The organism is Limosilactobacillus galli, assembly GCF_947381495.1.
Lineage (GTDB): Bacteria > Bacillota > Bacilli > Lactobacillales > Lactobacillaceae > Limosilactobacillus > Limosilactobacillus galli.
The window spans coordinates 1-49,111 of sequence record NZ_CANCWK010000009.1; the positions used below are offsets into that span (position 1 = coordinate 1).

Annotated in this window: 52 protein-coding genes, 2 tRNA genes, 3 pseudogenes and 1 riboswitch; of the genes and pseudogenes, 21 read left to right on the plus strand and 36 right to left on the minus strand. The window is 51.1% G+C overall.

Annotated features, from left to right (window positions below; genetic code table 11):
* The first annotated feature begins 1 nt into the window (after nucleotide 1).
* The 4 genes from QOS10_RS03235 (at nucleotide 2) to QOS10_RS03250 (ending at nucleotide 2,879) form a co-directional block, all read left to right on the plus strand.
* Nucleotides 2-76 (plus strand) — tRNA-Asp (locus tag QOS10_RS03235).
* Between the two features lie 122 nt (nucleotides 77-198).
* Nucleotides 199-549, plus strand: a complete 351-nt coding sequence (locus tag QOS10_RS03240; RefSeq protein ID WP_283593679.1) for a hypothetical protein — start codon at nucleotides 199-201, stop codon at nucleotides 547-549.
* A gap of 264 nt (nucleotides 550-813) precedes the next feature.
* Nucleotides 814-1,308, plus strand: a complete 495-nt coding sequence (locus tag QOS10_RS03245) for a hypothetical protein (RefSeq protein WP_283593681.1) — start codon at nucleotides 814-816, stop codon at nucleotides 1,306-1,308.
* A gap of 218 nt (nucleotides 1,309-1,526) precedes the next feature.
* Nucleotides 1,527-2,879, plus strand: a complete 1,353-nt coding sequence (locus tag QOS10_RS03250; protein ID WP_283593682.1) for an aspartate aminotransferase family protein — start codon at nucleotides 1,527-1,529, stop codon at nucleotides 2,877-2,879.
* A 69-nt stretch (nucleotides 2,880-2,948) separates the two neighbouring features.
* Here QOS10_RS03250 and QOS10_RS03255 read toward each other — a convergent pair whose 3' ends face one another.
* The 3 genes from QOS10_RS03255 to QOS10_RS03265 all read right to left on the minus strand — a co-directional run bounded on the left by QOS10_RS03255 (nucleotide 2,949) and on the right by QOS10_RS03265 (nucleotide 6,381).
* A complete protein-coding gene (locus QOS10_RS03255) occupies nucleotides 2,949-3,512 on the minus strand; it encodes a phosphoribosyltransferase family protein (RefSeq protein ID WP_283593683.1) in 564 nt (187 codons plus the stop codon).
* A 14-nt stretch (nucleotides 3,513-3,526) separates the two neighbouring features.
* Nucleotides 3,527-4,606 (minus strand): NCS2 family permease, encoded by a 1,080-nt coding sequence (locus QOS10_RS03260; RefSeq protein ID WP_283593684.1) that lies wholly within the window; start codon nucleotides 4,604-4,606, stop codon nucleotides 3,527-3,529.
* 407 nt (nucleotides 4,607-5,013) lie between these two features.
* Entirely contained in the window at nucleotides 5,014-6,381 is a 1,368-nt protein-coding gene (locus tag QOS10_RS03265; RefSeq protein WP_283593686.1) for an amidase, read from the minus strand.
* On the opposite strand from QOS10_RS03265, the pseudogene QOS10_RS03270 reads away from it, so the two are divergent.
* A pseudogene (locus QOS10_RS03270) lies at nucleotides 6,379-6,606 on the plus strand (transposase); the annotation flags it as partial. The gene QOS10_RS03265 and the pseudogene QOS10_RS03270 sit on opposite strands and share 3 nt — an antisense overlap.
* Nucleotides 6,607-6,780: 174 nt before the next feature.
* Here QOS10_RS03270 and QOS10_RS03275 read toward each other — a convergent pair.
* Entirely contained in the window at nucleotides 6,781-8,130 is a 1,350-nt protein-coding gene (locus tag QOS10_RS03275; RefSeq protein ID WP_283593687.1) for an FAD-dependent oxidoreductase, read from the minus strand.
* A gap of 122 nt (nucleotides 8,131-8,252) precedes the next feature.
* On the opposite strand from QOS10_RS03275, the gene QOS10_RS03280 reads away from it, so the two are divergent.
* On the plus strand, nucleotides 8,253-8,666 hold the full coding sequence (locus QOS10_RS03280) for a type II toxin-antitoxin system PemK/MazF family toxin (RefSeq protein ID WP_283593691.1): 414 nt from the start codon (nucleotides 8,253-8,255) through the stop codon (nucleotides 8,664-8,666).
* Nucleotides 8,667-8,713: 47 nt separating this feature from the next.
* Here QOS10_RS03280 and msrA read toward each other — a convergent pair whose 3' ends face one another.
* Complete coding sequence (gene msrA, locus QOS10_RS03285) at nucleotides 8,714-9,241, minus strand: peptide-methionine (S)-S-oxide reductase MsrA (RefSeq protein WP_283593692.1); 528 nt, start codon at nucleotides 9,239-9,241, stop codon at nucleotides 8,714-8,716.
* An 18-nt stretch (nucleotides 9,242-9,259) separates the two neighbouring features.
* Nucleotides 9,260-10,120, minus strand: coding sequence for a MetQ/NlpA family ABC transporter substrate-binding protein (locus tag QOS10_RS03290; RefSeq protein ID WP_283593693.1), 861 nt, complete (start codon nucleotides 10,118-10,120; stop codon nucleotides 9,260-9,262).
* Nucleotides 10,121-10,921: 801 nt separating this feature from the next.
* On the opposite strand from QOS10_RS03290, the gene QOS10_RS03295 reads away from it, so the two are divergent.
* Nucleotides 10,922-11,770: an aldo/keto reductase gene (locus QOS10_RS03295; protein ID WP_283593694.1), complete on the plus strand. Its 849-nt coding sequence runs from the start codon at nucleotides 10,922-10,924 to the stop codon at nucleotides 11,768-11,770.
* 83 nt (nucleotides 11,771-11,853) lie between these two features.
* Here QOS10_RS03295 and QOS10_RS03300 read toward each other — a convergent pair whose 3' ends face one another.
* Nucleotides 11,854-12,120 carry a hypothetical protein gene (locus tag QOS10_RS03300; protein ID WP_283593696.1) on the minus strand — a complete coding sequence of 89 codons (267 nt, stop codon included), beginning with the start codon at nucleotides 12,118-12,120 and terminating at the stop codon, nucleotides 11,854-11,856.
* Nucleotides 12,121-12,123: 3 nt separating this feature from the next.
* Nucleotides 12,124-13,077 carry a 3-hydroxyacyl-CoA dehydrogenase family protein gene (locus QOS10_RS03305; protein WP_283593697.1) on the minus strand — a complete coding sequence of 318 codons (954 nt, stop codon included), beginning with the start codon at nucleotides 13,075-13,077 and terminating at the stop codon, nucleotides 12,124-12,126.
* Between the two features lie 94 nt (nucleotides 13,078-13,171).
* Between QOS10_RS03305 and QOS10_RS03310 the strand changes: the two genes are divergently transcribed.
* Both QOS10_RS03310 and QOS10_RS03315 read left to right on the plus strand, forming a co-directional pair.
* Nucleotides 13,172-13,738, plus strand: coding sequence for an RNA 2'-phosphotransferase (locus tag QOS10_RS03310; protein ID WP_283593698.1), 567 nt, complete (start codon nucleotides 13,172-13,174; stop codon nucleotides 13,736-13,738).
* Between the two features lie 69 nt (nucleotides 13,739-13,807).
* Nucleotides 13,808-13,881: transfer RNA gene (locus QOS10_RS03315), tRNA-Pro, on the plus strand.
* 69 nt (nucleotides 13,882-13,950) lie between these two features.
* On the opposite strand, the gene QOS10_RS03320 is transcribed toward QOS10_RS03315, so the two are convergent.
* The 6 genes from QOS10_RS03320 to QOS10_RS03345 all read right to left on the minus strand — a co-directional run bounded on the left by QOS10_RS03320 (nucleotide 13,951) and on the right by QOS10_RS03345 (nucleotide 19,558).
* Nucleotides 13,951-14,448, minus strand: a complete 498-nt coding sequence (locus QOS10_RS03320) for an ECF transporter S component (RefSeq protein ID WP_283593699.1) — start codon at nucleotides 14,446-14,448, stop codon at nucleotides 13,951-13,953.
* Nucleotides 14,449-14,451: 3 nt separating this feature from the next.
* Nucleotides 14,452-15,027: a TIGR01440 family protein gene (locus QOS10_RS03325; protein WP_283593701.1), complete on the minus strand. Its 576-nt coding sequence runs from the start codon at nucleotides 15,025-15,027 to the stop codon at nucleotides 14,452-14,454.
* A 111-nt stretch (nucleotides 15,028-15,138) separates the two neighbouring features.
* A complete protein-coding gene (locus QOS10_RS03330; RefSeq protein ID WP_283593703.1) occupies nucleotides 15,139-15,378 on the minus strand; it encodes a hypothetical protein in 240 nt (79 codons plus the stop codon).
* 148 nt (nucleotides 15,379-15,526) lie between these two features.
* Nucleotides 15,527-15,886 carry a GNAT family N-acetyltransferase gene (locus tag QOS10_RS03335; protein WP_283593704.1) on the minus strand — a complete coding sequence of 120 codons (360 nt, stop codon included), beginning with the start codon at nucleotides 15,884-15,886 and terminating at the stop codon, nucleotides 15,527-15,529.
* A 205-nt stretch (nucleotides 15,887-16,091) separates the two neighbouring features.
* Entirely contained in the window at nucleotides 16,092-17,645 is a 1,554-nt protein-coding gene (locus QOS10_RS03340) for a mucin-binding protein (RefSeq protein ID WP_283593705.1), read from the minus strand.
* Nucleotides 17,642-19,558 (minus strand): mucin-binding protein, encoded by a 1,917-nt coding sequence (locus tag QOS10_RS03345; protein WP_283593706.1) that lies wholly within the window; start codon nucleotides 19,556-19,558, stop codon nucleotides 17,642-17,644. The genes QOS10_RS03340 and QOS10_RS03345 overlap by 4 nt, the downstream gene beginning before the upstream one ends.
* A 483-nt stretch (nucleotides 19,559-20,041) precedes the next feature.
* On the opposite strand from QOS10_RS03345, the gene xerS reads away from it, so the two are divergent.
* Nucleotides 20,042-21,112 (plus strand): tyrosine recombinase XerS, encoded by a 1,071-nt coding sequence (gene xerS / locus QOS10_RS03350; protein ID WP_283593708.1) that lies wholly within the window; start codon nucleotides 20,042-20,044, stop codon nucleotides 21,110-21,112.
* 52 nt (nucleotides 21,113-21,164) lie between these two features.
* On the opposite strand, the gene QOS10_RS03355 is transcribed toward xerS, so the two are convergent.
* The 5 genes from QOS10_RS03355 to QOS10_RS03375 all read right to left on the minus strand — a co-directional run bounded on the left by QOS10_RS03355 (nucleotide 21,165) and on the right by QOS10_RS03375 (nucleotide 25,125).
* On the minus strand, nucleotides 21,165-22,331 hold the full coding sequence (locus QOS10_RS03355; RefSeq protein WP_283593710.1) for a mandelate racemase/muconate lactonizing enzyme family protein: 1,167 nt from the start codon (nucleotides 22,329-22,331) through the stop codon (nucleotides 21,165-21,167).
* On the minus strand, nucleotides 22,321-23,361 hold the full coding sequence (locus QOS10_RS03360; RefSeq protein WP_283593711.1) for a lipoate--protein ligase: 1,041 nt from the start codon (nucleotides 23,359-23,361) through the stop codon (nucleotides 22,321-22,323). Before QOS10_RS03360 ends, QOS10_RS03355 begins: the two co-directional genes overlap by 11 nt.
* Nucleotides 23,362-23,392: 31 nt before the next feature.
* Nucleotides 23,393-24,190, minus strand: a complete 798-nt coding sequence (locus QOS10_RS03365; protein ID WP_283593713.1) for an alpha/beta hydrolase family protein — start codon at nucleotides 24,188-24,190, stop codon at nucleotides 23,393-23,395.
* A 254-nt stretch (nucleotides 24,191-24,444) separates the two neighbouring features.
* Nucleotides 24,445-24,801, minus strand: coding sequence for a type II toxin-antitoxin system PemK/MazF family toxin (locus QOS10_RS03370; protein WP_283593715.1), 357 nt, complete (start codon nucleotides 24,799-24,801; stop codon nucleotides 24,445-24,447).
* Nucleotides 24,802-24,870: 69 nt separating this feature from the next.
* Nucleotides 24,871-25,125: an AbrB/MazE/SpoVT family DNA-binding domain-containing protein gene (locus QOS10_RS03375; protein ID WP_283593718.1), complete on the minus strand. Its 255-nt coding sequence runs from the start codon at nucleotides 25,123-25,125 to the stop codon at nucleotides 24,871-24,873.
* Between the two features lie 209 nt (nucleotides 25,126-25,334).
* Here QOS10_RS03375 and QOS10_RS03380 point away from each other — a divergent pair, with 209 nt between their 5' ends.
* The 5 genes and pseudogenes from QOS10_RS03380 to QOS10_RS03400 all read left to right on the plus strand — a co-directional run bounded on the left by QOS10_RS03380 (nucleotide 25,335) and on the right by QOS10_RS03400 (nucleotide 29,373).
* The gene (locus QOS10_RS03380) at nucleotides 25,335-26,192 is read left to right on the plus strand and encodes a patatin-like phospholipase family protein (RefSeq protein WP_283593721.1); all 858 of its coding nucleotides are present in this window, start codon (nucleotides 25,335-25,337) and stop codon (nucleotides 26,190-26,192) included.
* Nucleotides 26,193-26,360: 168 nt separating this feature from the next.
* A riboswitch (TPP riboswitch) is annotated at nucleotides 26,361-26,466 on the plus strand.
* Between the two features lie 58 nt (nucleotides 26,467-26,524).
* Nucleotides 26,525-27,340 (plus strand): hydroxyethylthiazole kinase, encoded by an 816-nt coding sequence (gene thiM / locus QOS10_RS03385; protein ID WP_283593723.1) that lies wholly within the window; start codon nucleotides 26,525-26,527, stop codon nucleotides 27,338-27,340.
* Nucleotides 27,330-28,142 carry a bifunctional hydroxymethylpyrimidine kinase/phosphomethylpyrimidine kinase gene (gene thiD, locus QOS10_RS03390; RefSeq protein ID WP_283593726.1) on the plus strand — a complete coding sequence of 271 codons (813 nt, stop codon included), beginning with the start codon at nucleotides 27,330-27,332 and terminating at the stop codon, nucleotides 28,140-28,142. The genes thiM and thiD overlap by 11 nt, the downstream gene beginning before the upstream one ends.
* Nucleotides 28,143-28,162: 20 nt before the next feature.
* Nucleotides 28,163-28,795 (plus strand): annotated as a pseudogene (gene thiE, locus QOS10_RS03395) (thiamine phosphate synthase).
* Nucleotides 28,796-29,028: 233 nt separating this feature from the next.
* Nucleotides 29,029-29,373 carry a hypothetical protein gene (locus QOS10_RS03400; protein ID WP_283593727.1) on the plus strand — a complete coding sequence of 115 codons (345 nt, stop codon included), beginning with the start codon at nucleotides 29,029-29,031 and terminating at the stop codon, nucleotides 29,371-29,373.
* A 57-nt stretch (nucleotides 29,374-29,430) separates the two neighbouring features.
* Here QOS10_RS03400 and QOS10_RS03405 read toward each other — a convergent pair whose 3' ends face one another.
* A complete protein-coding gene (locus tag QOS10_RS03405; RefSeq protein ID WP_283593757.1) occupies nucleotides 29,431-30,687 on the minus strand; it encodes a chloride channel protein in 1,257 nt (418 codons plus the stop codon).
* A 142-nt stretch (nucleotides 30,688-30,829) separates the two neighbouring features.
* Between QOS10_RS03405 and QOS10_RS03410 the strand changes: the two genes are divergently transcribed.
* The 3 genes from QOS10_RS03410 to QOS10_RS03420 all read left to right on the plus strand — a co-directional run bounded on the left by QOS10_RS03410 (nucleotide 30,830) and on the right by QOS10_RS03420 (nucleotide 32,756).
* Entirely contained in the window at nucleotides 30,830-31,450 is a 621-nt protein-coding gene (locus QOS10_RS03410) for a phosphatase PAP2 family protein (RefSeq protein ID WP_283593728.1), read from the plus strand.
* Between the two features lie 68 nt (nucleotides 31,451-31,518).
* On the plus strand, nucleotides 31,519-32,145 hold the full coding sequence (locus QOS10_RS03415) for a hypothetical protein (protein ID WP_283593730.1): 627 nt from the start codon (nucleotides 31,519-31,521) through the stop codon (nucleotides 32,143-32,145).
* Nucleotides 32,146-32,447: 302 nt separating this feature from the next.
* Nucleotides 32,448-32,756, plus strand: a complete 309-nt coding sequence (locus QOS10_RS03420) for a hypothetical protein (RefSeq protein ID WP_283593731.1) — start codon at nucleotides 32,448-32,450, stop codon at nucleotides 32,754-32,756.
* Here QOS10_RS03420 and QOS10_RS03425 read toward each other — a convergent pair.
* The 8 genes from QOS10_RS03425 to sufC form a co-directional block, all read right to left on the minus strand.
* Entirely contained in the window at nucleotides 32,738-33,379 is a 642-nt protein-coding gene (locus QOS10_RS03425; protein ID WP_283593732.1) for a hypothetical protein, read from the minus strand. The two genes, QOS10_RS03420 and QOS10_RS03425, sit on opposite strands and share 19 nt — an antisense overlap.
* Nucleotides 33,352-33,699, minus strand: a complete 348-nt coding sequence (locus QOS10_RS03430) for a helix-turn-helix domain-containing protein (protein ID WP_283593733.1) — start codon at nucleotides 33,697-33,699, stop codon at nucleotides 33,352-33,354. Before QOS10_RS03430 ends, QOS10_RS03425 begins: the two co-directional genes overlap by 28 nt.
* A gap of 14 nt (nucleotides 33,700-33,713) precedes the next feature.
* On the minus strand, nucleotides 33,714-34,034 hold the full coding sequence (locus QOS10_RS03435) for a metal-sulfur cluster assembly factor (protein WP_283593734.1): 321 nt from the start codon (nucleotides 34,032-34,034) through the stop codon (nucleotides 33,714-33,716).
* 64 nt (nucleotides 34,035-34,098) lie between these two features.
* Nucleotides 34,099-35,508 carry a Fe-S cluster assembly protein SufB gene (gene sufB / locus QOS10_RS03440; protein WP_283593735.1) on the minus strand — a complete coding sequence of 470 codons (1,410 nt, stop codon included), beginning with the start codon at nucleotides 35,506-35,508 and terminating at the stop codon, nucleotides 34,099-34,101.
* Complete coding sequence (gene sufU / locus QOS10_RS03445) at nucleotides 35,501-35,962, minus strand: Fe-S cluster assembly sulfur transfer protein SufU (RefSeq protein ID WP_283593736.1); 462 nt, start codon at nucleotides 35,960-35,962, stop codon at nucleotides 35,501-35,503. Before sufU ends, sufB begins: the two co-directional genes overlap by 8 nt.
* Nucleotides 35,949-37,187, minus strand: coding sequence for a cysteine desulfurase (locus QOS10_RS03450; RefSeq protein WP_283593737.1), 1,239 nt, complete (start codon nucleotides 37,185-37,187; stop codon nucleotides 35,949-35,951). Before QOS10_RS03450 ends, sufU begins: the two co-directional genes overlap by 14 nt.
* A complete protein-coding gene (gene sufD / locus QOS10_RS03455; protein ID WP_283593738.1) occupies nucleotides 37,168-38,454 on the minus strand; it encodes a Fe-S cluster assembly protein SufD in 1,287 nt (428 codons plus the stop codon). Before sufD ends, QOS10_RS03450 begins: the two co-directional genes overlap by 20 nt.
* 11 nt (nucleotides 38,455-38,465) lie before the next feature.
* Nucleotides 38,466-39,263: a Fe-S cluster assembly ATPase SufC gene (sufC, locus tag QOS10_RS03460; RefSeq protein WP_283593739.1), complete on the minus strand. Its 798-nt coding sequence runs from the start codon at nucleotides 39,261-39,263 to the stop codon at nucleotides 38,466-38,468.
* 315 nt (nucleotides 39,264-39,578) lie between these two features.
* Between sufC and QOS10_RS03465 the strand changes: the two genes are divergently transcribed.
* From QOS10_RS03465 to QOS10_RS03475, 3 genes are read left to right on the plus strand one after another with little or no spacing between them, the layout of a single operon-like run.
* The gene (locus QOS10_RS03465; protein ID WP_283593741.1) at nucleotides 39,579-39,842 is read left to right on the plus strand and encodes a hypothetical protein; all 264 of its coding nucleotides are present in this window, start codon (nucleotides 39,579-39,581) and stop codon (nucleotides 39,840-39,842) included.
* Nucleotides 39,799-40,005, plus strand: a complete 207-nt coding sequence (locus QOS10_RS03470; RefSeq protein WP_283593743.1) for a MarR family winged helix-turn-helix transcriptional regulator — start codon at nucleotides 39,799-39,801, stop codon at nucleotides 40,003-40,005. The genes QOS10_RS03465 and QOS10_RS03470 overlap by 44 nt, the downstream gene beginning before the upstream one ends.
* A complete protein-coding gene (locus QOS10_RS03475; RefSeq protein ID WP_283593744.1) occupies nucleotides 40,006-41,397 on the plus strand; it encodes a DHA2 family efflux MFS transporter permease subunit in 1,392 nt (463 codons plus the stop codon).
* A 236-nt stretch (nucleotides 41,398-41,633) separates the two neighbouring features.
* Here QOS10_RS03475 and QOS10_RS03480 read toward each other — a convergent pair whose 3' ends face one another.
* The 8 genes and pseudogenes from QOS10_RS03480 to QOS10_RS03515 all read right to left on the minus strand — a co-directional run bounded on the left by QOS10_RS03480 (nucleotide 41,634) and on the right by QOS10_RS03515 (nucleotide 48,919).
* Nucleotides 41,634-42,503: a MetQ/NlpA family ABC transporter substrate-binding protein gene (locus QOS10_RS03480; protein WP_283593746.1), complete on the minus strand. Its 870-nt coding sequence runs from the start codon at nucleotides 42,501-42,503 to the stop codon at nucleotides 41,634-41,636.
* Nucleotides 42,504-42,556: 53 nt separating this feature from the next.
* Nucleotides 42,557-43,033 (minus strand): S-ribosylhomocysteine lyase, encoded by a 477-nt coding sequence (locus QOS10_RS03485; protein ID WP_283593747.1) that lies wholly within the window; start codon nucleotides 43,031-43,033, stop codon nucleotides 42,557-42,559.
* A 29-nt stretch (nucleotides 43,034-43,062) separates the two neighbouring features.
* Complete coding sequence (locus QOS10_RS03490) at nucleotides 43,063-44,181, minus strand: vitamin B12 independent methionine synthase (RefSeq protein ID WP_283593749.1); 1,119 nt, start codon at nucleotides 44,179-44,181, stop codon at nucleotides 43,063-43,065.
* A gap of 578 nt (nucleotides 44,182-44,759) precedes the next feature.
* Nucleotides 44,760-45,188, minus strand: a pseudogene (locus tag QOS10_RS03495) (TraM recognition domain-containing protein); the annotation flags it as partial.
* The gene (locus tag QOS10_RS03500; protein ID WP_326520594.1) at nucleotides 45,167-46,198 is read right to left on the minus strand and encodes a type IV secretory system conjugative DNA transfer family protein; all 1,032 of its coding nucleotides are present in this window, start codon (nucleotides 46,196-46,198) and stop codon (nucleotides 45,167-45,169) included. The pseudogene QOS10_RS03495 and the gene QOS10_RS03500, both read right to left, overlap by 22 nt.
* Nucleotides 46,199-46,382: 184 nt before the next feature.
* A complete protein-coding gene (locus QOS10_RS03505) occupies nucleotides 46,383-46,634 on the minus strand; it encodes a hypothetical protein (RefSeq protein WP_283593752.1) in 252 nt (83 codons plus the stop codon).
* A 514-nt stretch (nucleotides 46,635-47,148) separates the two neighbouring features.
* Nucleotides 47,149-47,424 carry a hypothetical protein gene (locus tag QOS10_RS03510; RefSeq protein WP_283593753.1) on the minus strand — a complete coding sequence of 92 codons (276 nt, stop codon included), beginning with the start codon at nucleotides 47,422-47,424 and terminating at the stop codon, nucleotides 47,149-47,151.
* A gap of 94 nt (nucleotides 47,425-47,518) precedes the next feature.
* Nucleotides 47,519-48,919: a C69 family dipeptidase gene (locus QOS10_RS03515; RefSeq protein WP_283593755.1), complete on the minus strand. Its 1,401-nt coding sequence runs from the start codon at nucleotides 48,917-48,919 to the stop codon at nucleotides 47,519-47,521.
* Nucleotides 48,920-49,111: the final 192 nt, after the last annotated feature.

The window sequence follows — 49,111 nt, forward strand, 5'->3', positions numbered from 1 at the left end:
TGGTCCGTTGGTCTAGTTGGTTTAGGACGCATCCCTGTCACGGATGAGATCACGAGTTCGAGTCTCGTACGGACCGTAATACAAGTCTTGCTTCGGCGAGGCTTTTTTTATTTTTAAATTTCAGTTGACGGCAACTGGTTGCACTCCTGTACAATACAAGTGGATGTGAACAACGGACACAAAAAGGATGAGTTACCAATGCCATACCAACTAGTATACCTTCCCAAAAGCGGTAATAAGAACTATTGGACAATCGATCACAGCTTCACCCATAAGATGAAGAATCATTGTTTTTGGGACGACTCCGCCCAGCTCATTGCTGATTTGCCAACTCTCAAGGCTCAATACCCAACCATCTTTAACAACCGGCGCGATGATCGCTTTTACTTATACGATGAGGACGATAAGCCGGTCGCTAACGTGATGGAGATGATGATTGCTCCAACCGCAGACACTTTCCAAACGACCGGACAACCTTCAGCAATTCCCATCATCGCGCATGGTTCAAAGGAATACTATGCCATTCGAGCCGATATAGATAAGCAGTAGTATTACTATGATAGTTCAAAGGGGAAGAACGGCTCTTTTGTTACTCCGGGGGCCGGAGAGATCCGCTTCTGGAAGCGGCAAGAACTTGATAAGGCCATCGCAACTGCCCAGAACCTCTGCCGAAACAAGAACTTTTTGAAAAAGCTGCCCGGGCTGACACCTAAGAATCTTATAGTAGTTAACATCCGGACAAATGAATCTGTCTGGTCTGCCCTGTCAATGGAAGCTGAGGATGCCAATCAAACTTCACCAACTGATGAGTTATTGGCAAAAGTTAAAGCCCAGCTAGGTGAACATTTTGATTGGTCTGATCGGGGAGAGATTCTCAATGACCAGGGAGAGCAACTGAAAATGCCAACGGTAGATCTCGAGCATTATAGTGCTCCACAAGTCTTTGCGGCGCTCTGCTACGTCATTGAAGCGCTCAACCAGCGGGCCACTGTAAACAGCCTGCTGGATGTCTATGACCAGTTTATCCTGCAGGATTACCTCCATACGGTTGAACTCACCGATGCTCATCAATTGGATAGTGCGGCATTCATTGAGTCCCTCCAAAAGATGCGGCAGGAACGGCGGAAGGTCAAAGATTTGAGTGTCCTTCTCAATGCTATTGGCGACAACATCGATCAGACGACTATCCTAAAGCAATTACTCGGTCACCAATCGCTGCATAATCAATATCATTATCGCAATCATCAGCTCGGGGACCAGTTGCTTAAAATGATCGACTCACCCGACGTTGAAGATGAGGAAGATTAAAATATCATTGTAATAGGGCGCTAGCGTACGATGCTGGCGCCTTTTATTTAACCGGAAATTTACCGCTAATGCCAAATCGGTTAAATAATTATAGATTGCTATGAGATCTTCTGCCTTCTCGACGGCTTTTTTTGTCGGTGTTGCACTCCTTAATTAAATATGCTATGGTATTTTCAAATGATTTTCTAATCTTTTTCGCATAATCAGGAGGGATGAGCATGGCATGGGAGAATGACCTTGGTGATCAGATGGTTCATCAAAACCACCACAACATTGCGGAAACACAGTTAATCCAGTACTTTAACCTGGTTGTAAAGTCCGCTCGCGGCGCAATTGTCACTGATGTTGAGGACAAGAAGTATATCGACCTGCTGGGAAGCGATTCGGCGATGAACGTCGGGCACAACAATCCGAAGGTGGTTGCTGCGCTGAAGAATCAGATCGACCGCTTCATTGGCTATGATGCCGGGTACTTCACCAACCCGACCAGCATTAAGCTCGGGGCTCGGCTTGCCGCTCTGGCACCCGGGGATGGTCATAATAAGGTTGCCTATGGGACCTCAGGCTCAGATGCTACCGAAGGGATGATTAAGTTTGCCCGTGCTTATACAGGGCGTTCCTACATTGTTTCCTATGAGGGAGCATATCACGGGACCACTTATGGAGCCATCACTGCCGGCGCCTGCGATGTCGACATGGTCCGCAAGATCGGGCCGCTCCTGCCCAATGTCGTCCATGTGCCGTTTCCTAACCTCTACCGGCGCCACCCGGGGGAGAGTGAGCATGACGTTGCCATTCGCTTCTTCAACGCCTTCAAGCGGCCATTTGAGACCTACCTGCCTGTAGAAGAAACTGCCTGCGTGATGATGGAGCCGATTCAGGGAGATGCCGGGATCATCATTCCACCAAAGGAATATGTCCAACTAGTCTACAACTTCTGCCATGAACACGGCATCTTGTTTGCAGTCGATGAGGTTAACCAGGGGCTGGGACGGACCGGGAAATTCTGGTCCTATCAGCACTTTGGCATTACTCCAGACCTGCTGGCAACGGGAAAGTCATTAGCCTGTCAGCTGCCAATGAGTGCGGTCCTGGGGAGTGCCGAGATCCTCGATTCGCTGAAGACCTCATCCTATGTCTTTACCAGCGGCGGGAACCCGGTTGTCGCTGCGGCGGCCTTGGCGACCCTTGATGTGATTGAAGAGGAGAACCTGGTTCATAAGTCCGCAGTCGATGGTGTCTACGCTAAAAAGCAGTTTGAGAAGCTGGCTGATAAGTATGATTGCATCGGTGATATTCGGATGCTCGGTCTCAACGGGGGGATCGAACTGGTTAAGGACCGCCAGAGCAAGGAACCCGATCCCGATGCGGCTGCCAAGGTCATCTACCGTGCCTTTCAGAAGGGAATCATCATGGTTAAGCTGAACGGTAATGTTCTGCGTTTCCAGCCGCCATTGGTGATCACTCGTCAGCAGCTTGATAAGGCCTTTGAGATCCTTGATGATGTCTTTAATGATCTTGAACATGACCGTATTAAACTGCCGACTGAATTGGAACACGAGGGCTGGTAAAACGACTGTGAGATACTAAAAAAGCGTGGTTGCATGACCACGCTTTTTGTTTTGTCCTATGGGATGGGCCTAATTAGGCTTAATGGTTCCGTCCAGGTTAAAGAGGGGGAGGGGCTCGAGGAATTGAATGTCGGTCCGCTTAGCTGCCGCACCCTCGGCTAGGATTGCTAGTTTGCCGACAATCTGGCAGCCAGTCTTATTCAACAGCTCACTGGCTGCGTGGATTGAGCCGCCGGTGCTGATCACGTCATCGACCAGGACAACTCGTTTGCCACGAAGTTTGGTGGCATCGTTGCCATCGAGAACCAGTTCCTGTTCATGGTTCGTGGTAATGGCGTTAACGTGCGTTTCCAGGGGATGCTGCATGTATCCCTTCACCGACTTGCGAATGACCAATGAGTGGGGATGATTGCTCAGCAGGGCCAAATCGTGGGCAAGGGAGATTCCCTTACTTTCAACGGTTACAATATAATCGAAATCTGCTGGTAGTTTAGGCAGCAAAAGTTTTGCGGCGGTATAGCTCATTGCATCGTCGCCCAGGAGGACAAACGAGGCGATGGCGGTATCGTCGCTGATCGGAACGATGGGCAAGTCACGCTGCTGGTCACCAATGGTAAGTTGATATGTCTTCATAATAAATGAGCCTCCTATAACGATGCAAACAACGGCAGCAACACTTTTAACAAGCCCCCGGAAAGCAGGCCGACAAACGGGTCAACCAGTGCCGTCACCAGCATTGTGGTGGCTGCAACCAGTTGTTCCTTACCAGCAAGGGCGCTGGCGGCATTTTCCGGGAACGTCACGAACATGCCTAATACGAATAAGAAACCGGCGATTGAAGAGCTGGGAACGTATTTACCAATCTTTTGCAGCCAGCCTAAAGCAAGGATTGCCGCCATGATCAGCATCATCAGGCAGCCGGCGATTACCGGTTCCGGGGCACTAGCAGTTGCTGAAATAATTGTTTCGACCGGGGCACCGCCAAGTAGGCTGGTTCCCATGTCAGCCAGGGCCTGCGAACTCGTCAGCAGGTTCAGGTTAACGGGATTGGGCTTGATACCGGTCATCTGGCCCGTAATCAGTCCGTATGAGAGGTTGGCGCCGATATTCAGACAGGCCAGGCTCAGCGCTCCACGAAGGATTCGAAGGTTAAACATTGGCTTGGTGAAGATGAACTTCCGCACGGTCACGTTGGCCGGTAAGCTAGCCTGGTAATGCTCACCAAAAACAGCATAGAGGCTTGAAAGGATTACGGAGAGACAGATTGTCCATACCAGGTCTTTGGAAATCAGATATGTAATCACGGCCACAAGAATTGATAGCCAACCGGTAAGGCTATGGCGGTGAACCTTTGACATGTCGAGGGCAATCTTGGCAAGCATGATTCCCACACCAGCCATCATGGCAGTAATGATGTGATTGCCAAAAAGGTGCACAATGCGAGTCAGAACACCGGTAAAACCGATGATCGCCATAATAATGGAACCGCCAAAGATAATTGAAGTAAATTCACGCGTATTACGTCCCAAATTACCAGTTAGTGCTAGTGATTCGGCCTGAAAAGAAACGGGCGCAACAGAATGAAAAATAAAGTTAATCGCGGCGACAAGCAAAAATGAGAAAGTGGTAGGAAAGACGGCAAAGCCAAGGCCCATCGCCATGATCCCTTGAGGAATTCCGTTTAGGACCACGCCAATTGCGGCCATCAAGTCAGCAAACCAGTGCATAAATTCTCCTCCTAAATCCGAACAATACTGAGCAACCAGCAATAAAATAACTAAATTATACGAATATTATTATACATATAACTTGCGAAGTCAATGTGTTTTCTTAACAATATCTAGGGATAATCTTAAAATAGTTAGGAAATAACGAATACAGTAAGCTTCAGACTTAGAATAATTATGATGTATAGTGGGAAATTTGCTCATACTCAAGGGCGAAAAGAATTTTTCAAATCAAAAATGGCGAAAAAAGTGCTGTTGTGATTGGCATGGAGCGGCTATGAATAAATGCCACTAATGATTAAACTAGTGGCATTCTTTTTACTTAAGCAGGGAAGCAGTTTTGCTTCGTATCAACCTGTCATTAAAATTATAGTTTTAATGCTACACACAATACTTACACTAGGAGATTAATCTATTTTGGGAACTGGATTAAGCATCTTAGATTGACGCTGATCTTCAAAAAGTTTTGCCATTTGCAATAATAATTCCTCATGTCCCTTACTAGCAATAAATTGAATACCCATTGGCGTACCTTGTTTACTCATTGCCGTTGGTAAAGAAATGGCTGGCTCTCCAGTCATATTAGCTTGTTCCGTGAACGGTGACTGAGCCGTTGCAGGTAAACATTGGTCATAAATTAATTGACGTTGTTCACCCGGCGTTAATTCTTGGATATGTTTCATCTGGTTAATATATTCAGCCCGATCAGAATCATCCACTTTAGGAGCTGGCTGGGCATTTGTTGGGGTTAAGAATAATGGATAGAATTGGTGCATTTGGGCATGCTGGGCAGCAGCCTGATCCCAGTGACTAAGCGCTTGGCTATACTCAGAGCCCAGCACATGCTGACCCATTTGCCATAATGCCCAGGTGTACAATTCCATGTCATTTTGGCTCAACGGGCGCTTCATTCCCCGCTGAACTTCAGCAAACATTGCAGCGGTCTCTGCTCCATTCATTAAATAGTAGGACCGCATCATTTGCTGACCATCGACGGGATCATACATTCTTTGAACATGGAATCCTTGTTCCCGCAAAAAAACCACGGCATCTAGCACTGCTTGTTTAGCTTCATCACTAACCGGTGTACCAACTGGTGATTTAGTTGTGTAACTAATTGTAATTGGTGGAATAACGTCATCTAAGTGCTTAGTAAATCCTGGTTGATAACGTGGCGTTTGAAAAACTGCTTTCTCTTGAACGATTTGCAGCTGGTCCAATAGCAATGCTGTGTCCTTAACGGTACGTGTCAAGGCAAAGTTAATTGAAGCCCCTTGCCAGGAACGCCATTCAGCGGGACCCGTTGGGACCCGTCCACGAGTTGGCTTCATACCAATTAGCCCTGTCCAGCCGGCAGGAATACGGATGGAACCTCCACCGTCATTAGCGGCAGCCAATGGAACCCATCCATCTGCTACCGCCGCAGCGGAACCACCCGACGATCCGCCCGGTGTATAACTAGTTGACCATGGATTCCTAACTGGTCCATATAATTGGTCGTCAGACACATTCTTGAAGCCAAATTCTGGAAAATTGGTTTGACCAATAATAATAAACCCTGCCTTTTGTAAGGCGCGAACAAAATTATTTGTCTCACTTGCAATATGGTCCTTAAATAAACGATTGCCATTAGTATCCGGCTCGCCAGCCATTTGTTGACCAAGGCCCTTAATCAGAATTGGTACACCAAGAAATGGCTGCCCCTCATCTTTGAGCTCGCGGGCTTCCTGTCGTGCGCGATCTGCTCGCAAATGAATAACGGCATTTAACTGCAAACTGGTACTCCGGTTTATTTTGCCCATGCTTATTCACCACATGAACGCGGTAGTAATGAGAACCGTAACCGAGTTTTACGACGCTTTATTCCCAAAGGTCAAGCCATTGAAGAGTTAAGCGATCACAAGCTGGTTCAAATCAATTGGTATTTGAATACCCGGCCACTTAAATGTCTTAACTGGCGCACATCAATCGAGATCTTCCTGCTTAATTTACGTCATTAAATTCGTTCAAGTTATTTCTTGCAATCTGCCTTTCTTAAAGTGACAACTTTTAAGGCTATTGTACGGATTTAAAAAGACCTCCTATATGAGTTTCCTCAAGTATAGAAGGTCCGTGCGGCGTTTAGAATACGTGTTGTTATGGTGTGCTTACTTTCGATCTTACCTTTATAATGTTTACTTTTCTAGTTCGGCCTGCTTCTTCATCGCTGCCTGACCGAGGATGTTCAAGTAGTTAAATGGCCGGTCAAAGTGGGGTTGGAAGAGCATGTCAACGAATGCTAAGTAGTTAATGGTGTGCTTATCTTGGATGCATAGTGAGAGGACGTTTGCTGACTGCGAAACATCATGCTTGCTCATCAGCTGGCCGCCAAGGATTTGCCGGGTCTTCTTGTTCCAAACCAGCGTCATCAGGACGGGGGTCGTCGTTGGCATAAATTCAGGCCGGTAGTTGTCCTCAATGGTTACCGCGGCGGCATCAAAGCCGGCTTCCTTGGCGTTTTCTAACGTCAAACCGGATGAAACCATCGTCGTCCCGTACAGGTTCAAGCCGGAACTAGACTGGGTCCCCATATCGCGCATCGTGTTGCCGAAGACATTTGTCCCCACAATGGTTCCCTGCCGGATCGCGTTAGTAGCCAACGGAATGTAGGCATCCTTGCCGGTCGGGTTGTAGTGAACGGAAGTGGAGTCACCGGCTGCGTAAATGTCAGGGTCGGATGACTGCATGTATTCGTTGGTGACGATCGCTCCGTTGTCATGCATCTCAACCTTGCCCTTCAGCAGATCAGTGTTAGGACGGAAGCCGACGCAGAGAATTGCGATATCGGCATCGTAGCTTCCCTTATCGGTCTTCACCGTTACCCCGTCTTCGTGGTTGTCAAAGCTGGTTACCCGCTGATCGAAGGCAAAGTGGGCACCGTGGTTAACGAACTCCTTTTGAATCCGGTCGGTGTACTCACGGTCAAAGTACTTGTGGAGCATTCGGGACGAACCGTCGATCAGGGTAACGTCCTTGTTTTGCCGGGTATAGGCTTCGACTAATTCGACCCCGATGTAGCCGCCACCTATGACAACAATCCGTTGAGCATCCTTGGCTACGTTGAATAGTTCCTTAGCATGGTGGAAGTTCTTGCACAGGTAAACGTGGGGACCGTCAACACCTTCAATTGGCGGGATTACCGGCCATGAACCGGTAGTGTCCACTAATTTGTCATAGTGGTCAGTCTTGGTTTTACCCGTTACGAGGTCGGTCACCGTTACCGTCTTCGTCTCTGGGTCAATGTTCGTGACATTGTGCTGCATGTGAACTGTAGCACCCATTTCAGTGAGCTGCTCCGGACTGGAGTAGAACATCGCATCGGGGTCACCAACATCACCGCTTAAGTAGACAGCGATCCCGCACGACAGGAATGAAACGTTGTCGTTCCGTTCATAGATCGTCACTTTGGTCTCAGGATGATTTTGCAAAATTTGGGTAGCGGTGATAGTTCCCGCATGGGTGCAACCAACGATAATAACTTTCATAAATAAACACCCCTCGTATTAAGTTCTAAATTTCACAATCAATCATACCATGAAATAATAATTTTTACAATCTACCTTATTCAAGACCATCATCAATAACCTTTTTATTTCAGGCAAAAGAAATGACCTTACCGCAGCAGAATACCGCTTCGGCAAGGCCAACTAGTTTTTATTATTTAATGTGTCAACTTGACAGGGTACAGTACCCGGCGATGACTCAGGCTTTATTGAAGCTGAGGTTGATGATGACGAGCTATAAGCAGTACATTCCGGATCGGCAAGATTTAATTTGGATCAATTTCAAGCCTTCTGTCAGGCAGGAGATTCGTAGCCGTCATCCGGCAATTGTAATTAGTTCGGCAAATTATAGTCGGTTAACTGGACTGGTTGTGGTAATGCCAATTACTCATGGCACCAATAACCGCTTAAAGAGCCTTTTCATCCCCCTACACGCACAAAAACTGGAGGGATATATCAACCCGTTGCAGACATACACGTTCAGTATTGAAAAGCGCACGGAGCTGAGTGAAATCTGAAAATTTCATCCAGCTCCGTTTACTATTAATGACTTATGTCCCAGAAGCTATTTATTCCCCCAATGTTCCTGCTTGAATTGTTCACGGCCACCTGCTTCTTCTGCCGCAAACCGTTCTGGATTCTTCTTATAGAACTGCTGGTGGTAATCCTCTGCCAAGTAGAAAGGCTGGACATCCTCTATCTGGGTAACAATTTTAGCATCGCCAAACTTCCCGCTTTCTGCCAGCCGTTGTTTAGATGCTTCAGCGATTCGCCGCTGCTTATCGTCCTTAACAAAGATCACCGGCCGGTAGTTATCGCCACGGTCCTGAAACTGCCCCATCGCGTCTGTCGGGTCGGTTTGGTGCCAGTAAATGGTTACAAGGTCATCATAGGAAACCACAGCAGGATCAAAGGTAATCCGCACCGCCTCCGTATGACCGGTGGTTCCTGTTTTCACCTGTTCATAGGTGGGGTTAGCAACGTGGCCCCCAGTATAGCCGGACTCCACCTTTTCAATGCCTGGATAGGTGTCAAATGGCTGTACCATGCACCAAAAACAACCACCCGCAAAAATAGCAGTATCTAAACTCATGAAAATCCTTCCTTTCCTTTAGTTGCGACCAAAGATTAGCCAAGCAGCAACTTGACTCCCCTTGTACGTCTTTTGAATAGCCTGTTTGGTAGCCTCTGTCTGGTAAGCGTCAACCACCTTCTTATAGGTCGGGTTATTCTTATCCTTTGCCTGCACAGCAATGATGTTTACGTATGGTTTAGCCTTCTTATTAACCGGCTCCAAGTAAAGAGAGTCCTTCTTGGGTTGGAGATTAGCTGCAACCGCGTAGTTACTATTAATAATCGATGCATCAACCGAACTCAGCGCCCGAGCGGTTTCCGCCGGGTCTACTTCCTTAAACTTCAAATTTTTAGGGTTGGCCGTAATATCGTTGAAGGATGGCTTGATCCCACTGTTCCCCTTAACCTTAATCAATCCAGCCGATTGCAGGAGGTTCAAGCCTCTTCCCAGAGTGGTTGGTTCATTGGGGATTGCAATTGTCGCGCCATCCTGCAGGTCCTTTAGGTGTTTATACTTCTTTGAATAGATCCCCAGTGGCGAGATCACCGTATTCCCAATGCTTATCAGATGGGCGTGCTGATTCTTGTTGTAGGAGTCGAAGTAATAACGGGTTAGGCAGGAGTGCATGTCGATTTTCCCCTCCTTTAACGCTACGTCTGGTTGAACATAATCGTTAAAGGTCACGTATTTGATATTGATGTGCTCCTTCTTTAGTCGCGCACGGACGCTATCCCAAACCGGTTGGGAGTCCGTTCCGACCAATCCCAGCCGCACCGTCTTCGTTTCTGCCTGTTGATGGCGCTGATAAGCAAAATTGCCTAGACCAGCGATTACTAATAAAGCGATGATGATTCCAATAATCCAGTTTCGACGTTGCCATCGCTTCTTTCTTTGCATTTGTCCTTCCTCCTTATACTAAAAAACGCCCCGAAAAGCAGTCAATTCTGCTCTTCGGGGCGTTCCAATTTATAACGCGTTACCACCCGAATTTAACTGGGCCTCACAGCCCAATCCTCAATGAGTACCAACATACTCAGACCTGATATCAAGGTCAACCCGCACGATCGCTCATCAGTCGACTTACAACCGTGAATCGCTTCAAGACCATCTTCACCATTGCTAACTGGACGAGCTCACACCAATCCCCGCTCTCTGGGCCAGTTAATGAATAGTTACTCATCCTTTCACAGCACTTTATAATTTGATTGCAATCATAATATAATAATTGCTCAGTAGTGTCAACTATTTTTCCAAACATTTTTAGATGAACCCCATTTAGCAAAAAAGGCACGTCTCCCAGCAACCACTGGGAGACGTGCCTTTATCTTTGCTGCTAATCATCAAGCCGTTTTAATTCGGTTCGGCAATAGTAGCAATTAATGTGACCATATTTCTTCATCATGCTTTTAACCTGACTATGACTAAATTCATAGTGCTCATGACAATTTGGACACACAAAATATTCTTTTCTTGTTGGTAACAGATTTAATAGCATCCCCATCATTTTTCTTACTCCCTAATTTATTCACTCACATCTTACGGCATACACCAACTTGGTATGACCAAACAAGATAATTCCTAATTTGTCACTAACAAGTAACATTTGTAAAGTTCTTTAATATTTGCCAACCGGTTTGAAAGCGCTTTTTATCTTTATGTTAAAATAGGCATAAAGACTTAACCAAGGAGGAATTAGCGATGCAAACGGTTAAAATTGGTGAAACAACTCTCCCCGCTATTGGGATCGGGACCTGGCATATTGGGGATGATCCGCAGAAGCGATCAAACGAGATCAAGGCGATACAGACCGCCATCGACCAGGGAGCCGCCGTCATTGATACCGCTGAGATGTACGGGATGGGTCGGGCCGAAACAGTCGTCAAGGATGCCATCGCCGATTACCATCGTGAACAGCTTTACATCATCGACAAGGTCTTGCCGGAGAACGCTGGCCATCATCAGCTGGAAGTGAGCCTCGATCAGAGCCTTAAACGGGTCGGCACTGATTACTTTGACCTCTACCTTCTCCATTGGCGCGGCTCCATCCCGTTAAGCAAGACAGTCACTGAAATGGAAGCGATGGTCAAGAAGGGCAAGGTCAAGCACTGGGGCGTCTCTAACTTCGATGTGGCCGACCTCCATGAACTATGGCAGCTTCCGAATGGGCAGAATTGCGTTGCTAACGAGGATCTCTATAACCTCGACGAACGCGGAATTGAGTTTGACCTTATCCCCCTGATGAAGGAGCATCACTTACCGCTGATCGCCTACTCTCCGCTCGCCCAGGCCGATACAATCTCCGGTCGACTCACTGCTGATCCTTTCCTGAAGGAACTGGCAGCTAACCACCAGTCCAGCGTTTACCAGATCATGCTTGCCTGGACGCTGCGAAACGGCAATGTCCTAAGCATTCCCAAGGCAGCCACACCGCAACACGCCCTTGATAACATCCGTGCGCTGGAGATCCGCTTCACGCCGGACGAGCTGGCTGCCCTAAGCAGGCGTTTCCCCGCACCGACCAGCAAGCAGCCCCTGGCAACAATTTAACCATTAAGAACTTCAAAAGCTTCCTTGCCGGCATTACGCCCAACCAGGAAGCTTTTCTCATTACTACTTCTGTTTTGCCAACATCACATTGCCATCGGCAGGATTACCGTACACAACTTTCCGGAAAGCTTGACGACCGGGGTGGCGGCCCTCAGCTTCAGCCCCTTTATGGAGTAGTCGCCGTCAAACTCGCCGACCTTCTCAAACAGGGCTGGAATTGTCTCCTGGTCCGTGATGATAATCTCAAATTTACCATCGACCCCGCCATTGCTGAAGTGAACAGCGGTCCCATCCGCCCGGTTAATTGTCACTTGGCCATTCGTAGTTGATTGTTTAATCTCTTGTCGCATTAGTTAGTCCTTCTTTGCATTGTGGTCATGCTTGAGCTGGTCGAGGAGAGCCGCGTCACGGTCGGCAACAATTCGCTTTCCGGTATCCCCCTGCCAGTCATAGAAGCCTTGGCCGGATTTCAGCCCTAGTTTACCATTGTCGACCATCTTTTCAAGGGTCGGGTCCGTCCCCGTAGCGTTCGCCAGGTCTGCGTACAGGTATGAGCTGATGTTCTTGAAAACATCAAGGCCGCCCAAATCGGCACTGGCGATCGGTCCTACCAGGTTCCACCGCCGACCCAGGCTGTACTTGATAATATCATCAACCGCTTCGGGGCTGGCAATCCCTTCGTCAACGATATGGAAGGCCTCCCGCAGAACCGCCAGCTGGATCCGGTTACCGACAAAACCGAGGGCCTCCTTCTTGAGCGGAACCGCGTGCTTGCCGATCTTGTTCATCAGGGCCACGGTCAGGTCAACGGTTGTCTGGCTGGTCTGCTTGCCCGGCACTACCTCAACCAGGGGCATCAGCTGAGCGGGATTCCAGAAGTGCGCCACGACAAACCGCTCCGGATGCGTCAGAACACTCTGCAGGACCGTGGGACTCAGGCCGGATGTGTTGGTAGCCAGGATTGTCTCCGGGCTAACCTGCTGTTCAATCTCCTGCCAGACCTGTTGTTTAACCTGCTGGTCCTCGACGATCGACTCGATGACAAAGTCAGTATCCTGACAAGCCGCTGCCATATCGGTCGTATAGGTAATCCGCTCTAGGATCGTGGCGGGCTGCTCTTTCAACAGTCCGGCTTGCTCGAAGGTTGCCAAGTCGTGAGCAATGGCGTCCTTTCCCCGTTGCAGTCCGGCCTGCTGGTGATCATACAATCGTACCGGATAGCCAGCCAGCGCAAACTGGAGCGCTGTCGCGTGGCCCATTGTGCCGGCACCGACATTGGTAATCGTCTTGATATCTGTTAATTCCATCTCATAACACCCCTTTGTTAATTACTGACCTAATTATACCATTTCCGGGCCGGCGATCGTCCAATATGTTACCATAGCGCTGGAAGGTGATTGAATGCAGTACACCAAATTGAAATATATCAGCAAGAAGATGTCTTATGCTCTTCGCCACAACCCTGGCAAGTACGGCATCGAGCTCGACGAATACGGCTACACGGACCTGAATCACTTCATCAGCGCACTCAACCGGGTCCACCACCTTGCCCTGACCAGAGATGACATCACTGAAGTGATCGCTCAGAGTGATAAGTGGCGTTTTGAGATCAAGGGCAAGCGTATCTGCGCACTGTACGGCCACTCCATTCCAGGGATCATCCATCACCGTGAGGCTACCCCACCGGCTTTGCTTTACCATGGAACCGCCCGCCGTTTTCTGCCCAGCATTCAGGAACTGGGCTTGCTGCCAATGCAACGGCAGTTCGTCCACCTCTCAACCTATATCCCGACTGCCCGCCAGGTGGGTTCCCGGCATGACAGTCGGCCGGTTATCCTGGTGATTGACACCCGGGCGGCTGCCAGGGCCGGGATCAAATTCTACGTCGGCAATGAGCAGGTTTGGCTGGCGGACGAGATTCCAGCACAATTCTGCCATGTTTTGACAAAAAAATCAGGAAATTCTTAAAAAGGGCTTTACGAATCATTATTTTCTTGATAATATAGTACTCGTTCGTTAGGAACACAGATATGTTTTCGGAAAATAGCTCAGCTTGGTAGAGCACCTGGTTTGGGACCAGGGGGTCGCAGGTTCGAATCCTGTTTTTCCGATTTTTTTATTTTTAAACCCAATAAGCACCTGACCATTATCTGATCAGGTGCTTTTCTTATATATAATAATTATTGAATCATCTTGCGCAGGTGCGGTACCAGCCAGAGGGCCAGGGCTCCCCCGATGGCCCCCTGCAGGAGGTTGCCCCCGATGCTCAGGAAGCCGACCATCCAGGTGTGGTACATGAAGGAGTCACTGAAGAAGTAGCAGAGCGCCATCACTACCACCCCAACGACCAGGGCTAAGATCTGGTAGCCGCGCCGGTCACCAGCACGCCGGGTCAGGTAACCAGTCGCAAAGCCTTCCAGGCCATGGGCGATCAGGGAAAACAGGGCGTACTGGGGATAGCCGGACAGCAGGTCTAAAAACATCCCCCCGAAGCCGCCGACCGCAGTTCCGTATGCCGGTCCCAGCAACATGGCCGCGATCAAAATTCCGGCGTCACAGAGGTTGATATAGCCATGGGTCCACGGAATGGGGATGATGAAGAAGCGCCCCAAGACGACCGACAGCGCCAGCAGAAGCGCAGCCAGGGTCAAACGCCGCAAATGTTGATTATTTTTCATTGGCTACCCCTCCTGCTGCTGGTTGAAAGGATCCCTGGTGTACTTAGCGCGCGGGCCGCCGATGTACTTAGGACGTGATGACAGGTAGATCGTGTGGGCATGACCGATCGTCTTCACGGACGTCCGCACCGGCACCTGGACGAACTTCACTTGCATCCCAATGGCGGTATCACCGATATCCATCCCAGCATTCGCCTGGATGTGTTCCACTTCAATCGGCTCTTTGAAATTCTCAAAGGCCGCAATCTGCCCAGCCCCGCCAGCATGGATTTGCGGGTAAACCATTACCTGCTCGAGGCCGTACTGCTTGGCGACCGCCTTCTCAACGACCAGGGCCCGGTTAATGTGCTGGCATCCCTGAACGGCGAGGTGGATTCCCAGTGGTTGCAGAGTATCAATAATCGTCTTTACGATGGCGCGGCCGATCTCGATGCTTGAGTCTTCACCGATCTGTCCCCCGCGGACTTCACTTGTGCTCAGCCCTAGAACGAAGATGTCGCCGGCCTCAAGGTGGGCCTGTTCAAGCAGCTCAGTCAGGCCCTGCTTGGTTTGTTGCTTGACTTGGTTCAAATCTACCATATAATCAATCACTCTCTCTTGCTTTTCTCACATTAATCTCATCAATTACTAATTATTTTAACATAACAAAAGAAAGCCGTCACCTCGTCTCCGAAATGACGGCTATTGTATTTATCGCGGATCCGGATCAGCCCGCTTGACGAGTTGCATGATCAGATAATCGCGCACATCCTGCTCTGACATCTGGATCCCATTGATCGTCAATGGACCATCGTTTAATTTCTCGGTATCCCCGTGGCCCTTCAGGACTCGGTCAACCAGCTTAGGATTGTCATAGTACCGATCCAGCAGCTCGGCAGTTGACAGCTGCCGTAAGACCTCGGCGTAGGCCTTGTTTTTCTCCATTCGCATTTTAAGAAGCGCCCCTCTCACGTGATGTAATCGCCCTTTATTATAGCACTCCCCCAGTGTGTCTGCTAAAATAATGTCCTCTTCGCTACCTCGCCCACCGCTTGATGTACTCGGCATTGTCCGTCTCATCGACTTGGCGGCGGATAATCTACAACCCTTGCCGCCGGTAGAATCGAACGGCACGCTCATTCTCGGCATATACCGCCAGCGTAAATGAAGAATGGTTTTTCTTAATTGCTCGCAAAAGCTGCGTTCCAATCCCATGATTACGGTCCTCATCCCGAACGAAGATACCGGCAAGATAATCATCCTGAAGGCCAGCAAAACCCAACACGGTTGTGCCATCGACCGCAACCAGAACCTCCGCATCCAATAGCGCATCATGAACTATGGGCTGGTGACTAATCCAGTAGTCGCGGTCGACGAAGGGGTGGGCGCTGATGCTGCCTGCGAACCAAATCGCCATTACCTGATCGAAATCGGCTAATTGAAGCTTTCTAATAATCATTTCACGTCTCCTCAGCTAATTTCTAAAATACCAAAAAACGGCCTGAAGCGCATAATGGTTTCAGGTCGTTCCACTGCTCAACGTTGTCAGTATGGTTTCAAGCAATAATTTTTAAAGTAAATAAGATGGTATTCTAGGGGGTTATTTACTAAGAGAGCCTCGGCGATGAGCAATGCTTATATTCACAATGTATCTAAGATCCCGGTTATTCATGACGCTTCTTAGCCACGCCAAGGCCAAGACCCGTAGCAGCAGCCAGGCCCATCAGGCCAAGTGCAGCAGCGGAGACGGCATCATTATTGCCAGTTTGTGGTAATGATGTGCCACCCTGTGCCGTTGCGGTATGCTGGTTATTACTCATTGCGTAACCAGCACCGCTGTTGGCAAGCGGCTGAACAGTTGCGCTTGTTGCGCCAGAGTTAGCCAGGTTCATCGGACTAGTTGGACTGGTTGGCGTGTTCAAACCAGTTGACAATGAAGTACCTGGGTAAACTGGCGCTGACTGGCCGTTTGACGTGTTCGAATTCGTTGGCGTTCCTGGGTTGACCGGCGTTTCCGGACCATTTGGATTATCCGTTGGTTTTTCAGGATTCATCGGTGTGTTTGGATTCTCTGGGTTCGTCGGTGTAGTCGGCTGGCCATTCTTACTGTAGGTGATGATGACATCAATATTGCCGGAAGTTGGCTCAATGTTCGACAGTTCCTTGACGTTCCCGTTGCCATCCTGAACCTTGGCCGTGTAACCATCAACAGTTGGCGTTGCTACCGCCGCGAACTTATTGCCGTCTTTAGCAGTCCAGGTAATGTTCTTCGTCTGGTCCTTCAGTTCGTGGCCGTTAGCATCCGTCCACTTCCCTGTAACAGCGTCATAGTAGGCCGTTCCAGTGAAGTGCAGCTGCGTCGTCTTGTCGGTTGGAGTCTGGTCGCCGACACCGACGTAGTGGACAGTTTTAGTAACCGTCTTCGTGAGGTCGGTATTCTTCAGGCCATTGCCCGGCTTATCAGGGGTAACTGGTACGATTTGGTGTTCAACCTTGATGACAACATTGGTCGTGCCCTTAGTTACCTCGCCCGGAACCGTGACGTCAGGGTTAGTAACCTTGTAGCCGGCGTCCTCAAGCTTCTTGATGGTGCCTGGCTTATCAAAGTCAACCTTGGTGACAGTCTTTTGAGTACCGCTTGCCCAACCGTAGTCAGTCAAGTTCTGACCAGTGGTGGTGTCGGTAACGATGACGTTGACAACCCCTTCGTCCTTGGTTGGAACATTGTAGGTAACTTCAGTGTCCTTGCCAGGGTTCTTTGGCATAACCGTTGGTGTTTCAGGGTTCGTCCCTGGAACAGTCGGAACAGGCTCATCTGGCGTGACCTTCGTTGGGTCAGTTGGATCCGTTGGATATTGCGGCGTTGGAACATTCGGAATTGGCTTGCAGTTTGGATCAACTGGGATAATCTTCCCATTTGGTGCATAGGCAACCGTGACGGTATAGCTATTATCGTCATTATGCAATGTTACCTTATCAACATTAGCGTTGTCTTGGCTATCTTTATCAACATTCGTAACGTGGTAGCCGTTGATAACCGGCGTTCTTACTTCTGCCACATCCTGTTTAGTAGCTGACCATGTCAATGGCTTAATCCATTGACCAGTTACCTTATCAATAACCCCACTTTGAGTGAAGTTAACTGGTTGCTGAACATCCTTAGGAATATTCTCACCTGTACCCGTGTAGTGAATAGCCCACGTAATCGTCTTATTCAAACTGTCTTTATCAGTACCGTCTGGGTATTTGGACTGTTTGGATCATTCGGATTAATTGGCTGACCAGGAGTACCTGGAGTCGTTGGGGTAATTGGCTGTGTTCCGTGAACAAAGTCAATGTAGAACGTTTGCGTCTTTGAAACATCGTTGTCATAGGCTGTATCGGTTGAGAAACCATTGTTTTTGAGAACATATCCTCTATTCTCAAAGTTTGTAACCTTAGTATTAACATTAGAATCAACGATTGGTTCCCCAGTAATACCAGTCAGACTGTCTTGATCAAGGATTGTCGGATTATTGCTATTATTGACATCACGATAAATAACTTGAGCCTGTTGAGTCTGCCGGTAAACAACGGTACGTACGTAGTCAGGAGTCTTAACAACATTACCGTTTTCAACTTTAGGCATAATGTTAGGAATCTCGGCAACCGTCGTCTGATCAGCAGTATAGCCATCGATCTTAGGGCTGTCAACGGATGGGAAGTTTTGCGGTACAAATTGATCGTAGGTAATGTGACCATTAACACCCTTGTATCCTGTTCGGTGGTATGTCAATGTCTTTGTGTAATCAGGCTGTACCTGTTTACCATCCGCATACTGGTAATGGATAACCTCGTTAATAGTATATGCTTGTGGATCTGTATAGACCGTTGCCGGAATATCCGTATTAAGTAAGGACCAAACATATAAACCAGTATTAGGACGAATTTCCGTTGAACGGAATTCAACATCTAAGTTGTTCCCGCTTACTTCGGCCATTCCTGCGCCGACGTAGGTTCCAGCACTAATATTATCCCAAGCATTATTGGTAACCTTACCGGTCTGCGGATCCATCCAAGAAATATTACCGTTAAGGTTGTCATTGTCTGCATACAGCCAACCATCGGAATGTGCGGTAACGGTACTGCCGGCCAATGAAATTGGTGTTCCATTAATGGCACGAGCAAATTCGATATGCTTACCATCATAATTATTTAATGAAGCAAAACCAATGAACGCACTGCCCTTGATGAAATTAATTGGTTGCTGCATTTGGTAATCAGCAAAATATTGAATAGAAATCCGGAAATCTGTAATCCCACTATAATCAAATCCATCATATGGATTACTGAAAAATCTTATATTGTAAGATTGAGATACATTATCTGGATTCGAGAATTTCTGGAAATTACTAAATGTATAAACAGCGCTCTTGATCTTTACTCCGTTATAACTACTGTTTTGAAGATTGGTATATGTAACTTTGATAGCTTTCGGAAGTGATTTGCTCAAATCCACTGCTGTAATATACTTATAATGCCTATAGTGATTATCTGCTTTTGCTGGATCCTGAGCCGCTGGATTTAGAATAGTCTGTCCATCAGCAACAACAGTTATATCAGCATTCTGTTCATCCCCTAAGGTGAACATCTGCTCAGCCTTTAATGCATCGGAATTGGTTGTATTAATCGCATTAGAAGCTGGCGCGTTGGTTTGACTAGCTTTAGCACTGTTTGGCGCCGCTGATTGCGCTGAACTATTGACATTATTCTGTCCTGCTTGTAAAGCGTTACTTGCAACCGAAGCAGAAGCAGGAGTTGCACTATTATTGCCAGTTGAACTTGCTACATTAGTAGTCTGTGCAGCTGCACTTTGAGGAGCAGGCGTACTAGATTGACTAGCTGGTGCACTAGAGTTACCAGCTGCACTAGTCTGTGTCCCTGCCTTCAGCGTCACCGCTTGATTAGTCTCCGCACTATTAACATTGGTTTGTTGTTGCGTCGCGTCATTGTTACCGGCAGCTGCTGGCGTCAAATCCGCGTGGACGTTTGCCATGTTGCCGCCAAAGTAGAAAGTAGTACCCAAGAGCACTGAAGCAACCCCGATTCCTAATTTACGTAAACCGTAATGAGGAATTTGTTGAGAGTTCAACAATTCTTTTTAATACTTATTATTCTTTGAAACCATCATCGACTCTCCCTTTCTATAAAATTCCCTTACCATTGTTTTTTACACCCTTTAAGCAATGGTAAATTAAAGATCATAAAACTATGATTAATATTTTTATGATCCAACAACTATAATTATAAATATAATAATAAAAAGCAACCTTCTCGAATTGCCTTTCATTACCATTATTATAAATATGGATAAATAATTGCTTGTAATACCTATTACTGCAATGGTTGCGTACGCTTACAACGTTTCTATACCTGTTTTAAAAAACTATTAAATATGTTTAATTTATCATATGTATTCAACACCATAATGGACACTTAATTGGGATATATATTAATAGCAAGAGGTGCCACGCTTAGCGAGTGATCAGGGGTGATTAGCATATCCATAGTTAATTGATAACTCCACCGTCGAGATAGGCTATAATATGGTTAGCATTAATATGGAGTGAACATTTTGGAAGCAGATAAGTATCTTAAACTGATCAACGAGGAGCTCGCCAAGCTCCCGGACTATGTCAACGAATACTACCTTGGTACCAACCATGCCGTCACCACGACCTACCAGTACCTGACCGAGATCCGTCGTTTCTTCGACTGGCTGCGGGTCAGCGGCCTCGTCAAAGCTGAAAACAACCAAGGCATCCCCGTCGACGCCCTGGTTAAGCTCCGGCGCAACGACATCATGCTGTATATCGACCACCTGAAGCACAGCACTAATGCCCAGGGCCATCTGAACTCGCCAACCTCGATCAACCGCTCCATCAACGCCCTGCGCTCGCTGTTCAAGTTCCTGACGGTCACCGCCGACGTCAAGGATGGGGAGCCGTACTTCTACCGCAACGTCATGCTGAAGATTGACTCACTCAATGATACCAAGACGCTGAACTACCGCGCCCATACCCTGGCTTCCCACATGTACCGGGGACAGATGAAGTTCGACTTCATCAATTTTATTGAGAACGAATACCTGCAGAAGTGCGACAAGCGGGCACGGCGCCCCTTCAAACACAACCGGGAGCGGGACATCGCCATCATCACCCTGATCCTCGGCACCGGGGTCCGGGTCTCCGAGGCCGCTAACGTCAACCTGGGTGACCTCAATCTCAAGCAGCAGCTGCTTGACGTTACCCGGAAAGGAGGCCAGCGCGACTCGGTGCCGATTGCACCCTGGGCGATTCCCTACCTGAAGAACTACCTGCAGGTTCGGGCTCAGCGCTACCACGCCGTTAAGAAGGATGTTGCCTGCTTCCTGACGGTCTACCACGGTGAGACCCGGCGGATGACCGCTAATTCCATTGAGCGGATGGTCAAGAAGTACTCGACCGCCTTCGGTCATCCCCTGACCCCCCACAAGCTCCGCCACACCCTCGCCTCAGAACTCTATGACGTCACCAAGGACCAGGTTTTGGTAGCTCAGCAATTGGGCCAGAAAGGAACCTCCGCGACCGACCTCTACACCCACGTGGACCAGAAGCAGCAACGCGCGGCCTTGCAGGAGATCAGCGATCATCCTGATCAGCACTAGAAACAGCAAAAGCAGCCGGTGAACCGTTTGAAGTTCACCGGCTGCTTTTCATTTAGTTAATAATCGTTATCCGCGCGTGCTTAATGGCCGCCGGGCTCAGTTCCTGACCGATTCCCGGCCGGTCGGGAACCGGGTACTGTCCATTTACTGGTTGATAGTGGTACCGTCCGGACTGGTAATTGGCGTCCTTCAGATTAATCTCGTGCTCCTCATGAATCACGAAGATGCTGCAGGCCGCCTCAAACTGGAGGGCGGCCGCGGTGGCAATTGGGCTACCACAGACGTGCAATTGAAGACCTACCCCATTAGTCTCGGCCAGAGCAGCGATCTTAATAGCACCGGTAATTCCACCGCAGTTGCCCAGGTCGGGCTGGACCATCGTCACGTCTTTGATTAGCGGCAAGTAGGTCTGCGGACCAGTGAGGTGTTCACCGACAGCGAGGTTAGCCCCCGTCGCCCGCGCCAGCTGGACCGTCTGGGCCGGATCGATTGACGGCAACAGTTCCTCATAGTAGTCGATTCCTAATGGCGCCAGTCGTTGAACCAGCTGCTGAGCGGACCAGCGGGTGAGGTTAGCGTGACAGTCGATGATAATCCGGACGTCGGGACCGACAGTGTGCTGAATCGCCGCCACCCGCTGATAGTAGCGATCGAGCTGTGCCGGACTAAGCAAACGTCGATTGTCAATCAGGCCTTGTCCACGTTCCTGGGTGATCGGGTCGACCTTGATGGCGGCATATCCCTGCTCAACTACCCGTTTAGCTAGGCGCGCAAAATCACGCGGGGCGGTTACGTAACGAGAAAACGGACCCCAGCCATATTCGATGTGGCTGGCATAGGCTGGCAACTGTGAGTGGAGCTTGCCGCCCAACAGCTGATAGAGCGGCTGGTGGATCGATCGTGCCTTCAAGTCCCAGATGGCCGTATCCAGGGCACTGATGGCGGCGTACATCGTGCTTCCCGGGTTCTTCGCCCAGAAGGTATGCTCGTAGAAATCTTCCCAGATCGCGTTGCTGTCCCAAGCGTTGCGGCCGATGATCCGCGGTGCCAACTCTTTCAAGACACTAACCACCCCTGCGGCGCCAGTCCCATAGGCAATTCCGGCCTCACCCCAGCCGCACTGGCCGCTAACTGTCTGCACTGCCACCACTACGGGATGCCAGATTGGGGAGAGCTGTCCCCAGTCCAGTCGAAAAATGGTTACCCGGCTAATTGTCATGGCTAGTCACCGCCTCAACGACCTTGCCGGCGATTTCTTCACTGGCTCCGGCTGCCAATAAGTTATCGAGGCCTGCAACGGCCAGCGTATCTTGAAGGGTGTCACGGTTGACTGGTTGGCCCGTCAGGCGTTTCTCCAACTGGTCGGCGGTGGCCTGGTTCATGCTGATCAGGTCGCCGTGAATTTTAACATCGGCCAGCTGATTGTCACGGACGTTGAAGCCCAGACCAAAGCTGCCGACACCGTGAAAATAAGCGTCAATGTAATAATCCGTCAGCCCGCTGCCATAGATCCACTGGTGGGTACCAAGCTTCGTGCGTGCCAGTTCTTTAATAGCATCCCACTCTGCAGTCGTTAGGTGCCGCATCTGAAGGTCAGGATTAAGGGCCCGGACATGTTTGAGGATGAGTCGCTGGAGGTCATCCCGAGTGAAGCCCGCCTGCTTGATGTAAGGCTTCAGGTTAGTAACCCGGCTGCGGACCGACTTGATCCCCTTATCAGCCAGCTTGGATTTAGACGGGGTCAGGACCGCATTGGCCGTTGCCGTGTCCACGTCAAACATCAGCGTCCCGCCGTAGAGAACCCGATCCTCGATCTGGGCAAATGCCATCCCCGAGAATTTCTTCCCCTGGTAGGTCAAGTCGTTGCGGCCGGTCTGTTTAGCATCGATTCCGACCTCGTGCAAGGCTGCCAGGATCGGCTGAATGTAGTGGGAGAACTTGGGCGTCTTAACCTTTTGGGCCGTGTCGATATAAACAAAGGTCAGATCCTCGGGATCAACAAAGACCGCTCCCCCGCCGGGATTGCGCCGGACCAGACCGATCTGGTGTTCACGCAAGTAGGGAAAGTTGACCTCATGATAGACGTCCTGATAGTGGCCGAGAATTACCACCGGCCCCATCGGGTGATAGAAATACAATAGCTCTTGTCCCTGAAACTGGGGTGCCTTTTGCAGGTAGACCGACAGTGCCTCTGGAATTACTGGATCTTTGAAATAGTCTTCGTCATCGCTCATATCGATATAAAGCATTTTATCCACCTTCTTAAGCCAATTATAGGTCTTATTCAGTGAAAGTGTTTGAGATATGTCCATGTGATTGACGCTGGGCCCGCTCAAACAGGTAGCGGTCAAGGAGGGACCGGTATTGCAGCTCGGCATCGTCCGCCAACAGCAAGCGGCCCGTCTGATCGAACTGGTAGCCGCCCCACATGTGCTGACCGATCGGACTAACCAGGATCCATTGCACGATCTGCAGCAGGCCAATCGTGTGCTGAGCATCAAGATAACCCAGGGCAACCACGTCCCGCGAGTCAATGTAGTTGAAGATTCGACAGCGCAGGTTCAGGATCCGCTTGCGTTGCCGCGCATTCAGCAGCCAGTAGAGGTTGGGACCCTCGTACAGCCAGGCTCCCGCTACCCGTTCCGGATAGCGGCAATTGGCCAGGGCAAACTGCCCGTTGATGGAACCTAGGGAGTGCCCATAAATGTAAAAGGTAGCAGCCGGGTTGTTTGCCATCAGCTGGTTGAGGCAATTGGCGGCGGTCCACATCTCGGCAGGGATGTCCGGCAGCTGGTGGAGGATCGCATCCCCCACCGGCAGGTTGACCCACAGCCACTCGTTCGTCCAGGTGGTTGGGTCCCCATGGCAGATCCCCGCAGAGCCCCGCAGAAGGACGATCTTTTTTCGCGGACCGCGCTTCACCACCGTATCCCGGAAGCCGTCAGCGGTATTGATGACGCGCTCGACTTGACCAATGAGCGTTTGATCCGGCAATTGAACCTGCTGGCCGACCCGCCAGTCCCAATATTCGCGTTGGGCCAGCCAAACCCGCTGGCGATCAGTCAAGTTAATGCTCACGTAAACACCCCTGTTTCCTTAATTATTATCTTTTTTCGACCTAGGTGCAATCAGTTGTTATCTACTAACTATTGAATATTTCCGGTCTGAAACCGTATAGATAATATGCAAAGAGTCCCCCAGGCACAAAAGACGACACCCTCGGGCAAAAATAAATAAACATGTGTTTGCTTTACGCAAATAAAAAAAGACTATATACTTAAGGTGTCATCTAAGCATATAGTCTTTACCATCAGCCATTTCTGATGGATTTTTTATTTATAGCCTAAAATAGCTTGAATCATTAAATCAACCTCACCGGGTATCTCAGTATGTTCTATAAATTTAGTCCAACGATGACTAACATCTAATGTGGCTAATTGATCGCATAATAACGTCCCATAGGTTTCTGTATTAGGCCCTTTCTGTGTCCAGTTATAGGCCAGAGGATATTCTCTTTCGGTGGTTGTGAATGGTATGGCCCATACAAACGGGCCACGTTCATTTAGTAACCTTCTACTTACAACCAGCCAAGGACGTACTCCTTTCTGCTCGTAGTTATTCTTAGGCTTCAGATCATTTGACACAATAATAATGTCGCCTCGTCCGTAAGGCTCATGGCTAAATGCCATAACGTCAAATCCTCTCTATATTAATTTTTCGTGTTCAAACGCTACTATATTTCACTCGCACAAAAAATGTTAATATAATTCTTTACCTATCGCACCGCCTTTGTTCACCACTTCAAATGGATAAGGCTGGTCACTATCGTAGTCCTTAAACAACTTATCTAGTAGTTTTTCTTCTTTTTTAGGTTTGATGATAATTGAATCATTTGTTACATTCACACTAACTTCATCATCATTAGGGGTAATTCCAACTTGCTTTAGCATCTCTTTAGGGAGGCGAATAGCATTGGAATTACCCCATTTTCTTAATTTAAGCGCTTCTTCCATAATTAGCCCTCCAATTTTTCTACATATACCTACTTTACGCTTTAAGTATATACTCGTTTACACAAGAGATCAATACGGATATACACGGAAAAACATCCAGCATATGCCTGTCAGTTGGGCTCGTTTAAGAAAGCACTTTGAACTTCCGGCTGAGTCATATCTAAAAAGTAGTGTATAATACATACAATGCTTTTAAGGGAGCGTCTTTTATGTTATATGATGCAGCATTAGTCCTAGAAGGCGGGGCCTTTCGGGGACAGTATACCGCTGGGGTGGTTGATGCCTTCCTGGCGCACCACATTGAATTTTGCAGTGTGATCGGGGTATCCGCCGGGTCGCTGTGCGGGGCCAACTTTGTCTCCAAACAGTACGGCCGCCCAGCGATGATCAATATCCACCACCGCCACGACCGCGACTACATTTCACTGACCCACCTGCTTCATCGCAAGAGTATCATCAACCTGGATTACCTCTTTGAGGACCATGGCTGGCAATGGCGGAACTTCAACGACCAGGCATACCGGCGTTCAGCCTCGCACTTCACGGCCGTCGCTACTCGAATGACCGACGCAAAGGCTGTAACCTTCACCGACCCGGTGGGGGATGAGCTGACCCGGGCGCTGAAGGCTTCCTCATCAATGCCGATCATCGCCAAGCCGCAACGGACCAGCCAAGGCCTGTGCATGGACGGTGGGGTCGCCGATTCTATTCCATACGACATTGCCCAGCAGCAGGGTTTTAAAAAGATTGTCATTGTGCGGACCCGGGACATCAACTACCGGAAGAAGGCGACCAGTCGGGCCCTCGTCCAGCTCCTTCACCGCTACTATCCAGAATACCCAATCTTCGTCAAAGCGGCTATCAACCGGCCCACTGCGTATAACCAGCAGGTCGAAGAGGTCAACCGCCTCACCAAGGAAAAGCAGTTCTTCACCCTTGCCCCGCAGCACCCGGTCAAGGTCAGCCGGATCGAGGGCAATACCAAGAAGCTGGTTGAGCTGTACGAAACAGGGAAACAGGAAATAAACCAGGTCCTGCCGCAGATGATTAAGTACCTTGAGAAGTAGGGAATCTGGCGACTACATAAGGATGTGATTATTATGTCTATTGAAGTTACGCAAAGTGATTTCAGTGAGCGCGTTAAGACCTATCTGGATCAAGTAAAATAATCAGACAGTCTTAGTTACCTGTCCGCAGCAGAAAACAGCCGCAATCATTCCTCAAGATCAATTAAACAATCGCATTAGGAGTGTCCGTGTGCCGGACTGAGATACGCTCGTTAAGCGTGGATTCTAGAACCTGTGAGTTAGTACTCGAGTAGGGAAATGCATCATAGTGCAAACCGACAATCAGGTTCCTCCGATTGCCGGTTTTTATTTTGGAAAGGGATGTTTGTAGAATGGAAAATGCTGATCTGCCCTGCCGACTGGTCGACCAGGTCCGCCGCAAGAACCCGGTCGTGCTGACCATTGCTAATGACGTAACTGCTGATAAAGTTGCGGACGGGCTGAGTGCCTGCGGGGCCTCACCGATCATGTCCAAGGCCCCCAAGGAAGCCGCCGAGATGGTCAACCTGGCCGATGCCATTACGATCAACCTCGGGACCATCAACCAGACGCAGTTAAGCCTGATCCGGGCGGTCCTCGACGCCAATGCAGGACGGCGACCGGTGGTTATGGATCCTGTCGCCGTCGGCAGTGTTGACTATCGACTGAAGATTGCCAAGCAGCTGCTGGATGATTACTACTTCACCGTCATTCGGGGAAATGCCAGCGAGATCGCTGCGCTGGCTGGTTACGACAGTGCCGGTCACGGCATCGATGCCGGTGCCCAGCAGACGGCGCCCGTTCCCGTGGCCAAGCAGTGCGCCCAGCACTATCACACCTGTGTTTGCCTCACCGGGCCAACCGATGTCGTGATGGACGGCCAGGACACCTTCTTGAACGCGACGGGGGCGGCCATGCTGACTGTCAACGTGGGGAGTGGCGACATGCTGTCCAGCATCACCGCGGCCTACCTGACTGTCGGCGACACCCCCATTGCCAGCAGTGCTTTGGCAGCCAAGCTCTTCAGCCTCGCCGGGGCCAATGCCGCCCAGCAGGCAGCCGGACTCGGGCGATGGCAGGCATGTTTCTTCGATGAATTAAGCCAGCTGGATAGTCAATGGCTGACTGACCAATTAGCAAATGAAAGGGACGATAATGATGACAAATGATTTTCCTCAAACATTAACAATTGCGGGCACTGACAGCGGTGGCGGTGCCGGAATCGCGGCGGACTTGAAGACAATGCAGATGCGGCACGTCTTCGCTACCATGGTCGTAGTCGCGGTAACCGCCCAGAACACCCTGGGGGTCCAGGACGCCTTTCCAATGCCGACTAAGATGATCGACGAACAGTTCGCCTCCCTCGCCGCCTACCTGAATATCCGAGCCTGCAAGACGGGGATGCTGGCCGATGCTGAACACGTCAAGGCCATTGTCCGTAACCTTAAAAAGTACGACTTCGGCCCCCTCACCGTCGACCCCGTGATGATCGCTAAAGGCGGCGCACCCCTGCTCAGTGAAGATACCATCAGCGTAGTTCGCGATGAATTGGTTCCGCTGGCCAACCTGGTCACCCCAAACCTCCCTGAGGCCGAGAAACTGACGGGCATGACGATTACGACCGAGGATGAGATGGTTACAGCCGGCAAGAAATTGCAGGCGCTCGGGGCCAAGAACGTCCTGGTCAAGGGCGGCCACTTCAACAGCGCAGATGAGGCCAACGACTTTGCCCTGCTCGCTGACGGCAAGAGCTTCTGGATGACGGCTCCACGGGTTGACACGCATAACACCCACGGCACCAGTGATACCATTTCAGCCTGCATCACGGCGGAACGGGCAAAGGGCCACACGATGGAAGAGGCGATCCGGACTGGTAAGGCCTATGTCGAAGCAACTATTCGCGATGGGATCAACGTCGGTCACGGCCATGGTCCCCTCAACCATTGGGCCAAGATTAAGGAGGATGACTGATAACTGCTTTTGATTCCAACATGCTCAAGTTTTACCTAGTCGGCGGGACCCAGGACGTCGGCAACGACCCCGAACGCTTCTTGCGCGATGTCGAGGCCGCCCTCAAGGCTGGCGTGACCGCCTTTCAATACCGAGAAAAGGACGGCTCCCAGCTCAGCAAAGCGGCGACGATCGATATGGCTATGCGGCTGCGTAAGCTCACCCACCAGTACTACGTTCCCTACTTCATTGATGATGACGAGGAACTGGCCCTGAAGGTCGGGGCAGATGGGGTTCACGTCGGCCAGAAGGACTAGCGGATCGAGGAGGTCATTCAGCGGGCCGCCGGGAAGCTCTTGATCGGTTACTCCTGCAATACGGCCGCAGAGATTGCCAAGGCCAACCGCCTAGCTGCTGTTGACTATGTCGGGACGGGCCCTGTCTTCCCCACTAACTCCAAGGGGGATGCCGACCCGGCCACCGGTGTCGGGCAGCTGGCCCAGCTGAACGCGGCCAGCCAGCACCCCATGGTTGCCATCGGCGGGATTAGCCGGGACAATCTGAATGCAGTCCTCAATACGGGGGTTGCCGGGGTAGCTGTCATCTCCATGATCCTCGGCAGCCAGGATATCACGAGTACCGTCAAGCAGATGCAGGCCGCCTATTCCAACTAAAATTAAAAAGCTGGGTGATTAAGCCCAGTTTTTTTTAGTATTTGGCAATCTCTTCTGACAAGGCCAGCAGCATAAAGCAGGCCACGATAAAGATTGTCAGCAGAATGACATAACGCCGTTGCGGATTCTTTTTCATTGCACTCCCCTCCTCATCCCTATTATAAGGCCAGAACAGGAAAAGTAGACAGGCAAAACAGAGTGCGCTAAATTATTATGGTAAGGAGTGAAGATAGATGGCAGATGAAAAGTACGAATATGACGAGAACGGCTTCCGCAAGGATCTGAAGGACCGTGACGACGTCCTTCACCAACCGGACGCGGACCGTTCCAACTGGGACACCCACGAGCTCGACTACGACCAGACGGTAGCCGTGCTGACCGACAAGGAGGCCGTTAAGCCAGAGATGCAATTTAACGACGAGGTTCTCGACAAGGTTCGGCAGGAGATTCCTAAGATTGACGATACGGCCGTTGACAAAGTCATCGAGGACAAGTACCAACAGATCCTGCTGGCCCGCTATAACGTCGACCAAGAGGAGAACATCACCATTCACGATGACGATAATCAGCAAAAGTAGTCCCTTCCCAATCAAAAAAGTGCCCATGATTAAGTTCATGGACACTTTTTGTTGAATTTAGGCGAAAAAGGCCTTGGTTTGCAGCCACTTGGACAGGGCGATTGAGATCGCTACCCCCATTGCCAGCGGCAGGAAGGCGGAGAAGTTCAGGTGACAAACTTCAAACAGCATGAACATCGCCATCAGCGGGGCCTGCTGTGAGGCCGCCAGCAGGAAGGTTGCTCCTAAGACCGCCGCTTGGGCCATCGTAACACCGGGCACGAAGCTAATGTAGGCCATTCCGGCAAAGGCACCAATAACGGCACCAACCGCGATTGACGGTGTCAGGACCCCACCGTAACCACCGCACTTCATGACAAACAGGGTTACGAGGACCTTGGCGACCAGGCCAAAGAGCAGGGCCAGGATCACCGCCTTGCTATGGGAAGTGGTGTTCATAGCCATCTGGGCTAACCCCCGACCATTTCCCATGATCTGGGGAAAGAAGGCGGCGATTCCACCGGTGACAGCGGCTACTGCTGGCAGCTGTGCCAAAACGTTGATCTTGGTTGCCCGGTGTGCCTTCGCTACCCCGATGTACTTCTTAAACAGGGTTCCCAGAAAGCCGCAGACCAGACCGAGGATCAGGGCCAGCGGGAGGATCTGCAACTGGAAGCTCTTAGGGCCAACCAGGTAGTATGGCTGGTAGCCCTTAACGATCGACCCGATCAGGGTGGCAATTACGGACATCGTCAGGCTGACGGCAATGACCCGGGCGTTGATCTTCTTGTACAGAAGCTCCATGCAGAAAACGGCCCCGGTGATTGGCGCAATGTAGACCCCGGCAAATCCGGCCCCCGCTGCGGCGGCCGTGATCATCCGCCGGTCTTCGGCGTCCAGCCCCAGGAACTTGTTATCCTGGAAGAGGTTCTCCCATTTCTGGGCCAGGGCAGCACCGGCTTCCCGTGGTGCCAGTTCCCGACCGATGGAGTTCCCCGTCCCCACGAAGAAGATCTGCGTGTAGACGTGGATCAGGGTCTTAGCTAGCGGCATCTGCTGTCCCTTCACGGCCTTCCCCAGCTTGACCGGCTTGTAGTTGCGCTGCAGGAGGTACCAGATGATTGCTGAAATGATCCCCCCGATCAGGACCGAGGCAAAACGCCGCATCCCGCCGGCAGAAACGTCCACGGGAACCAGGTTGTTCTCCTGAAAGTGCAGGAACAGTTTCTCAGTTAAATCCAGGGCAACGCTGACCAGCAGGGAACTGAAACCTACTACGACCCCCAGCACCACCGTCGCAATTGCCAGTGGCAGGTTCTTACTTATCTTCACAATTCTCTCTCCAATACTTTTAAAATTGAAAATCGTTAATCATTTTAACACGTTTAGCCATAACTTACAGGCTAATCTTGGCGAATTGCCTCATCAATCGGTATAATAGAGGTAGTTTGACAAAATTTCAGGTGAAGTTAATAAGATGAAAAAATACACAAAACTCCTGGCCGGGATTGGCTGCTGGCTGATCTTTGCCATCTTTCTCCTGGGCGTCCAGGGCGATGCCAGCTGGATTCATCAGCTTGATCAATGGGGCTATCAGCTCCCGCAACCCACTACAGCCGTCCGAACCCGGGTGTTCACAACGATTACCCACCTTGGTGATCCAATGATACTCTTGCCCTTATCGATCCTCATCGGGATTCTTTTCTGGTGGCGCCGTCGATTTATCCGCGGTCTGCAATTTGCCAGTCTCCAGCTCGTAGGGTACCTGTTGGTGATCGCTGTCAAGTACAGTCTCCGCCGTCCCCGGCCCGAACATAAATTGATCCCCGCTCATGGGTTCAGCTTTCCCAGTGGCCACACCTTTGCGACGACCGTTTTTGTTCTGACAGTAGCGGCCCTCATTTGGCCCCATCTTAAGAGGCGTTGGCAACGAATCGTCGTGGGATTGGCGGCCGGATCCTGGATCATATTGGTCATGGCCTCGCGGGTCTACCTGCGCAACCACTTCACCAGCGATGTGTTCGCCGGATTGTGTCTGGCCAGCGGCTGGTGGCTTCTCGCTACGGCGGCCTGGCAGCGAATTGCCCAATGCAGGTGAATTGGTAGTTGAAAACGTTTGACGGGCCGGTATAATTAATAATGGAAATTAAAATTGGAGGAATTGGCATGAAAAGCCGATTTAAGATTGGAACACTTTTAACGATAGGAATTACCCTGCTATTAGGACTGGCCCTGGCTGCCCCTGCTTCAGCCGACCGGGTCACACCGCCAACCGATAGCAGTCAGAGTATTAAAGCACCCGCAGCCAGCGATAACAGTCAGGCGAACAGCAGCTGCTCAGCAAGTACTGCCGACAGTTCCTCTACGAGCAATGATACTAAGACCAGTAAGGCCAGCCAGAGCTCAGCTAGTCGGACCAACACTAGTCAAGATGCGGCCAGTACCAACAGTACCACTGCCGCGGCCAGTGACAGCGCAAGCGCAACCAACTCAACCGCAGCCAGTGATAACAAGCAGGCCACGGCAACAGTAGCGGTATCAGTTGTCGACAATAGCCAGCAGCCCGTCGATCAGGCGGCAATGTCTCAGACCAGTGACGTGTCCAAGGCCAAAAGCGTTAAGAAGGTTACCCTCACCACTCCCAATACTGCCAAGCAAATCAATCACCAATCCCTTGATCAGAAGATTACCCTGATTCCGCAAGTAAGCAAGAAGGCGCTGATCATAACTGGCGGTATCGCTTTGCTGGTTTGGGTGCCAACAATTGTCGTTATATTTAATACCTTCATCTAGGATCACTTGTCAGGTGGTGATCCGCTTTTTATTTTAAAACAAAACAGCCAGCAGAAAGCATAGGCTCTCTGCTGGCCGCTTCGTGTAAGTAGGTAGGCAATCACTACCTGTTTTGTATTGTAACAGTCATCTTTTGCTTAGGCAAGAGACTGAATGCATAATTAAATATTAAATTTTCACTATCGCCCGATAAACAGCCGCTACTCGGGTGGTTGCGCACAACCAATCAAATCAGTATTGCCAATCGAAGAAAAGAACATTAAAGTAGTTGATGTGACTATTTTTGAAGGAGTTTATCTATCATGGAACAAATTTTTCTAACTGTCCTGACCATCATCTTCATCGTGGAGAGTTTCTTTGAGATCCGTTATTTCACCCAGATCAGGAATACCTTCGTCAACTCCGGCCGGGCTACCCCTACCAAGCGGGTTCAACGGATCATCAAGATTGAGAACATGTGGAGCTGGGTTTCATGGATCTTCCTTTTCCTGCTCTTCATTCTCCCCGACCTCTACACGATGCTGGTGATCTGTGTCATCACGCTGATCGAAACCTGGGTCGTCTACGAGCTCTACAACGCCCGTGACTATGTTCAACGAATCAATAAATAATCGAAAAGGACCAGCCTTTCGCGGACTGGTCCTTTTTTAGTCGAGCAACGATCACTGGTCATCATCAAGCTCGCGATGGTAGTTGCTGCGCAAGGCCGCGGCTTGAACCTGGACAACGCTGCTCTGGTTGAAACGGGCAAACACCATTGCTTCGTTAAGCAATCGGTCAACCTGAGAAGCTGTTGCCCCGGCCGCGCAATGGCGTTTCGGGCCTGCAACAGCTTGATCCGGGGCATGAAGTAAGTGACGTGGCCAGCTGCACAGCATTCTATCGCCTCTCTCAGCAGCCGGTCACTAGCGGCCAGGCGCTGAGAGAGGGCATGATACTCTGCGACATAGTACATCATCATAATAATGCGCAGGTATTCACGCTGGTCGGCACGTGCCCGCTCACTGTCACCTTCATGGAGGTAGCTGATCACCTTGGCAAAGAAGAAATCAGCCCGATCCATCTTCCCGCGCCGGGCATACAGAATTCCCGAACCGAGGTAGGCCAGCTGGGAATAGATTGTCTGGTGGCCCTCGTCTAATTCCTCCAGGATCTTAGTGAAGTTAAACAGGGCCGCGGAACCCGGCTGATTAGTCAAGGTCGCCATTATTCCCTGCAGGTAGTAATGGCGCATCTGGGCCTGGGGGCTGTCATTGCGGCCGGCTTCATCCCCGCCAGTTGTTTAATAGCCTGGGGAAAGTGCTCAGCCATCATCGCTTCCTCGATTTTATCCAAGCTGGCGCGGACGTGGCGGACTGCCTGCACATCGTCATCGTTCAGATCATCAATTGTCAGCCCCAGCCGTCGACAAAGCTGGCCTAGGATCGCCAGCGACGGCACCTTGCCATTGTTCTCAAACTTGCTGAGGGTCGACTGGGTACAGATCCCCTGGCTCAGTGCCACCTGGGAGTAGCCGGGGGCCTTGCGCTGCCGGGTAAACTTCTCAATATCCATTTGCGTCGCCTCGGTTAGCCGTGAATGCCCAGGGCCAGCCTGGCAAACCGGCTCATCTTCGAAATGTCCCAGGCCGGCTCCCAGACCAGGTTGACCTTGCAATTGTTAACGCCAGCGACGCCCACCACTGCCTCATTAATCGCCTTGTTCAGGAAGTCAGTCAGCGGGCAGCCCATTGTCGTCAGGGTCATCGCCACGGTGCAGAGACCGTCATCATCCACCTTGACATCATAGATAAGGCCCAGGTTGACCAGGTCGATCCCCAGTTCCGGGTCAATCACCTTTGCCAGGGCATCCATGACCTTCTTCTCGATTGTTTCGTTTCCATCTGCCATGATTATCCTCTCCTTGCTAAGAACGGCTTAGAACGCGCACAGTGTCCCAAGTCGTTCTTTTCTATCAGCCGATTGATCCTTCCATCTCGAAACTGATCAGCCGGTTCAGTTCAACCGCATATTCCATCGGCAGCTTCTTCGTAAACGGCTCGACAAAGCCCATGATAATCATCTCAGTGGCCTTGGCCTCGGAGATTCCCCGGCTCATCAGGTAGTAGAGCTGCTCTTCAGAGATCTTGGAAACCTTGGCCTCGTGTTCCATCGCCACGTGGGCATTATCAATTTCATTGTAGGGAATCGTGTCCGAGGACGACTGGTCATCCATGATGATGGTGTCACATTCCACGTGCCCCTTAGAGCCGTCGGAATGCTTGCCGAAGCGCACCGTTCCCCGGTAGTCGGTTGAGCCCCCGGTCCGGGCAATGGACTTGGAGACGATCGAGCTTGAGGTGTTGGGGGCGTTATGGATCATCCGGGCCCCGGAGTCCTGGTGGATCCCGTTGCTGGCCACGGCGATCGACAGCATCGTCCCTCGAGCACCCTCGCCGTTGAGGTAGACACTTGGGTACTTCATCGTCACCTTGGAGCCCAGGTTACCGTCAACCCATTCCATCGTGGCGTTTTCGGCCGCGGCAGCCCGCTTGGTCTCAAGGCTGTAGATATTGTCGGACCAGTTTTGGATCGTAGTGTAGCGGCAGTAGGCATCCTTGGCGACGTTGACTTCGACCACAGCGGCGTGGAGGCTGTCTGTGGTGTAGTTAGGGGCGGTACAGCCCTCGACATAGTCCACGCTAGCCCCCTCGTCAACGATGATCAGGGTCCGCTCAAACTGTCCGGTGTTCTCGGCGTTCAGACGGAAGTAGGCCTGGATCGGCGTCTTCACCTTAACGCCTTTGGGTACGTAGATGAAGGAGCCCCCGGACCAGACCGCCGCGTTGAGGGCCGCAAACTTGTTGTCGCTTGGGTGGACGAGCTTGCCAAACCACTTCTTGAAGAGGTCCGGATACTTTTGCAGGGCCGTGTCGGTATCGGTGAAGATGATCCCCAGTTTGGCGAAGTCCCGTTTCATGTTGTGGTAAACCACCTCAGACTCGTACTGAGCCGAGGCCCCGGCAAGGTACTTGCGCTCGGCCTGCGGAACCCCCAGCCGGTCGAAGGTCCGCTTGAGGTCTTCAGGAACGTCCTTCCAGTCGCGGAACTTCTTATCCGTCATCTTCTGGTAATAGAGCATGTTATCGAGGCCCAGACCGGACAGGTCGGGGCCGAATTTCGGCATCGGCATCTTCTTATAGGTGTGGTAGGCCTTCAGCCGATAATCGAGCATCCACTGGGGCTCGTGCTTTTCGGCCGAGATCTTGCGCACAATCTCCTCGGTCAGACCCCGGCCGGTTGAATAGACCGGCTTGACATCGTCGTGAAAGCCATACTCATAGTTATCGTTGTCGACAATGCTTGCCGCTGTTTCCTTACTCATCGTCATCCTCCTCGCTGCTTTGTTTCAATAGGGCCCGCTGCAGAGCCCACCATGCCAGGGTGGCACACTTGATTCGGGCCGGGAACTCCATGATACTGGTCAGAATCTGGGCATCCCCGAGCTTAGCAAGCTCTTTTTCTGAGTGCTGCTTGCCAATTGCCATATCCGAGAATACCTTGGCCATTGCCAGCGCCTCCTCAGTGGTCTTACCCTTGACGGCATCCGTCATCATGCTGGCCGATGCCTGACTGATCGTGCACCCCTCCCCGGTATACGCAATCTCCTTAATCTTGTTGTCAGCAACATTGATCTGCAGGTTGATCGTATCGCCGCAGGTCGGGTTATGCAGGGTCATCGTGTTGGTCGACACCGGCAGTTTCCCCTTGTTGTGCGGGTGGTTAGCGTGGTCCAAGATCACTTCCCGGTATAATCCTCTTAATTTAGAAAGTCCCACCGTCAAAAAACTCCTTTGTCTCTTTGATTGCCTTAATCAGCTGGTCAGCGTCCCGCCAGGTATTGTAGAAGTAGAAACTAGCCCGGGCAGTTGCCGTCACGCCCAGTTTCTCCATCAGCGGTTGCGCACAGTGGTGTCCAGCGCGTACGGCGACCCCATCCATGTCGAGGGCCGTGGCAACATCGTGGGGATGCAGGTTAGCCATGTTAAACGCGATTACCCCGGTATGCTGACGCGGATCCTGGGGTCCGTAGACTGTCACGTATGGCAGGGCGGTCAACCGTGGCAAAACGTAGTCCACCAGTTCCTGCTCCTTAGCCTGAACATTAGCCATCCCCAGCGCCTGCAGGTAGTCAACGGCCGCGCCCAGTCCCACGGCCCCGGCGACATTTTGAGTCCCCGCCTCAAACTTGAAGGGAATATCCGCCCAGGTACTGTGGTCGCGGTGAACTTCACTGATCATCTCGCCGCCGTACTGGTAAGGCGGCATTGCCCGCAAGCGGTCGGCCTTGCCGTACAGCACACCGATTCCCATCGGGCTCATCATCTTGTGCCCCGAGAAGGCGTAAAAATCAACGCCCAGGTCCTGAACGTCAACCGGCATGTGGGGAACCGCCTGCGCCCCATCGCCGACAATTACGGCCCCGTGCTGGTGAGCCAGCTTTGCCAGTTCCTTCAGTGGGGTTACCGTTCCCAGGACGTTGCTGGCGTGCGTCACCGCCACAATCTTCGTCTTGTCAGTGATCTTCTGGCGAGCGTCTTCCATGTCGAGCTGCCCCTGATCATTGAGACCAATGTATTTCAGGGTGGCGTGCTTGCGCCGAGCCAGCTGTTGCCAGGGGATCAGGTTGCTGTGGTGTTCCATGATCGAGATGACAATCTCATCACCGGCCGATACGTTAGCCTCCCCGTAAGTAGCGGCTATCATATTCAGGCTGTCGGTACAGCCCTTGGTAAAGATGATCTCGTCGGCTGAGGCGGCGTTGATGAAATGCTGCACCTTCACCCGCGCGTCTTCGTAATCCTTGGTTGCCCGCTCCGCCAGGGTGTGAACGCCCCGGTGCACGTTGGCATTATCATGCTCGTAAAAATGCTGCAGCGCTGCCAGCACCTGCCGGGGACGCTGGGTTGTCGCCGCATTGTCCAGGTAAGCCAGCCGTTCATCATTCACCTGCTGGTTGAGAATGGGAAAATCATTTTGGGCATCATTGATACTGCAAGCCATCAGCAAGCTTCCTTTCCAAAATATCGATCATTCGGTTACGAACGTCCTTCGATGGAATAACGGTAAGAACAGCGCCCAAGAATCCCCGGATGACCATCCGCTGGGCCTGGGGACGTGGAATCCCCCGACTCATCAGGTAGTACAACTGGTGGGGATCAACGGGACCAACACTGGCCGCATGAGCAGCTACCACATCGTTTTCATCAATGAGGAGGATCGGGTTGGCATCCCCGCGGGCCTGGGGTGACATGATCAATACCCGATTTTGCTGGTCCGCATCGGAACCGTGCGCCCCGTGAACAATCTGCCCAATCCCGTTGAAGATCAGTTCAGAATGCTCCAAGATAACCCCACGCTGGTTAATCAGGCCGGTGGTGTGCTTGCCGCGGTTAGTCACCCGGTTGTTAATACCGACCTCTTGCTTTCCCGTGGTGACGGCAATCATCTTGGAATTAGCGTAGCCCCCTTCGCCCAGCAGCTCGGAGTCCATGTCGCCAACCGTGTCACCATCGTTCATGATCCCAACGGCCCATTCAACATGTGCATTGCGGGCGATATCGGCCCGGCGCTTGAAATAGGTGTGGGTGTGGGCACCCAATTCGTCCAATGATGAAAAGTCAATCTCACTGTCATCCTGAGCAACCAGTTCAATCATCATGTTGGCTGGATTGTCATGTTCGCCGATTGACGAAAGGTGCTGGATGAACTTAACCTGGCTTCCCCGGTCGGCGATCACCAGTATATGTGACACCAGCGGCTCCTCCTGCGTGTTGTCCTGAATCAGTTCCGCCTCAATCGGCTGCTTAACCGTGACCCCTTTAGGAATATAGAGGAAGAGACCCGCGTTGAGGTAGGCCTGGTGGTAGGCGGTCAGGAGATTCTCGTCGGCCTTGATGGCGGACATGAAATATTTATTGAACATGTCAGGATGTTCCCGGGCCGCTGTGAAGATGTCGGTCAGGATTACGCCTTGCTCACGAAGAGCTTGGGGAAGCTGCAGCTGAACAGTGCTCTGGCCAAGCTGAATTGCTCTGACCGCTTCGGGATCTGGCTGATCCAACGCCAGCCGGTCGGAAGAAGACGGGCACCATGCCAACTGCGCTTTAATCAGCGGCCACTCTTGAAACTTAAAGCGCTGCATGCGGGGCAGAGGGAGCTTTTCCATCAGCCCCAATGCCGCTAGTCGTCGTTCTCGCAGGCTGGCCGGTTCGTTATTTTGCCGGCTGGCAGCTATTACCTGCTTACGCGCTTGTTTTTTATCAATCATTACGCAGCCCCCTAGTCCTCATCGTCCACGAGCTTAATGTCCAGCCCCAGCTCGTCCCGCAGGCCGGCGTATCCCTCGTCTTCCAGTTTCTTGGCCAGGTCAGGGCCACCCGTCTTCACGATCCGGCCATCCATCATGACGTGGACTGTATCGGGCACGATGTAGTTCAGCAACCGCTGGTAGTGGGTAATGATCAGGGAGCCGAAGTTATCACCGCGCATCGAGTTGACCCCCTTGGAGACCACCTTTAGGGCATCGATGTCCAGCCCGGAGTCAATTTCATCGAGGATGGCAAAGCTGGGTTCGATCATCAGTAACTGCAGAATTTCGTTCCGCTTCTTTTCCCCGCCGGAAAAGCCCTCGTTCAGGTAGCGCTCCGTCATCGATTCGCTCATGTCCAACAGCTTTAGGTTTTTATCCAGCTTCTTAATGAAGTCTATGACGGAAATCTGATCATCTGCTGAGCGCCGTGCATTGATGGCTGCCCGGAGAAATTCGGCATTGGTAACTCCCTGAATCTCGGCCGGGTACTGCATTGCAAGGAACAGTCCCTTGCGTGCCCGCTCATCAACGGGCATGTCAACGATGCTTTCGCCGTTCAGCAGGATATCGCCCTGGGTCACATGATAGTTAGGCTGACCCATGATGGTTTGCGAGAGGGTCGATTTCCCCGTCCCATTTGGTCCCATGATGGCGTGTATTTCGCCCGTCTTCATCTTCAGGTTGACCCCCTTGAGGATCTCTTTCTCCTGTTTTTTCTCTTCGTCCTGAACAGAAACGTGTAGGTCTTTAACTTCTAGAGTCGCCATAAAATATTCCTCCTGGCATAATTGCTATTCCCGACAAACAAGCGACATCACCGCCGTAATTGTTTACCAACGAATGAAAATCGTTACAAAACCATTATATCCAAATGTTTTGAATAATAAATAACCGTGTTCGATGCGGAAATCGTTTTCAATTCGCACAAAGGGCACCGCTAGTCACACTAACTTTTCTATATATTTTTTGAATATTCATATCTTCGACTATTTCAGCTTTAAATGATTCCTAAATTTAGTTTGGCAGCTAACGATCATTCAAATATAATTTCAACCGACTAGTATCTGAAAAGGAGCGATTAAATGGTTAACCAGATGATTAATATTGGCCGCCTGATTAAGCGGGCGGACGTCAGTCTCAGCCGCCAGATGAATGATTTTTCCCGGCAAAGCGGACTGACCGGCAACCAGATGAACACCATTGACTACCTGAGCCGCCAAGAGAACATGGCTGCCAACCAGCAGGCAATTGAAAATAAATTTAATATCCGGCGATCCACCACCACGATTATCCATGCAGTGCATGGAGAAACGGCAGCTGGTCCAGCGCATCGTCGATCCCCATGACCGTCGTCAGCGGCAGGTTCAGCTGACGAGCAGCGCCCAGCAACTGGTGCCGACAGTTCATGCCTATATTGACAGTCAGGAGAAGCGGCTGACGGCAGCCTTTTCGCCTGCCGAGCTCGCCACGGCCGCCCGGGTATTGCGATACCTTGAGGAGGATAATTAAATGTCAAAGCATACTGTTAAGATTCCGGCCAGGGTCATCGCCGCTGTTATTGCTACCGGCCTATTGTCGTTTTGCGGAGTGATTGTGGAAACCGCCATGAACGTTTCGTTTCCCAAACTGATGACTGAATTTGGGGTGACAACCAATGTGGTTCAATGGATGACCTCAATCTACCTGCTGGTCGTAGCAATTATTGTCCCCTTATCAGCCCTGCTGAAACGCTCCTTTCGCACTAAGCCCCTCTTTTTGACGGCGGTGACCTTCTTCATCCTCGGCGTCATCATTGATGCCCTCGCCCCGACCTTCCCAGTCCTGCTGACCGGACGATTGATTCAAGGGCTCGGGACGGGGATCTCATTGCCGTTGATGTTCAATATCATCATGGAGCAGGTGCCTCGCCAACGGATCGGCCTGATGATGGGCTTCGGCAACCTGATCACGGGGATTGCCCCTGCCGTCGGCCCAACCTTTGGCGGCATTATTGTCTCCAGTCTCGGCTGGCGGTGGATTTTCTACATTCTCCTCCCCTTCCTGCTGGTATCATTACTGCTCGGGACGTGGGGAATTCAGCAAAAGACCGCTACCGCCCGTCAGCACTTTGACATGCTAAGCTGCCTGCTGATTGCTGTTATGTTCATCGGTCTGGTTGTCGGTTTCAGCAATTTGGCAACACTGCCGCTATTGAGCTGGCCAGTCGGCGGTGCTATTCTGATTGGGCTGCTTGCCATGGGACTGCTGAGCTGGCGGTCTCTCAGTATTACGACGCCGATTCTCGACTTTCATCTCTTTGGCAACCGCCGTTTTGCCGGACATGTATTAATCTTCTTTCTCACGCAGATGTGCTCCCTCGGCTTTGCCTTCCTGCTTCCTAACTATATTCAGCTGGTCAACCACAACACTGCCCTGCTTGCGGGACTGGTCGTGATGCCGGCCGGCTTCTGCGGGGCACTGTTTGCACCCGTTGGCGGCCGCCTGCTCGACCAGTACGGACCGAAGAAACTGGTATTGAGCGGAAGTATCTTAATGGCAGTTGCCATCCTGATCTTTACACTTTTCTCTCCTGCCATGAGCAACCTGGCCATTGCCCTCGTCTATATTCTGTATATGAGCGGCATGGGTTCCTTGATGGGAACAGTGATGACCAGTGCTCTCGCCAGTCTTCCGCAGGATAAACAAACTCAGGGAAACGCCATTCTTAATACCCTGCAACAATTTGCCGGCTCGATGGGCACTTCACTGGTCGCAATGATTGTTGCCAAGAGCCAGGTCGGGGTCGGCAAAACGGCCGCGGCCACCGCGCTCGGAACTCAGCACGCGTTTGTTTTGCTGCTGGTATTCGTCGTTATGATCGTGATTACCGTATTGCGGTTTGTTCCGCAGCGCTTGAAGTAATTTTGAGGGATCTTTTTTGAAGATTTTTTTGGCTTTAGTTAAAGTAAATCTCAACTAAAAGGTAAGCACAATCAAAAAAGCCGTCTGATGAGGGATCTTCACCAGACGGCTGCGATTTAACTGAACAGGTAGGCTAGCCAGCCAGGCCATGTTCGCGTTTTTTTCTTGGGTGTTGCTGATTTAATTTCCAATAGGTTGGTATCAAGGTGCCGTGCGATATTCATTCTATCAACCCCTTAATTAGCAAGGTAGCTCAGCGGCTTATCAACATTAACCTTCGTTCCCTGGTACTTCTTCTTAATCCATTGTTGAATCTGCTGGTTGTGGTAAAGGGTGACCAACTTCTGGTAATTCTTGTTGTGCCGATTCTTACGGGCCGTCGCAATGACATTGATGTTGTTCTTCGTGCTCTGGTTGACCTTTTCATGGTAGATCGAGTCCTTTAATACGTTCAGGTGCCCGGTCAGCGCAATCGTGTTCCCAATCAGAACCAGGTCAGTGGACTTTAAGACCCGCGGGCCAGTCGTGTCATCGATTTCCTTGAATTTAAGGTTCTTCGGGTTAGAAGCAATTCCCTCCGTCCCGGTAGTGGGGCCGAAGTTTTTCTTCAAGGTGATCAAGCCGGCACTCTGCAGGAGGAGCAGGCCCCGGGCGGTGTTAGCCGGGTTGTTGGCAATCGCCACCGTCGCCCCATCCGGTACCTGGCTCAGCCGATGGTAGCGGTCCGAGTAGATCCCCATGGGTTCCAGGTAGGTCGTGCCCAACGCCGCCAGTTGGGCCTTCCTATTCTCCTTATTGTAGGTCTGAAGGTAAGACCAGGACTGGAAGGCATTGACATCGATCTCCCCGTTGGCCGTCGCCTTATTCAAGGCCACCGGGTCGGTAAAGCTCTTCACCCGGATCTTCAGGCCCGCCTTCTTGGCCTGGTCCGACTTGGCAATGTGTTGCCAGATCTGGACATCGGGACCGATTGTGCCTAAGGTAATGGTCTTCTTGCCCAGCGGTCCCCCGTTGGCGGCGCTGCTCAAACCCAAGCCAGCGGCAATCACGATGATGATGCCAAGCACCCACCACCAGATTCGGCGTCTCTTTTTTGATTTACGCATTGAAACCCGCTCCTCTCTTTCTCAATTCTCTCTAAATGCTGATGTCATGTTGGCTAGTCAACCACGTGCCGTTCAAACGGCTTGTCCGAGATCCCCTCGCTGAGGATCTTCTTGGACCATTCCTTAGCCGAGAAGAGGGAGTGATCACGGTAATTCCCGCAGGACTCAATCGTGGTCCCCTGGACGTCTTCCCACTTGGTCTTGTAGGCGATCTCCTCTAAGGATGACTTGAGGGCCTTGGCGACCTCGGTTGTCGAATGTTCGCCCCAGGTGATCAGGTGGAAACCAGTCCGGCAGCCGAATGGCGAACAGTCAATCACGCCGCTGAGCCGGTCCCGCAGCAGGCCGGCCAGCAGGTGTTCAATAGTGTGCAGGCCGGCCGTGGGGATGGCGTTTTCGTTTGGCTGAACCAGGCGCAGGTCGTAGTTGCTGATCTTGTCGCCTTTTTCCCCCTCTTCCACCGTAATCAAACGAACGTAAGGGGCCTTTACCTTGGTGTGATCTAATGTAAAACTTTCAACTTTAGCCATAATAGTTATCTCCTTTAAATTTGATTAACTTAGTTCCAAACTTCATCAGCAATGCTCTTGATCAACTTGAGCTTCTGCCATTCCTGATCTTCCGTTAAGATATTCCCCTCTTCCGTGGAAGCAAAGCCGCATTGCGGACTCAGGCAGAGGTTTGTCAATGGAACGTGCTCAGCCGCCTCGTGGATCCGCTTGATGACCGCCGCCTGGTCTTCCAGGTCGCCGCTCTTAGAGGTAACCAGTCCCAGGACGATCCGGACGTCCGGCCGCTGGTTCCAGATGGTGGCCAGCGGGGAGAAGTCCCCCGCCCGGTCACTGTCGTATTCAAGGAAGAAGCCGTCGTAGTCCAGCTGGACCAGGTACTTGGCAACCGGCCCATAGCCGCCGGAGAAGAGGAAGGTCGACTTGAAGTTTCCCCGACAAATGTGGGTGGTAATAGTCAGGCCCGCTGGCCGATCCTTGAGGGCCCCGTTGATCACCGTTACCGCATCCTCGGCTAACTGGACATATTTAGCGTGTGCCGTCGGGTCATCAGCCGTGGCATTCAGCTTGCTGATCAGGAAGGCCCAGGTAGTGTCGTCAATCTGCAGGTACTTGCAGCCCAGCTCGGCAAAGTGCTTGATTGTCAGACGGTAGGCTTTCGCCAGGTCGGCCAGGTAGTCAGCGCGGTGGTCATAGAACTCCGGCCAATTGTCCGACCGATTGTCCCGGAAGAGCATCGTCGGGGACGGAATCGTCTGCTTAGCGACCGCATCGTCGCCAGCCACCCGCTTGGTAAACTCAAAGGCTTTGAAGAACGGGTGATCGGGGTTGTAAGCCACCTTACCGGCCAGCTCAGCATTGTCAGTCCGGGTCTTGGCCCCCTGGAACTTGTAGCTCTGCTGGTAGTCGTACTTGGCAACCCCCTTCAGTCCCCAGAGAAAGTCGAGGTGCCACCAGCTGCGGCGAAATTCGCCATCGGTTACCGCGTGGAGGCCCACCGCCTTCTCCTTTTCGATCAGGTCCGTGATACATTCATCCTCGACCTTCGTCAGTGCCGCTTGGTCAAGTTTGCCAGCCTTAAAATCAGCCCGGGCCGCTTTGAGCCTGGCGGGGCGAAGGAAGCTGCCGACAATGTCATAACGATATGGAGCGCGTAAGTTTTCTGTCATGTTGAATCCATCCTTTCAAAATTGAATGAGAATTTGATGAGATCTGGAGAATAAAAAACGTCCCGGAGAACAACCCTCTAATGGTTATTCTTCGGGACGTTAATGATTATCATTAATTAACGTGTTACCACCCTAATTCGGTACCGTCTCACGACTGATACCCTCACTGAGTACACCTTTATCGGTAAACCCAGGCGCGATACCGGGCGCCACCCGGGAGTTGCTTACGGGACCGCTCACAACTCGCTTCTGCTCCAAGACCATCTTCACATTCCTGAGCAATACCGGTTCTCATCAGCGCGGTTCTCTGTAATTGCATTAGAATGTTACTCATCCTTTCTAAGCATTCTTTAATTTGATTGCCACTATAATATAACGCTCCTCAGAATAATGCAAGGCAAAATGGCAATTTTTTAAAATAAAAAGCCGCCCGGCGGATTTTCCGGCGGACAGCCCAACAATCAAAACGGCAAGTCACTGGCGTCGCCAAACGGGGTATCAAGGTCGCCCATGTTAGGGATGACACTTTCGGACACGTGCTCTCCCGGCAGCTGTTGAAGGATGGCGGTCAGCTTAAGTCATGCTTCGTCCGGCTGCGGCGTCTGACATACCTGGTTTACCTCCAGTCTTTCTGGACGGTAGTTGGGATGGTCATGGAAGTCATAGCGGTCCACCGCGGTCAGATAACCACTGACGTCCAGCAGGAAGCGACGCTCGCCAAGGCGGCGGATAGCCTGCGCGGTCCGGTTGAAACGATCGGCGGCCGTTTTAGCCATCGTCAGGTCGGTGGTCCCCGTCATGAGGTGGGCTCCGCAGTTACCGATCACGCTCCCCGCGTTCTTCCCGAACTTCGCGACCAGCTGTGATTCGTCTTGAACCATCATGCACAGCGAGATGTTCCTGCTCCGGGCCGTGGCCAGGTAGTCATCAAAGTGGGGAACCTTGATATTCTTAAAGTCATCCAAGAAGAAGCGGACCTTGGTTGTCAGCCGGCTAGCGGGCATCTTAAAGGCGTGGTGTAGAGAAAGCTGAAAAGCTGCGCATAGAAAACATTGGCAATGAAGTTCTTGGCAGGATCGGCATCATCGTACAGGACAAACACCGCCGTCTTGGGTTTGAGGAGGCGGTTGAAGTCCAGCTGGTTGCTGGCAAGGAGGTGGTCAACATCACTGATCACATACGGAGCCAGGGCGGTCCCCAGGATCCCCACGATGCTGCTCCAGGTTTTTTGCGATTCCCGGCTCCGGGTAACGCTGTTCCACATCCGCAGGACTACTGATTGGGGATTCTGCTTCTCAACCCAGGAGAACAGCCGCTCCCCCAGGCTAACCGGGACATCACTGCCGTCATCATATTGGTCATGGTCAAAGCGGTACTCGCCAACGGACGGTGAACAGCCCAGTGACGCCAGGACCGCATTGATATCTTCATCGGGACGGTCGATGAGTTCAAACAGGCGGGTCACCGTCCCCATCATCTGCTCTTCAGCGGGCAAGAACTCCTTGGCAAACATGATCAGTGACGCCAGCAGACTAGCAGGGGCGTTGGTCCAGAAGGGGTCGTCGAACTTACCGCGATTGTCGTCCTGACCCGTGATATCGGCGCCAACGACCTGGTGGGCAAACGAGACCACGTCCAGCTGACTTTGCATGTAGTGGAACGGGTTATAGGTCATCGAGTGTTGGAGGTCAACCAGGTTCAGTACCTGCAGCTGGTAGCCCTGGGCCTGCAGGCTGCGTCCGGTGTCGGCCAGGATGTCCCTCTTGGCATCCGCAATCACGTAGTTGGCATTGGCTTGCAAAACGTTGGGTTCGACAAACGAATAGGTTTTCCCGGTCCCGCTTGAGCCGACCACCAGGGTATTGTCGTTGCGGGCCTGGTGATAGTCAATCGGCAGGTAGGTCTGGCGGCCAAAGATGGTGGCAGCTTGTTGATAGCGGCTCTTCCACGGTGTCGATGTCAGTTGTTGTTGTTCAGAGTTGTTAAAACCAATCGTTTGCATATTTGCTTCCTCCATTCACTAGCTACAATATCCGTTACTCAACAGTCAGGCAGAGCAGACCCCGCTCCTGGTCAATGCTGGTCATCATGGCGGCGTTGGTATCCCCATCCTCGCCATCCCGCCACGGTAATCTAATGGTGGTGCACTGGCGGTCGGCACCGATCAGGTCAACGTCGACAATGTCCGGCAGCTGAGCCAGTCATTCGTCCAGCATCAGGCACTCCCCGTTCTCATAAAAGGCCTCCGTAGCGACCCGGTGCAGGAAGTCCTGCGACACCCGCAGTGTGAAGCGTCGGCAGGTCTGCGAACGCTGGATTTCTCCTGTCTTGTTAACACTGATGTTGGGAACGACATCATTGATCTGCAGTTCCGCGACCTTGCTCATTGGAATCGTAAAGGACTCAAGGTTCTCTGAATTCAAAATCAGCTTAATAAGCCGTGTTTCACTCATCTGTGTCCCCTCCAGAAACTAGCCATTGCAACGAAAAAAGCAGTATTACACAAAAAAACATATTATGAGAGTTCTATCAGATTAGGAAGCAATGAGAAAAGAAGTACATAAATGGGTATACTAAACCCCTTCATGCAAATCGATCTTCAGAACCCATTTCCTAAATATTGCGCCTTTAATTAACGCACCAAAAATAAAACCTTCATAATATGGTTCTTTTAAATTGTAATACTGCTTTGCAAGCAGCAATATCCACTTGCAAATAGTATTTTGCTACATTGCGGTCCAAATGCAAGGCCATTTCCGAATTAAAGTAAAAAAACGTCCGCCACGATAGGCGGACGATTTCATTACGTAATCAAGTTATCTTAACATTATACAAGTGGAATTAATTGCATATGCTAAATTAAGTATTATTATGCATTATCAACGGGTAAATTGCAAGTAAAAATTAAAATTTTTCTCAAACAACTGAAAATGCCATCCCCCATACCGGCGAGATGACAAATGATAATTAAGCCTCGAAGACATCCTGCTGCTTACCAGTCAAGGTAATCTTATCAAGGCCGTTGTTTAATTTATAGTGGTTTGCGTCGACTTTCTGTTCACGGTAACCAGCCCGAACAAAGGCATCCGTCAGGTTAGCCATGAATTTCTGTCCGGCAGCTGCAGATTCATAGATCATCTGATCAAGGTACATTGGTTGGTCAGCACTCTCACGGATCAGCGTGATCAGGTAAACCTGCTTGCCAGTTTTGTCAATGTCAGCGGTATTTTGCATTAATGACATTATGCATCCCCTCCTACCATCAATTATACCTGTAATTCAATAATAGCCAAGTCCCTGGCGGTATTTATTGAATAAAACTACTGGTACTCCAGCATTAGAAGTTCAGCCGAATCTGCAGCGAACCAGTTTCCACCATTGAACCCAGGCACTTCATTGCTAGCGCGTAGGCCTGCTGGGCCGTCTGATCGTTAACTGCTCCTAACTTAGCTTGGAGCTGGTCGCCGTCGAGCTCGGCAGCAGCCTTATCGGTGGTCAGCAGGATGTGCCGGCCCGCAGCAATGGTGTTCTGCTTCATCTCTTCAATGGCCGCCTCATAACGCTTGGGGTGCTCGTCGCCGATTGTGGCCAGCGTATGGGTCATCCAGTACATGTTATTGATGTCGTAGTGCTCCTTGGTATCGCGGTAGGCCGCCGGAGTATCCTCCACATTTGTGTAGAACGGGGCCAGGGCGTTATAGGCATTCGGACCGAACGCCAGCCAGCAGATCCCCGCCAGCTTTGCAGGGACGTCGGAACGAATCTGCAGGATGTGAACTTCGGAGTTCCGCTGGAGGCCAATTGGCCGGAAGGCGTGCTGCTGAGCGGGCGTCCCCAGGTCACTGTAAGGGTCGTACGGGGTGTGCTGGTAGTGAGAACTCAGAGCATACTTGACATCCTCAATCGTCAGCAAGTGTTCCGGCTGGCGGGCAAACGGCATGTCCGGATCATCCGGCTGCGGGTCCGCACTCGGGTTGAAGAGCCGCTGAACGTACCATTGCCGCGGAATGTTGTAACGGTAATCAGAATCATTGTGACTGCCGAAGATGTGGCGAAGGTTATAGCCATCCCCACTACCGTCAATATCCAGGTGGTGGTCAATGATTAATTGCTCCAGGTCATCTGAGGCCATCGTGTCGGCCGACTGGAAGTCAAAGTCCGTGACGGCAAACCAGTTTGGGGCCACCACGTAACAGTCATCGGGAATCCGCTGGGCAATCCAATGGTGACCACCGATCGTTTCCATGTACCAGACCTCGTCCTTGTCCGAGAAAGCGACTCCGTTGGACTCGTAGGTGCCGTACTTGCGGAGGTACTTACCCAGTAATTGAACTCCTTCCCGCGCGGAATGAATGTATGGCAGGACCAGGGTAACCAGGTCTTCCTCACCGACCCCCTGCTTAACCAGCGGATCAATTCCCAGGACGCGAGAATTGGTGGTACTGGTTTCAGTGGCCGACATGGTGACGTTGGCCGCGTTGATACCAGCCTCTCCCCAGATTCCCATCTTCTTGGCGACGGATGGGATCTCCGGCACGGCCGTATACCGCATCGGGTTGGCGGGCAGGTCAAACTGGGCCTTGTTCGTTACCGACTGATACTGACGCGGTTGCTGGTCCGGTTCCACCACGATGAAGCGCTTGGGGTTGAAGGCATGGCCGAAATCCTCGTTCCGGGCCACCAGCGTTGAGCCGTCCGCAGTGGCCTTCTTACCGGCTAAAATTGTTGTACATGGCATACTAAGATCTCCTTTTTTATCCAATCAACAGCAAAACTACCTTCATTGTAGTCGCTTAATAGACACTTCTCAAATAGTTCCAATAGGTGAACGAACTCGGCCATAAATGACCGAACTTCCAGATCTATACGGCTACGATAGCTCATATAGGATCTGGGAAACGTTTAGGCTATGCAGGGCTTACGCCCTGGT

Bases quoted from the DNA above. Each gene is read 5' to 3' on its own strand.
- QOS10_RS03325 (WP_283593701.1), bottom strand. From the start codon at position 15,027: ATGGTAGATTTGAACCAAGTCAAGCAACAAACCAAGCAGGGCCTGACT.
- QOS10_RS03250 (WP_283593682.1), top strand. From the start codon at position 1,527: ATGGCATGGGAGAATGACCTTGGTGATCAGATGGTTCATCAAAACCAC.
- QOS10_RS03425 (WP_283593732.1), bottom strand. From the start codon at position 33,379: ATGCGCCATTACTACCTGCAGGGAATAATGGCGACCTTGACTAATCAG.
- QOS10_RS03475 (WP_283593744.1), top strand. From the start codon at position 40,006: ATGTCAAAGCATACTGTTAAGATTCCGGCCAGGGTCATCGCCGCTGTT.
- QOS10_RS03290 (WP_283593693.1), bottom strand. From the start codon at position 10,120: ATGCAAAGAAAGAAGCGATGGCAACGTCGAAACTGGATTATTGGAATC.
- QOS10_RS03280 (WP_283593691.1), top strand. From the start codon at position 8,253: ATGACCTTACCGCAGCAGAATACCGCTTCGGCAAGGCCAACTAGTTTT.
- QOS10_RS03375 (WP_283593718.1), bottom strand. From the start codon at position 25,125: ATGGAAGAAGCGCTTAAATTAAGAAAATGGGGTAATTCCAATGCTATT.
- QOS10_RS03490 (WP_283593749.1), bottom strand. From the start codon at position 44,181: ATGACAGAAAACTTACGCGCTCCATATCGTTATGACATTGTCGGCAGC.
- QOS10_RS03320 (WP_283593699.1), bottom strand. From the start codon at position 14,448: ATGAAAAATAATCAACATTTGCGGCGTTTGACCCTGGCTGCGCTTCTG.
- QOS10_RS03485 (WP_283593747.1), bottom strand. From the start codon at position 43,033: ATGGCTAAAGTTGAAAGTTTTACATTAGATCACACCAAGGTAAAGGCC.
- QOS10_RS03410 (WP_283593728.1), top strand. From the start codon at position 30,830: ATGAAAAAATACACAAAACTCCTGGCCGGGATTGGCTGCTGGCTGATC.
- QOS10_RS03515 (WP_283593755.1), bottom strand. From the start codon at position 48,919: ATGCCATGTACAACAATTTTAGCCGGTAAGAAGGCCACTGCGGACGGC.
- QOS10_RS03260 (WP_283593684.1), bottom strand. From the start codon at position 4,606: ATGCACTGGTTTGCTGACTTGATGGCCGCAATTGGCGTGGTCCTAAAC.
- msrA (WP_283593692.1), bottom strand. From the start codon at position 9,241: ATGAGTTTAGATACTGCTATTTTTGCGGGTGGTTGTTTTTGGTGCATG.
- QOS10_RS03430 (WP_283593733.1), bottom strand. From the start codon at position 33,699: ATGGATATTGAGAAGTTTACCCGGCAGCGCAAGGCCCCCGGCTACTCC.
- QOS10_RS03480 (WP_283593746.1), bottom strand. From the start codon at position 42,503: ATGCGTAAATCAAAAAAGAGACGCCGAATCTGGTGGTGGGTGCTTGGC.
- QOS10_RS03380 (WP_283593721.1), top strand. From the start codon at position 25,335: ATGTTATATGATGCAGCATTAGTCCTAGAAGGCGGGGCCTTTCGGGGA.
- QOS10_RS03310 (WP_283593698.1), top strand. From the start codon at position 13,172: ATGCAGTACACCAAATTGAAATATATCAGCAAGAAGATGTCTTATGCT.
- QOS10_RS03360 (WP_283593711.1), bottom strand. From the start codon at position 23,361: ATGCTTTATATCGATATGAGCGATGACGAAGACTATTTCAAAGATCCA.
- sufC (WP_283593739.1), bottom strand. From the start codon at position 39,263: ATGGCGACTCTAGAAGTTAAAGACCTACACGTTTCTGTTCAGGACGAA.
- QOS10_RS03420 (WP_283593731.1), top strand. From the start codon at position 32,448: ATGGAACAAATTTTTCTAACTGTCCTGACCATCATCTTCATCGTGGAG.
- QOS10_RS03295 (WP_283593694.1), top strand. From the start codon at position 10,922: ATGCAAACGGTTAAAATTGGTGAAACAACTCTCCCCGCTATTGGGATC.
- thiM (WP_283593723.1), top strand. From the start codon at position 26,525: ATGGAAAATGCTGATCTGCCCTGCCGACTGGTCGACCAGGTCCGCCGC.
- sufD (WP_283593738.1), bottom strand. From the start codon at position 38,454: ATGATTGATAAAAAACAAGCGCGTAAGCAGGTAATAGCTGCCAGCCGG.
- QOS10_RS03305 (WP_283593697.1), bottom strand. From the start codon at position 13,077: ATGGAATTAACAGATATCAAGACGATTACCAATGTCGGTGCCGGCACA.
- QOS10_RS03330 (WP_283593703.1), bottom strand. From the start codon at position 15,378: ATGCGAATGGAGAAAAACAAGGCCTACGCCGAGGTCTTACGGCAGCTG.
- QOS10_RS03505 (WP_283593752.1), bottom strand. From the start codon at position 46,634: ATGAGTGAAACACGGCTTATTAAGCTGATTTTGAATTCAGAGAACCTT.
- QOS10_RS03240 (WP_283593679.1), top strand. From the start codon at position 199: ATGCCATACCAACTAGTATACCTTCCCAAAAGCGGTAATAAGAACTAT.
- QOS10_RS03465 (WP_283593741.1), top strand. From the start codon at position 39,579: ATGGTTAACCAGATGATTAATATTGGCCGCCTGATTAAGCGGGCGGAC.
- QOS10_RS03435 (WP_283593734.1), bottom strand. From the start codon at position 34,034: ATGGCAGATGGAAACGAAACAATCGAGAAGAAGGTCATGGATGCCCTG.
- QOS10_RS03255 (WP_283593683.1), bottom strand. From the start codon at position 3,512: ATGAAGACATATCAACTTACCATTGGTGACCAGCAGCGTGACTTGCCC.
- QOS10_RS03355 (WP_283593710.1), bottom strand. From the start codon at position 22,331: ATGACAATTAGCCGGGTAACCATTTTTCGACTGGACTGGGGACAGCTC.
- QOS10_RS03370 (WP_283593715.1), bottom strand. From the start codon at position 24,801: ATGGCATTTAGCCATGAGCCTTACGGACGAGGCGACATTATTATTGTG.
- QOS10_RS03470 (WP_283593743.1), top strand. From the start codon at position 39,799: ATGGAGAAACGGCAGCTGGTCCAGCGCATCGTCGATCCCCATGACCGT.
- QOS10_RS03450 (WP_283593737.1), bottom strand. From the start codon at position 37,187: ATGGCTTGCAGTATCAATGATGCCCAAAATGATTTTCCCATTCTCAAC.
- thiD (WP_283593726.1), top strand. From the start codon at position 27,330: ATGACAAATGATTTTCCTCAAACATTAACAATTGCGGGCACTGACAGC.
- QOS10_RS03500 (WP_326520594.1), bottom strand. From the start codon at position 46,198: ATGGAGGAAGCAAATATGCAAACGATTGGTTTTAACAACTCTGAACAA.
- QOS10_RS03335 (WP_283593704.1), bottom strand. From the start codon at position 15,886: ATGATTATTAGAAAGCTTCAATTAGCCGATTTCGATCAGGTAATGGCG.
- QOS10_RS03300 (WP_283593696.1), bottom strand. From the start codon at position 12,120: ATGCGACAAGAGATTAAACAATCAACTACGAATGGCCAAGTGACAATT.
- sufB (WP_283593735.1), bottom strand. From the start codon at position 35,508: ATGAGTAAGGAAACAGCGGCAAGCATTGTCGACAACGATAACTATGAG.
- QOS10_RS03275 (WP_283593687.1), bottom strand. From the start codon at position 8,130: ATGAAAGTTATTATCGTTGGTTGCACCCATGCGGGAACTATCACCGCT.
- QOS10_RS03400 (WP_283593727.1), top strand. From the start codon at position 29,029: ATGGCAGATGAAAAGTACGAATATGACGAGAACGGCTTCCGCAAGGAT.
- QOS10_RS03415 (WP_283593730.1), top strand. From the start codon at position 31,519: ATGAAAAGCCGATTTAAGATTGGAACACTTTTAACGATAGGAATTACC.
- QOS10_RS03510 (WP_283593753.1), bottom strand. From the start codon at position 47,424: ATGTCATTAATGCAAAATACCGCTGACATTGACAAAACTGGCAAGCAG.